Genomic DNA, 57,671 nt, shown 5'->3' on the forward strand with positions numbered 1-57,671 from the left:
ATTTTACGGCGAGCATAAGATGAATAGCTATATTTATGCCCCGAAGGATGACCCGTACCACCGCGAAAAATGGAAAGAGCCGTATCCGGCGGAGAAGTTAGCGGAGATTGCACAACTCGTCCAGACAGCTCACGATAACCATGTCGATTTTACCTTTGCGATTTCTCCCGGGAATACCATTACATATTCCAATGAGGGTGACCTACAGGCTTTAATGGATAAGGCACAAGCAATGTGGGATATCGGTGTAAGATCGTTTGCTTTATTCCTCGATGATATTGATCCTAGCCTCCGTTCACCAGAAGACAGGGCGATGTTTGGCAGCGATCGAAACCCGCCAGCAGCGGCACAGGCATATCTATTAAATCGGTTCAATGAAGAATTTATTCAAAAACACGAAGGGGCAGAGCGTTTGATCACGGTGCCGACCGATTATTATCAGGCGGGCACTACTCCTTACCGAGAACGATTTGCGGATTTGGTTCAGCCTGACATCATTGTACAATGGACAGGAATTGGTGTCGTTGCTCCTACGATTACCTCGGAGGACGCCGATAAAATCCATGGAATTTTTAAACACGATTTGCTAGTCTGGGATAACTACCCGGTCAATGATTTTGACCGAAACCGCTTGTTCCTTGCGCCGCTGACCGGTCGGGATTCGGATTTAACACCAGAACATGGAGTGATAGGCTTAACGGCCAACCCGATGAATGAGGCCGAGGCTTCGAAAATTCCATTGTTTACAGTTGCTGATTATACGTGGAATCCTGAAGCCTATGATCCAGCAGACTCGTTAAAGCGGAGCCTGATGGAATTTGCTCCAGCGGCTTATGAACCTTTAAATCTTCTAGTGGAAGCCTCGTATGCTACGAGTCTCAATAGCAACCAGGAGCCGATTTCAGAAAGATTAAAGCCGTTGATTCAGGAATTTTGGTCCTCAGAGGAAGCGGGGGACAGTCAGGGAGTTTCCGAGGCTGGCACTGCTTTGTTAAGTGAATTCAACAAGTTGAAGGAGGCTCCTAGCCAGCTGCGCGATCAGGTCAATAATCCGAACTTCTTGAAAGAGGTCGCTGGTTATTTAAACAAACTGGAGCTAATTGGACAAAGTGGTGAAGCAGCCGTTAACATGGTGCTGGCTCAACAGAGCGGGAAAGAGGCAGAGGCTGCTACAGCAAGATTGGCCCTGCAGCAATCGATAACAGCGATGGACAAAATCCCTCAGAAATTAAGTATCGGTGTGGTCCCGACGTTCCTAGACAGGGCGCTTAACGGAAAGAATTTAGCGGAAGGAAAACAGGCTACTGCATCTTCGAGTGAAGTCGACTGGCTGACACCGAACCTTGCTGTAGACGGCAACAATAATACCAGATGGGCCTCCTTGTACACCGATAATCAGTGGATTACTGTTGACTTAGGGCAGGTGTATTCCATTGATAAAGTGAAATTAAACTGGGAAGCGGCTTATGGAAAACAATATAAAATTCAAGTATCAACGGACGGCAGCCAGTGGACAGATGTTTACACAGAGCTAAACAGCAACGGAGGAATCGACGAAATTCAGTTCCCTGCAACGGACGCCAGATATGTTAAAATGCAGGGCATTAAACGAGCTGGCGGCTGGGGTTACTCATTGTACGAAATCAGCGTTTTTGAAACACAAAATTAAGAGAAGGAACATCTCTAAATACGCGAAAAAGCCCAACTAGCTTAATTCACTAGTTGGGTTTTTTCGTTTACAACAACGCTGTTTGTTTGGAGGCCTAAATGGATATTTGGCTATTGATGCAACCTATTCTTGTATAATAAATGGATGGGGGCTTACTACTAAAGCATTTATTACTAGCTAGAAGGTAAAAAGGGACAATCGTTTTGGCAAAAAGTATGTGGATAATACCGAAGAATCAATGCGCAAGGAAACAATGTGAAAATACTTACTATACATAAATATAATGATTGGCACGATCTTACCATTCACAACAATCCTAGCAAATAAAGTATCATAATCCATCGAATCCTAATCCATAATCCGATTAGGATTCTTTTTTTCGTGTGACGATGGCATTGTAATGAGATAAAATCTAGGAGTTATACTAAGAAGAAATAATAAAGGGTTGAGGTTGAAAAATGGAACAGTCAGAGAAGGTTTTTTTAGATTACATACACGATAAGGACTTGAATCAATCAGAAAAGGATATTCTGTCCTATTTAATTCAAAAGAAATTCGATAACCAACAGCCAAGCATCCGCAAAGCGGCTGATGACCTTTTTGTTTCGACGACTTCGATTATTCGGGTTTGTAAAAAGCTCGGTTTTAGCGGATATAGTGAATTTATTTATAACTTAGGCTTAAAAGTAATGAAAACGGCCGACTCAGAAAAGCGGTCTGTACCTGGCATTCACGGACCCTTCGAGGAAGCACTTGAAGAATTTAGTCAAAACTTTAAGCGCACTTTTCACTCCATCGACGAAAAGGACATAGAAGATTTCTTATATGAAATCGAACATAATAAGATGGTTTATTTCTATGGTGCCGGATTTTCTACTCTATTCTCCAACTATCTTGCCAAAAAACTCGAGTTATTTGGCTATTATGTTTCGAATGCGTCGACTAGCGACAGCAGAGCGATTTTTTTCAATAATATTCAAAAGTATAATCTGTTGATTATCTTTTCGCGTTCAGGTGAAACCAGTAAAGTAATTGAAAAGGTTCAAATCGCAAAAGATAAAGGATTAAAAACTGTCCTTTTTACAGGCAATAGTAAGAGTACTACCGCACAGATGGCCGATATTGTTTTCTCCGTGCTTGATCCTACCATCGAGTCACAGCGGGAGTTTCAGGTTACCTCGTTTGAATCCAACATGTTTATGTTAATTGATATTATTCTTATATTGGCGGTTAAAAGAGGGATTATGAAGGAATATTAGCCCTTGTGTGTAACATGTTACGATATTTGTTAACATGCTACAGAATCGCCTTATCCCCTTCCTGGACCGTAAAATCCAAGCTATACTGTGAAATGTAAATGATAGCGTTTACCCATAAAAGAAAGGAAGGCTGCAAATGAAACAAGTGATAAATGGTCTCCAATTATTTGGAAAATCTTTGTTTGCACCAATATTAATATTACCGATTATCGGTCTCTTCATTGCTTTTGGAAATGTATTTGGAAATGGGAACTTAGCACAATACATTCCATTCCTTGAAAATCCGGCTGTTCAAAATGTCGGAAAGTTTATCTCCTCTTCAGCTGTTTCAATATTACAGAACCTTGCATTGGTTTTTGCGGTTGGAATTCCAATCGGATTAGCGAAGAAGGATAAAGGCTATGCAGCCTTAACAGGACTTGTTACTTTTGTTATTTTTATCAATGCTATGCACCAGGTTTTAAAGCTTTCTGAGCGCTTAGTAGCACCAGAAGCTATGCAGCTTTCAGGACAGGCAACCGTATTAAATGTCCAAGTGTTAGAAATGGGAGTTTTTGCAGGAATCTTAATCGGTGCGCTCGTCGGCGTACTGCACAATAAATATTGTGATACCGAGTTTAAAGGCGTTATGCAAATCTATTCTGGTCATCGCTTTGTAGCGATTCTCGCGATTCCAAGTGCAATGATTTTAGGGGCATTGGCAGCAGAGTTTTGGCCGTTTGTGCAAAATGGTATTACCGCTTTAGCAACAGGAATTAGAAGCTTAGGCGATGTTGGTTTCTTAATTTATGGTTTCTTAGAGCGAATCCTGATTCCAACTGGACTTCATCACCTCGTATATACACCGTTCTTATATACAGAACTTGGCGGTACAGCGAATGTTGCGGGTGAAGTGGTTTACGGAGCAAGAAACATTTACTTTGCCGAAATGGCTGATCCAAGTGTGGCTGTTTTAAGCAGCACGGTAAACTGGGATGCCCGCGGCTTAGCGAAAATGTTTGGTTTAATGGGTGCCGCTTTAGCAATGTACGTAACAGCGGATAAAAAGAATAAGACAATGGCAAAAGCGATTCTTTTACCAGCGGCGTTTACTTCTTTCTTACTGGGTGTCACGGAGCCACTTGAGTTTGCATTTCTATTCACTGCACCAATTCTGTTCTTTACACATGCTGTGTTAGCAGGAACAGGGATGATGTTATTGAACATCTTTGGTGTCCATGCGATTGGTGCCAATGGTGTGATTGACTTTTTACTGTATAACCTTCCATTAGGAACAACGAAGTCAAACTGGCCAATGTTTATTTTAGTAGGATTGATTATGTTTGCTGTTTACTTTGTGGTTTTCAGAACGTTAATTTTAAAAATGAACCTTAAAACTCCTGGACGTGAAGACGGAGTAGAGGCAGCTGCAGAAACAGCACCAGCTGATGCGAAAGTAAGCGCAGTTGCAGGAAAAAATGCTTCTCCACTTGGAGAAACGATTGTCACAGCACTTGGCGGAAGTGAAAATATTGAAAATGTTGATAACTGTTATACCCGTTTACGTCTTGTTTTGAAAGATCCAAATGCAGTAAATGAGCAGCTGCTAAAGGAAACAGGGTCTAAGGGTGTTATCAAGTCAGGAAACAATGTTCAAGTAGTTTATGGATTGAATGTGAAGTCTGTTCGAGACCAAGTCGATCAAAAATTAGGAGGACTTAACTATGAAAACATATAAATTAGCGATTGCAGGCGGCGGAAGCACGTATACACCTGGTATTGTAAGAAGCTTAATGGATAGATTAGAAGATTTACCGTTATCGGAAATCAGATTTTACGATATTGATGGAGAACGTCAATCAAAGGTAGTGGTAGCAGCGAAAGCAGTTATTGCTGAATATACAGATTCGATTAAAGTAATGGATACTACCGATCCTGAAAAAGCGTTTGACGATGTAGACTTTGTGTTTGCACAAATGCGTGTTGGTAAATATGCGATGAGAGAGCTTGATGAAAAAATTCCGTTATCTCATGGTGTAGTAGGACAAGAAACATGCGGGCCTGGCGGTCTTGCGTACGGATTAAGAACGATTTTTCCAATGGTTGAATTGATTGATTTCGTTGAAAAATATGCAAAAGAATCTTGCTGGATTGTAAACTATTCAAACCCTGCTTCCATTGTAGCTGAAGGTGTCCGTAAGCTTCGTCCAAATGCAAAAGTGATTAATATTTGTGATATGCCGGTCGCAACGATGCGTAACATGGCGGGAATCCTTGGCGTTAATCGTGAAGACCTCGTAGTTGACTACTTTGGCTTAAATCACTTCGGCTGGTTCACAAAGGTTGAGGTGGATGGTGTTGACCGTCTTCCGGAATTACGTGAACACATCAGTAAGTGGGGTCTATTAACAGAAGATATTTCGAAAATTGACTATCGTCATGCAGATGCTTCTTGGATTAAAACGTTTAAAAATATTAAGCCAATTATGGATTTCTTCCCGGATTATATTCCAAATCCGTACTTGCAATATTATTTACTGCCAGACTACATTGTTGAGAATTCTAATAAAGAATATACTCGTGCAAATGAAGTTATGGATGGCCGTGAGCAGTCTTTATTTGAAACGGTTCGAAAGTTTGAAGAAACAGGTATTTTAGATGACGCGTTCCACGTTGGTGTTCATGGAATCTTTATCGTCGATGTAACTGTTTCTATCGCTCAAAATCTAGCAAAACGCTATTTAGTAATGGTAGAGAACAATGGTACCATTCCTAATCTGCCAGCGGACGCGATGATTGAAGTTCCTGCGTTAATTACAAGCAAAGGTCCTGTACCTGAATATGTTGGAGAAATTCCATATTTCCATAAAGCGATGATTGATACTCAGTTGGCTTCTGAGAAAATCTTAGTCGAGGCGATTACAGAAGGTTCTTATGAGAAAGCATTACAGGCATTCACGCTTAATAAGACCATTCCATCTGCGATTGTCGCAAAGCAAATTTTAGATGATTTAATTGAGGCTAATAAAGAATACTGGCCAACGCTTACTAAAAAGTATCAGGAAGGCGTATTGGTATAACCGATTTGGAAGAGGTGCACGCAGTTTAACTGCGTGCTTTTTTGTGCTTTTTTTGCTGGGAGGTTGTAGATTGTGCCCGTAAACAGAGGGCATCAAGAATAACGTAACAATAGGCATATGAAAATAAATCTACATGTCGGAAATTTCCTTTTTTGGGCAACTATATAGGTAGGAGTGATTTTTGTGGAAGAGTTGAACTATTTAAATCCAACCGAGCTGCTTGAGAAGATCTATAATACACTTTGTTCCGAGTATGAGGATGAAGCTCATTACGACAATGACCAGGACAAACAGGAAATAGAAGTAACAAAAAAGCGGTTAACCAAAAAGGTCTTTAACGAATTCGTTGTCGATGATGAGTATTTCTTAACCATGGATCCAAAAACATTTAAAGAACGCTATCATTTATTTGAAAAAGACCTCTTCAAATTGATCACTGGATGCAGCAAACATGGAGTTCCTTATGAAAAATTCCTTCAAATAATAGATGACCTGCTGGCCTGCGCCAACTATCGATTAAACGCCTTCCAACAACTAGAAGAAGAAATCATAAGAATAAAAGCAGAAAAAGCGCAAGAAGAAGCAGAACCAGAAGAAGAAACCGCAGGCGGCGAAACAGAGGAAACAGAAGAAATAGAAGGAGAAGAATAGTATAAAGCATAGAAGAAAAAAATATACAGTGATGTATAAATGGTGCCTGTCACCACTCGTGGACACTGTCCACGGGTGGTGACAGGCACCAAATTGGGCACCAAACTGCTTTTAAATTTGTCATATTGCTGGTTAATCTGGAAAGGCTAAGGAGAAAAGGAGGTTTGATTGGAATGAAGATGAAACGGTTATTGATGATGTTGCTTTTAGGCTTTTCTCTTTTCAGTATAACGGGTTGTGGAAGGGATGAGCCGCCTGAAGAAGGGGAAAAGCTTGAGGATGTAGAGGAAGAGGATGAAATTGGTGATGGCGAGGTTGATGATGAATAGGGTTAAACCCTATCGTCAGCACACCACATAATAGAAGGAGTGCCCTAATTCGGCACTCCTTTGCTTTATCCTATGGCAGGATGTTTCCAGCGGCACGGTAGATTTCGTACCATTCTTCGCGTGTTAGATCGATTTCGCTTGCTTTACAACATTCCTTCAACCTGTCCACGTTCATTGTACCAATAACCGGCTGCATTTTGGCTGGATGGCGCAGCAGCCACGCAATCGCGATGGTGGTATTGCTCACTTCATACTTTGCAGCAATTTCATCGATTTTCTGATTTAATTCCGGAAACTTTTCATTGCCAAGGAACACACCCTCAAAGAAACCGTATTGGAAAGGTGACCACGGCTGGATGGTAATGTCGTTCAGTCTGCAAAAATCTAGCACACTGCCATCACGGCTGATCGCTGATTCATTCACCATGTTTACATTGATTCCATTTGAAATCATGTTGGCGTTCGTGATGCTCAATTGCAGCTGGTTTGCAACAATCGGCTGTTTCACATATTTCTGCAGCAGCTGAATTTGCATTGGGTTTTGGTTGGAAACTCCAAAGTGGCGTACTTTTCCAGAACGCTCAAGGATATCAAAAGCCTCTGCCACTTCCTCAGGCTCCATTAATGCATCCGGACGGTGCAGGAGCAATGTATCCAGGTATTCTGTATTCAGGCGTTTCAAAATGCCATCGACGGAATGTAAAATATGTTCCTTTGAAAAATCAAACATTCCCTTGCGAATACCGCATTTAGATTGCAGGATGATTTTCTCACGAATATCCGCATTCATTTGGATTGCTTCTGCGAAGATCTCCTCAGATTTTCCATCTCCGTATATATCAGCATGGTCGAAGAAATTTGCTCCTTGTTCTAGAGCTGTTTGAATAAAGGTTTCAGCTTCCTTCGTTTCTAATGATTTCATGCGCATACAGCCGACGGCTACTACAGGCACTTCTAATGAACTAGTTCCTAGTTTAATTGTTCTCATCATCGTAACCTCCATTAAGGGAAATTTTTACTGCGATTCACCACTTCCTATTTTGACACATCTGCTGGTCAGTATCAAAAATTACAAATGATTGCTATTTTTCACGTACTAGAGTCTAGCATTATTTAAGTGCTATAATGGATTATTCCTATTATTTCATTATTGAAAGGGTTTACTTGACTTCGTTTGGAAGGGAGGAAATCATGCTTTTTTCATTACGAAACCGATTTCTGTTTATTTTTACATGTTTGCTGACGATTCCATTTGTCATTCTATCAATCATTATTCCTAGCTTTTTTACAACTGAAATCCGCGAGCAGACACAAGAATTGACCATTGAAATGATGGATCAGTTTTCACTATATGTTGATTCCATCACTACCCAGGCAGAAGATTTGGGCAAACAAGTCCTAGTTGATCAAACCACACAAGAATGGCTGAGGTTAAATAGACAGGGTGCAGAGAAGGATGAAATTGATTCATCGTTGAATCAGCTCAGACAGGATCTATCCTCCATTATGATTAATAATTCTAATGCCATGTCCATTTCCGTGCTGCTTGATGATGGAACAGGGTCTTGGGGAAATCATTCAACCCTTCATGAAACGGAATGGTATCAAGATTATACCCAAAATAACCAGGACTATGTAAAATCACATTTTGATCCATTTCAACAAAGTCACGAAATGCAACAAAAGAAGATCAATAGCTATATTCTCCCCCTTATTGATACCAATACGATGATATCCTCAGGGGTCATAAAGGTGAATTTCCCTTCGGTTTTACTTGAAACCGCACTAAATAAAATAAATAACGGACAAAATGAGCATACCTATTTGTTAAATGAAAACGGGGAAAACGTTTTGTCAGGAAAGATTAAGACACCCAGTTCAATTCTGCAGCAAAGTTTGAAGCAAATTACTGCTAGCAATGACCAGGAAGGACTCATTGAGGCTGCTTATCAGAATGAAAGATATTTAGTTTTCTTTCAAAAGCTGTCAGTTGGTGATTGGATCTTAGTTAGTGAAGTGACGGAGTCCGAATTATTCGCAAGGGTCAATCATTTGCAGCAGAGCCTTTTGCTAACAAGCGCCATCCTTTTTATCATAACGATTATCGCTTCGTATTTTATGTCTAACACGATTACAAGCCCTTTAGGAAAACTCGCAAAAGCGATGAGATTCATCGAACGGGGAGATTTTTCAGGGGCCAAGCGGTTGCTGCCAGACAGCAAATCTCAAAATAATGAAGTTGATTACCTTATTGATGTTACCAATCATACGATTGACAGATTACAGACCTTAATTGAAACAGAATATGAAGCTAATTTACGTCGGAAGGATGCGGAATATAAAGCCTTATTACTACAGATTAATCCTCACTTTTTAAATAATACGCTTGAAATTATAGGCAGTTTAGCACTTCAAGAGAAAAATAAAGAGGTCATGAATGTTAGCGTATATTTAGGGAAGATGTTGAGATATTCCTTAAATACAAAAAGCAATATTGTTTCTTTACGTGAAGAATTAAACTATATCAAAAGTTACACGAACATCTTAAAGTTGAGATATGAGGATATGATTGACATTCATATGGATGTAGACCCTGATACAGAAATGCTTCCTGTCATTAAGTTTATTTTGCAGCCACTCGTGGAGAATGCGGTGAAATATAGTTTCAGCGAAAAGACGTTTGCAGATATTTTTATTAAAACTGAAAAGGTTGGAAGCCAGATCAACATATCCGTAGAAGACAAAGGCATAGGGATGTCAGAAGAGATGATTTCAACCTTACAGGAAACGGATGAAACGATGGTGGCGTTGGAAAGTAAAGGGAACAGCATTGGTCTAAGAAACGTACTTGGACGATTGAAGCTTACGTATGGAAATGACTTTTCCTATCGCATTGAATCTAAAAAAAATGAAGGCACTAAGATTACACTACTGATTGATATAAAAAGGGGGGATAGACAGGATGAAGGTGTTAATCGTTGACGATGAAATTCAAATCCGAAAAGGTTTACGCTTAAAAGTGGACTGGGAAGAAGAGGGATTTCAACTTGTAGAAGAGGCTTCAAATGGGAAAGAGGCTCTTGAAATCCTCAAAACCAAAGCAATTGATGTAGTAATTACGGATATGAGAATGCCTATTATGGATGGGGTAGAGTTGGCAAAACGCTGTCACCAAGAGTTCTCTCATGTAAAAGTCATCGTTTTATCAGGTTATTCCGATTTTGATTATGTGCGGAATTCACTGCAGCAAGGCGTTAAAGACTACCTACTGAAACCTGTGGCCCCTGATGAATTAGTAGAAGCATTGAGAAAGATACGGAAAGAAGTAACGGATGAGAAAAGAAAACAAGCTGAAATCGCGCAAATGAGCCGCCTTGTTCATTCTCATTTACAAGAATTGCAGGAACAATTTATTCTTCATTTAGCAAAAGAAGAAGTATTGCAGCTTCCGATTGTGACGGAAAGGCTGCAGCAGCTTCAGTTAGAAGAACTGGCAAATGAAAATGAAAAAGTACAGTTTATAACTGTGGAAATTAGAGAAAGTCATGGTTCCAATCGCCTCGAGGAACTAAGGCTGCCATTCCAGCTGTTGTGTAAGGAAATCGCCCAACAGCAGAAAACAGCTTATGTGTTTACAGACCCAAGTTATCCTAATATGGTTCAATTTTTAACGTTAATCGAGTCCAATTCTCCTTCAACTGACCAGTTTGTTCAGCACATTCAGGTTAACATTAACAAGTTATTAAAATTAGAAACTGTCATTGGTATTGGTGCGATTGTGAATGGTTTGTCAGAATATCGGAGCGGCTATATATCCAGTTTACTTGCATGGAGCCAAAGTCAACTTGGTTCGAAGTCACAGGTTATGGATCAATCGGCCGCAAGCGAAGAGTTGTTTGATTTCTCTCCGGATTTCGAGAAACGGATAACGAATTCAATCGAGAATCTCGATTTTACTGCCTTTAAAGATAATTTACAGATGGTTTTGGAAGGTCGTTCCGTTATGTCGTTTTCATTTGCGGCCAACCAGGTGTTATTTATGTTAGGTTCATTAGCCAAAAAGTATGATGTCGAGACGAAGGACATTCAAAATACGATTTGGAATTGCCAACAAAACATTTGGAAGCTTTATTCTCAACATAAAGTGAAAGACGACTTGATTCAATTAGCCTCTTTAATCATTGAAAAAGTTCGTCTTGCCCGCTTTTCCAATAAGAAATTAATTGATAGCATCCGCCATTATTTGGACCAGCATTATGCAAGTGAAATATCGCTTACCACCTTGTCCAGCTTATTTCACATTAACAGTGCCCATTTATCGGAAACCTTCAAACATCATGTCGGACAGAACTTCAGTGATTATCTCGTTACTTTGAGAATGGACAAGGCCAAACAATTACTTAAAGATAAACAGTTGAAAATCATTGATGTCAGCAACTTAGTTGGTTTTTCAAATTCAGGCTATTTTAGTACGGTCTTTAAAAAACACTTTGGACAAACTCCTGTTGAATTTCGTAACTCCATAGAGGGGTAGGTCAATTGGAAGGGAGGGGCAGATACGGTGAAGAAATGGATAGCGGTGATCCTTCTTATTAGTTTTGCAGGTTTTGCTTTGTACTATTTTTTCCCACTTTCAACTGAAAGTCCTGATAAAGAGAAACCAGCCCAGCAAATTGAGCTGACCTTTTTACGGAACCTAGGCAACCAAGCGTTTAATCAAGCCTATGAAGAGGTAATCGCAGCTTTTGAAGCACAGCACCCCGATATTAAAATTAATATGCAATCGATGCACTGGGGAAATGAGTACGAATTAAGGCTGCGTACGGAACTGGCTGCAGGTAACCATCCCGATATTATGGCCATTGATAGTCCAAACCTCGCTCTTTATGCAAATTCTGGTTCGCTTTTATCGATAGATTCTTATATGAAAAAAGAAGGGAATATTGACGATATACCGGAAGGAGTCCTAAACGGTTTAACTTATAAGAATGAAATTTACCTTGCCCCCATTGTGGAATCAAGTATTGCCTTATTTTACAATATGAATCTTTTCAGGGAGGCGGGAATTCCTTTTCCATCAGGAGATCCGAACCATCCGATGACATGGGATGAAGTACTGGAGATCGCAAAAAAATTAAACAATCCAGCAACAGGTGTCATAGGGATTGACCCTGCTCAAGGCTTCAATGTTGGAGAAGGACCTGCTTATTTTAAAATGCCGTTTCTATGGCAGTTCGGTGCAGAGGTCATTAGTCCAGATGGAACAACCGCAGAGGGGTTTATCAATTCGAAAGAAGCATTAGAAGCCTTGCAATTTTATCAAGACTTATATCGTAAGCATGGGGTAGCGGCAGTTGAAATGCCTCCGACTCCTTTTGAAACAGATAAGCTTGGGATGACGGTATTAGGTTCTTGGGCTTTATCCGAATTGGCACAAACTCCAGGTTTTATTTTAGGAGAAGATTTCGGGATTGCTCCGCTTCCGAAGGGTGATTACCAGGTTGTGCCGAATGGCGGCTGGGCACTTGGGATTTCATCGAAAACCAAGTATCCGGAGGAAGCTTGGGAATTTGTAAAATTCGTCACAGGGTATGAGGGTTCGAAAATCTTCGTCGACATCTCAGGTGATTTACCTGCGAGATACTCAGTAGCAAAAAACTTTCCTGAACTCAATGAATATCCAAAAAATATCTTTATCCAACAAGACCAAAATTACTCGAAAAGCCGGCCGGTAACCCCAGCCTATCCCGTTATCAGCCAGGCCGTTAAGGAATTGTTCGAGGACGTTGGTAAGAATGGAAAAGATGTGGAGGTTGCAGCGAATGAAGCGGCGGAAAAGATTAATAATGGTTTAAGAGATATCAAAAAGTAATCCTCTAGTTTAGGAACTAGGGGATTTTATATTATGAAGGACAAAACTCATCAAGAGAGCGAGAGATTAGTCTTTCATCATAGGGATGAAGGACAAAACTCATCAAGAGAGCGAGAGATTAGTCTTTCATCATAGGGATGAAGGACAAAACTCATCAAGAAAGTGAGAGATTAGTCTTTCATCATGGGGATGAAGGACAAAACTCAGCAAGAGAGTGGAAGATTAGTCTTTCATGATATGACTGAAGGACAAAACACATCAAGAAAGCAAGAGATTAGTCTTTCATCATGTGGATGAAGGACAAAACTCATCAAGAGAGTGAGAGATTAGTCTTTCATCATGTGGATGAAGGACAAAACTCATCAAGAGAGTGAGAGATTAGTCTTTCATCATGTGGATGAAGGACAAAACTCATCAAGAGAGCAAGAGATTAGTCTTTCATCACACGAATGAAGGACAAAACTCATCAAGAGAACGAGAGATTAGTCTTTCATCACACGAATGAAGGACAAATCTCATCAAGAGAACGAGAGATTAGTCTTTCATCACACGAATGAAGGACAAATCTCATCAAGAGAGCGAGAGATTAGTCTTTCATCACACGAATGAAGGACAAAACTCATCAAGAGAACGAGAGATTAGTCTTTCATCAAACGAATGAAGGACAAATCTCATCAAGAGAGCGATAGATTAGTCTTTCATCACACGAATGAAGGACAAATCTCATCAAGAGAACGAGAGATTAGTCTTTCATCACACGAATGAAGGACAAATCTCATCATGAGAGTAAGAGATTAGTCTTTCATCATAGGCATGAAGGACAAAACTCATCAAGAAAGCGAGAGATTAGTCTTTCATCACAGGTGTAAAGGACAAATCTCATCAAGAAAGCGAGAGATTAGTCTTTAATACGTCATTTATCCGCTTTCCACTCATAATAAGTCCATTGATGAACACCTTTAATCATGAAATACTTGCCCAATGTCCTACTTATGGTTTTTTTTGAAATAAGTACTCCGCACCATTCATGAATTACATTTGTGGTAATTTTCCTCTCTGGAAAAAGTAAGCTAAATTCCCAAACCATACGCAAAACAGCAGATGTAACCATTTCTTCGCACCCGCAGCTATGACATACCACTCTCTTTCCTTGAACAGAAACAGAGAATGATAGACATTTTTTGCAGGTAATCCCTTTTCTAAGCTGATGATACTCATAGGAGGGTAATTGCGTATAGGGCGGTACTGTTTGGTGCAATGAAATAAGTTTGTCGGCAAGGGTTTTATGGGAGTCGGTTAATCGTGAAGGCTTCTGGTCTAATTTCTTCATAAAGCTGTCCAGTTTGGTTGGAAGTATAAAAGGCAGGTCAGGTGGAGTTTGATATAACGTAAACTGGGGGTTAATGAAAATGACGTAGGCTTCAATGGTAAGCTTACTTCCTAGCGTTTGAAAAAGATTGCTCAGCATTAACTTACTTCGTTTTAGTTGGTCAAGCGGGTTCTGGATATCTCGTCCGCTAATGGTTTTAAAATATTCAGCATCATAAATGTATTCTCCTTCAAAATTTTTCACCTCAAAAAGGGAGTAGGTCTCTTGAAATATAAGGGAAGAATCAAGTTGAAAACTAGACTTGTTACTCTCAAGCTGCAAATCATTCAAAATATGACACTCACGTTGTAGTTTCTCCGTCAACCCATCAAACTGTACTTCCCCTTCATATCCTTTTTCTTGGTTAAGATAATACCTCTGATCATCTTCCGCTAACTTCATTCGTTTGTTCAAAATTCGTAAAACCTTTAATACAAATGATTCACTCCTGGATTTGTATGGCATATCCCACATCCTTTCTACCATCCCATCATATCGAAAAAATAAAGTGAAAGCGATATCAAACTCCCAAAAATTTTAAACTGTGATAACCAAAAATATTAAACTCTTATTTCCAACCATTTTGTTATATTTAACCCAAGTTGAAAGTGCTTTCAACTGATTATCTGGATAGGAGGTAAGAAAGTGGAAGAACTAGTAAAAGCAGAACAAGCCATGCCGGTTCAAACAAGTAAACCCACCAAATTAAGCAGGAACCTTCAATATATCAAAAAGAATTACATTCTTTATTTGCTTATTGCTCCTGCGGTGATTCTTACAATTATTTTTAAGTACATCCCCATATACGGGGCAACGATAGCCTTTAAGGATTTTAGTCCGATCCGGGGGATTACCGGAAGTGAGTGGGTAGGTTTTAAACATTTTACAAGTTTCCTATCGTCACCAAATTTCATGGAAATCTTGATGAACACCATTAAATTGAGTTCATTTGAATTATTAATCGGTTTTCCGATTCCGATTATTTTGGCTTTGATGTTAAATCAGCTGAGAAAATCGAGTGTGAAAAAGAATGTTCAATTAGCCCTTTATGCACCGCATTTCATATCTGTGGTTGTCGTTTCGGGAATGGTCTTTCTTTTTCTATCACCTGTAGGGCCTATTAATGCAATGTTATCAACCTTTTTAGATAAGCCGATATCATTCATGTCGGATCCGGATTATTTTAGAACCATTTACATTTGGTCAGGAGTTTGGCAGGGAGCAGGATGGGCCTCTATTGTTTATGTAGCTGCTCTTGCGAACGTTGACCCGCAGCTTCATGAAGCAGCAACACTGGATGGGGCGTCACTCCTGCAACGAATCTGGCATATTGACCTTCCAACGCTTAAGCCTGTGATGGCGGTATTGTTCATCTTGGCTGCTGGCGGAATCATGGGGATTGGCTTTGAAAAAGCGTACCTGCTGCAAACACCAATGAATTCACCGTCATCAGAAATTATCGCCACCTATGTTTATAAACGGGGTCTTCTGGCGGGGGATTACTCGTTTGCTACGGCCGTTGGAGTATTTAATGCCGTTGTGAATGTGATTTTACTTGGAGTTGTCAACCAAGTGGTTAAAAAACTAAACGAAGGCGAAGGTCTCGTCTAGGGAAGGAGGAAAAGTATGAATAACCAAATCAAACATCCAAAGGGCGACCGAATTCTGCTTCTAACCAATAATATTTTACTAACGATTATTGTCCTTGTCATAGTTGGACCTCTAATGTATGTATTCCTGTCGTCGTTCTTAGAACCGAATGCCATCATACGAAAAGGGCTTTCGCTACATGCTTCTGATTGGTCATTAGAAGGCTATAAGCGACTCTTTACGGATGACACCATTGTGAGAGGATTTTTCAACTCACTTCTATATTCAACTGCCTTTACGATTGTGACTGTTGTGGTTTGTCTCTTTGCAGGATATACGTTATCTGTCGAAGGCTTGGTTGGTAAAAAAGTATTTATGATTTTCTTCTTATTTACGATGTTTTTTGGAGGCGGCTTGATTCCAACTTATTTTGTTATTCGTGATTTAGGAATGCTGAATACGATTTGGGCGATTATCCTGCCAGGTGCAGTGAATGTCTGGTTTATTATTCTCGCTAGAACTTACTTTAAAGCGGTACCAAATGAGTTGAAGGAAGCGGCACGAATCGATGGTGCCTCCGATTTGAAAATTTTCTTTCAAATTATTTTACCTTTATCGAAACCGATTATCTTTGTTCTAGCTTTATATGCCTTCATTGGACAATGGAACGCCTACTTCGACGCCATGATTTACCTTGACAGTCGAGAATTACATCCCTTGCAATTAGTATTACGTTCGATTCTCATTCAAAATGAGGTTCAGCCTGGAATGGTAGCGGATGTAGAGGCTCGGAATGAACTAATGAGAATTTCAGAAATGATCCGTTATTCCTCGATTGTGATTGCAAGTTTACCGTTATTGATTATGTATCCATTCTTCCAAAAGTATTTTGAAAAGGGAGTAATGGTTGGTTCATTAAAATAAAAAAAAGTGAGGGTTTATGATGAAAAAAAGAATGTTTACAACGGCTTCTGCTCTACTGCTTTCAGGTTCGTTACTTCTAACCGGCTGTACAAGCAAAAGCGGCGGCAGCGAAAGTTTCTCTGCTAAGGATTATGGACTAAAAGATGTATCCTTCCCATTGAAAGAGGAAAAAACATTAAAAATTATGACATCCAGTTCACCCTTGGCACCTAAGGATCCAAATGAAAAGTTAATTTTTCAACGCTTAGAAGATCAAACCGGTGTAAAAATTGATTGGAGAAATTATACCACTGATATCTTTAATGAAAAAAGAAATTTAGCGATTGCGAGTGGAGAACTTCCAGATGCCATCTTAAATGCAGGTTTTAGTGATTATGAATTACTAAAGCACGCGAAGGATGGAGTCATTGTACCTGTTGAAGATTTAATTCAGTATATGCCGAATTTACAAGCAGTCCTGGAAAAAGCACCACAGTACAAAGCAATGATGACGGCCCCTGATGGACATATTTATGCTTTTCCTTGGATTGAGGAGTTAGGTGAAGGAAAAGAAAGTATTCACTCTGTGGATGCGTTCCCTTGGATTAATATGGAATGGTTAAATAAACTAGGATTAGAAGTTCCAAAAACAACTGAAGAGTTAAAACAAGTATTACTTGCATTTAAAACCCAAGATCCAAATGGTAATGGCGAAGCGGACGAGATTCCAATGTCCTTCATCATAAATGATGGCGGACAAGATCCACACTCCTTATTTGGGGCATTCGGTCTAGGAGACAACTGGGATTTCACGGTTGTTACTAATGATGGAGAAGTAAAACTTACAGCGGCAGATGATAGCTATAAAAAGGCGATTAGCTGGTTCAACGATTTATACAATGAAGGATTAATCGATATCGAAGCATTTGAGCATGATTGGAACACGTATCTTGCAAAAGGCAGAGACAAAAAATATGGTTTGTACTTCACGTGGGATAAAGGAAATATCACTGGCATGGGCGATGATTACGATCTGTTAGCTCCGTTAAAAGGTCCAGAAGGACATCAAAATGTTGCGAGAACAAATGGAATGGGCTTTGATCGTTCACGTTTAGTGGTTACATCAGCAAATAAAAACCTAGAATTAACTGCAAAGTGGATTGACCAGCTCTACGATCCGTCTCAATCTGTACAGAATAACTGGGGTACGTATGGGGATGAAAAGCAACAAAACATCTTCGAAATGGACGAGGCAACAAAAATGTTAAAGCACCTTCCATTAGAAGGTACTGCACCAGTTGAATTAAGAGAAAAAACATCTATCGGCGGACCGTTAGCGATCTTAGATAGCTACTATGGTACTGTGACAACAAAACCAGATGATGCTGCTTGGAGACTGAACTTAATGAAAGAAGTGATGGTTCCTTACATGGAAGCAGACAATATTTATCCACGTGTCTTCTTCTCAATTGAGGACCTAGATCGACTTTCTGTGATTGAAACGGATATGTTTGCTTATATTAAGCGAAAGCGTGCGGAGTGGATTGCAAATGGCGGTGTTGAAAAAGAATGGAAGGATTATCTAGCAGAATTAGACCGACTAGGACTGCAAGAATGGCTGGATATTAAACAAAAAGGTTACGATCGAAGCCAGGAATAAATCAGAGTAACTAGTATAAGGCTATACATTGCTTTGGCATACGTACAGCCTTATATACTAATTTAGTAGATATTAAGGAGCGAAAAAATGATGCAAACCTATAAAGAGCAGTATCGTCCACAATTTCACTTTTCACCCGAAGAAAAGTGGATGAATGATCCGAATGGAATGGTCTTTTTTAATGATGAATATCATTTGTTCTACCAATACCATCCATTTGGTACTACCTGGGGACCCATGCACTGGGGACATGCAGTAAGTAAAGATATGATTCATTGGGAGCATCTGCCGATTGCCTTATATCCGGATGACCTGGGAGCCATTTTTTCAGGAAGTGCGGTTGTCGATTGGAACAATACCACCGGATTTTTTGAAAAAGACAAACCAGGATTAGTTGCGATTTATACAAGTGCTGGCACCTATCCGGATTCCGAACGACCGCTTCAGCAACAGAGTTTGGCCTATAGCAAGGATAATGGCAGAACGTGGGTAAAATATGAAGGAAATCCTGTCCTTTCAGATGTTAACATTACCGATTACCGTGATCCGAAAGTGTTTTGGCATGAAGAAACCCAAAAATGGGTGATGGTGCTGGCAACAGGTCAAACGATTACGATTTACACTTCCCTTAACTTAAAAGAATGGGAGTTTGCCAGTGAATTTGGCCATACTGCCGGTTCACATGATGGTGTTTGGGAATGTCCGGATTTATTCAAACTACCTGTAGATGGTGGACAAGAAAAGTGGGTAATGATTGTCAGTATCGGAGATAACGGACAATCAGCAAAAGGTTCCAGAACACAATACTTTATCGGACAGTTCGATGGAACAACCTTTGTAAATGACCATGATGATTCGACAATTCTATGGTTAGATTACGGCCGGGATAATTATGCGGGTGTGAGTTGGTCTGATATCCAGGATGGAAGACGTATTTATCTTGGCTGGATGAGCAACTGGCGCTATGCGAATCAAGTCCCCACTGAAGCTTGGCGAAGTGCGATGACGTTACCAAGAGAATTATCATTAACTTCTACAGAAAATGGAGTCCGTTTGTTCCAAAAACCGGTTGCTGAAGTTCATACGATTAGAAAAGAAACAGAATCATATCCAGACATTGCGATTGAATCTGGAAGTAATGTATCGGTTCCCGTAAACAATTCATTACTAGAATTAACGATTGAATTTGAAAAAGTAACTTCAAGTCAATTTGGAATTATCATACAGCACTCTGATGAAGAGAAAACCGTAATTGGCTATAATGGCATCGAAGAGAAGTTATTTGTTGATCGGACTCTTTCTGGGGATAATAGCTTTTCGACATCTTTTCCAGCTGTGCAGGAAGCAGCATTAACGTTAGCGAATCAAAGATTGAAACTTCAGTTGTTTTTAGATACTTCCTCCATTGAGGTGTTTGCCAACGACGGTGAGGTTGCGGTTACTAGCTTACTGTTCCCTCATAAGGCAGGCAAAGAGCTCATTTTATTTTCGAATGAAGGAACAACTAACGCTGCTAATATAAAATTAACGGAACTTGATTCCATTTGGAGCAGGTAGGTTTAAACGTATGAGAGCTCTAATCGGCAGTAATAGATTAGAGTTTTATTTGTTAAAGGGAAGGTGTGTAGAATGAGTTCATCCATAATATGTATTGGTGAATTACTAATCGATTTTTTCTGTACCGATGTGGACATTAATTTAATTGAAGGTCAAAATTTTCAAAAGCAAGCAGGGGGTGCTCCTGCAAATGTTTGTGCCACAATTGCAAAATTAGGCGGGACCGCACTATTCTCTGGAAAAGTTGGAAATGATCCGTTTGGACATTTTTTAAAAAAGACACTGGATGACGTGAAGGTAGATACATCAATGGTCGTATTTGATGATTTCCACCCAACCACATTGGCTTTTGTATCCTTACAGGCCAACGGTGAAAGAGATTTTGTGTTTAACCGAGGAGCTGATGCCTTTCTAGTGGAGGAAGAACTTAATTTTGAAAAGCTAAATGAGGCTGCTATTCATCATTTTGGCTCAGCAACGGCTTTATTAAATGACCCTTTTCAATCGACCTATTTTCAGGTAATGAATCATTCAAAGAAACAAGGAAAGTTTATTTCATTTGATCCTAATTACCGAAAAGATCTTTGGAAAGATAGTGTTCCAACCTTTATTGAATTAGCCAAAAAAGGGGTCGCTTTAGCTGATTTTGTAAAGGTGAGTGATGAGGAATTAAAACTTATAACGGGGAGCAGTGATTTGGCTGAAGGCACAGTATTCCTTCATGAATTAGGTGCAGCAGTAGTCGCTGTAACATTAGGCAGTGAAGGGACCTATCTATCTAATGGGCACAGTAAAGAAATTGTCCCTAGCATAAACGTAACTTCCATTGATTCTACAGGTGCTGGTGATGCATTCGTTGGTGCAACATTATACCAATTCGCAAACGAAAATCCAACAATAGAAGATTTTGAGGCACTTAAAAAAATTATTTCGTTTAGTAATAAAGTGGGTGCATTTGTCTGTACCAAGGTTGGTGCCATTTCTGCCATACCAACGATTGAAGATATCTTGCGACCTTAATGTGATTAAATAGTGCAACTTATATCTAAGCATAACAAAAAGACGATTCTTCCCCCTCGAATCGTCTTTTTCCTTATTTTTCCGGCTATGTTAGCTTTCCTTTGATATAGAAAGTTCTATTCGTTGGTCGCCTCTTTTGGATGCTGTCATTAGGCTCATGATGACCAGCATTGTGGTAGACCCTATTGTTACACCTGCAATAAAAGTTAACATTGTTTTTCCCCCATCTTTACATAATCGTAGAAGGATTCATATTCGGTAACTGGCTAGCCTTGTATATCACTTTAGCCCCTCTAGTTTTGCGTCATCACCTTTCGGTCATTTTGCCATTTCGTACGATATATGTTTTTTATTTTTGGTGAATTCATCTTAATACTACCATGTATCGGCAATTTCTTACAAAAAGTTTAATCTTTTACCAAAAATTTTATTTAGGTGCAATCACGATAGCTTGTGAACCCATCTGTTCCCAAGCTGCAATAAACTTTTCTCGATTAACCTGTTTGTTTTTTGTTCCATAGGGATCGTTAAGATAGATATGGTTTTGGTCGTAGCCGGTAATGACGACGCTGTGCATGTTAAACGAAACCCTAACCGACCCTTGTGGGGTGGACCATGTTTGGAAACTTTGTATGGGTGCAAAGTTGGTTGTCGTAATCACCCAAACAGGCAGACCCTGGCTAACCTTTTCCAGAATGGAGGAAAAAGGATAGTTTGATAGATTTTGAACCATTAAATCGTTAGGGATATGAGTATTCGCCAAATAGAAAATCGGTCCATGGTAGACTCCTAACCCAGGCCCATCTTCCATATTGCCGGCAAAACCCATATTGGGATTTCCATTTTTACCATCTCCATATTGAAGAGGAACCCGTGGGATTTCTTCGGCTAGTCGATTTTTTGTCACATTAATTCCCCAATATTGCAGCAGCATTGCCAGACTGGTAACCTCGCAGCCATTAAATAACTGGGGTTCATCCATTTGATTAAGTAACGGTACATCCAATTGGATTTCCTCAGCCAACACCACTTTTGTGAAGGGAGTTGCCTTTGCTTCCTCTTCGTTACTTCCAGAGCCCACGTCTGCCAATATAGAAAAACATAAAACTATTAAACTGAAACCGTATATAACAACCCTTTTCACAGCTGTATCACCTCTAGTAGCAGGAAATTTTTAACGGCCTCGTAAAATCACAACCGTTACACGGCGGTTCGACTGCCGGTTTTCATCCGAATCGTTTGGAAATAGAGGCTGATATTCTCCGAAACCTGAAAATTGCATGCGATTGGCTTGAACGTTTTGTGACTCAAAGTAGTGGAGAACACTGGCCGCTCGAGCTGCAGACAGTTCCCAATTCGTTTTATAGATTGTATTATGTGCTGGAACATTATCCGTATGCCCCTCAATACTAATCGGATTGGGAACCGTATTAATCAAGCCAACGAGCCCGTTTAAAGTTTGATAGGAGCGTTCCTTTAAATCTGCCCTTCCCGAATCAAATAACACCACATCTTTTAAGGATACTTCAATTCCCTTTTCTGTTTCTTCGAGGGAGACCATATCCTCTAGGCTATTGTTTTGGATGTAGCTTTCAAGCTGTTGCCGCAATACATCCAGTTCTTTGTCATTTGTTTCTGCTAATACTTCTTCCTCTGGCAATCCTATCTCTGGTTGAGGAGAGGAAGGGTTCGGTGATAGACCTGCTTGTTGACTCTCAATTTTTGTCCCGGTTAATTCAGATTGAAAGGATTCCATGATCGATTGATATTTTTCCTTGTCAACGGTACTGGCTGCGTATAAGACAATAAATAGCGCCAGTAATAACGTTAATAAATCGGCATATGGTATTAGCCAGGATTCATCTACATGGTCTTCGTGGTCAGAGTTAAAGGCTCTTTTCCGTTTTCTCATGCTGATTTCTCCTCAATATAGTCATCTTGTTCAAGTTCTTTTTCAACTTTATTGCGTTCAGACGGAGGGATATGAACCGTTAGCTTTTTCTCCAAGGCACTTGGTAAAACCCCCTGATAGATAGAGAGCAGCCCTTCAATGATAATCAGCTTTAATTCTTGTTCTTGTTTGGATAGTCGCTTTAATTTGTTTGCTAATGGATGCCATAGTACATAACCGGAAAAAATCCCAAGTAAGGTAGCAATGAACGCAGCTGAAATCGAGTGACCGATTTTTTCGATTTCGGATAATGAGCCAAGTGCAGCAATCAGACCGACTACGGCCCCAAGTACACCAAGAGTCGGAGCATACGTGCCTGCCTGTGTAAAAATAAGCGCACCTGTTTTATGACGCTGTTCGATTGCTTCGACTTCATCAAATAAAACTTCCTCAATGAACTCCGCGTCATAGCCATCAATAATCATTTCGAGCCCCTTTTTAAAAAAAGGATCGTCTGTTGTTTCAGCAATTTCCTCTAAAGCTAGAAAACCCTCTTTTTTAGCCATTTCCGCACATTCTATTAACCTAGCAACCTGTTCTGCTTTTGAAGGAAGCTTTGGTTCAAACAGAGCAATTTTTAATAGTTTCGGAAATTTTTTAATTTCTCGAAACGGAAATGCGATAAGCACTGCAGCAGCTGTCCCGCCAAAAATAATCAGGTATGCCGCGGGATTGTTCAACGATGCCAGTGGTGCGCCCTTTAAAATCATTCCTAATCCAATTGCGAGGAGTGCCAATAAAATTCCAAAAATACTAGACATAAAATTCTCCTTTAGTTTATCTTTAATTTAGTTTAAATAAATTACATTCAACGTGAACCGGAAAAATTCGACAGTTTTCTTTTTCGGAAAAATAATGGTAACCATCATGAAAGGAGTATCCGCTTGAAGATCCAACAAAGCCAAACTATCAGTCAGGATCGCTTTATTCCAGTGCGGGAGAAAGGGAAAGAATCCCCTTCTTTTCAACAGGTTTTTCAAGAAACACAATCTCATTTAACACAAGATCGTTTGCAGACCCTTCTCAAAGTTTTGGATCAAAACGGCAGCCGGTTAAGTACTTCCCAATCCGTAAAAGATCTATTAGCCTATAAACAAAGCATTCAAGACTTTTTAAAAGAAGTCGTTCAAAATGGTTACTCCATAGAGGAGTATCGGTCATTTCACTCCAATGGTAGAGATAAAAGACTAAAAATAATTAAACAAATTGACCAACAATTAATCAAACTTTCAGAGCAGGTGATGGAAAAACAAACTGGTTCCGTTGACCTTTTGAAGACGATCGGTGAAATTAAAGGATTATTAGTAAATTTATACATGTAGAGAGGAGCACAATTATGCTTCGAGGAATTGATACCGCTGCATCCGGGATGATTGCATTGCAGAGAAGACAAAATGCACTAACCAATAATTTGGCGAATGTCGAAACCCCAGGTTTTAAACAGGATTCAAGTCCGCTGCGTTCTTTTCCAGACATGTTACTGCAGCGTATCCGTCAATCAGAAACTACGGGGGAATCGCCAAAAATCGGCACCTTGTCCATGGGGGTGTATAACCAAGAAACCTTACCGCTATTTTCACAGGGAAGTCTAGTGGACAGTAACATGCCTTTTGATGTCGCGATTAACGACCAAGCACTAGCACCCATCTTAGAAAACGGAGAATACATCAAACCAGCTGCCTTTTTTACCGTACAAACAGCTGATGGAAGTTTCCAATTTACGCGAAACGGAAGGTTCTCTGTCAATGAAAATGGGCAGCTGACGACCGCAGCAGGAGATTTGGTTTTAGGAAAAAATGGTCTGCCCCTATCTGATCAGGAGTTGATCTCCGGAAATGTGTCAATCCAAAACAATGGTGATATCATTGTTAATCCTGATGACCCAGCACGTGCACGAACCGTTGGCTCACTTGGAATTATTGTGGTTAATAACCCAAACCAATTAGTTAAAAAAGATAATGGTCTTTATGAGCTGGAGGGGGCAGCACCTGCTGTGCTTACACAGACTCTCCCTGCTGGTTTACAGCTGCATCATAAAATGATCGAGCAATCAAACGTTGACACCTCCAAAACCATTACCGAAATGATGACGAATATTCGGTTGTATGAGGCGAATCAAAAAGTACTTCAAGCCTACGATAAAACACTAGAACAATTAAACACGATTGGAAGGATATAAAAGCTATGAATACATCTTTATTTATTGCTTCGTCTGGTGTTCGCGCCTACCAAGGGAAGTTAGATACGATCGCCAATAATATTTCCAATGTTGAATCCGTAGGTTTTAAGCGCAGAGAAGCCGCTTTTTCTGAGAATTTAACAGTCTCCATTCAAAACCAAATCGAACAGCAAAGGGAGATTGGCCGATTATCTCCTCCCGGTATTCGTACTACTTTTGGATCTCGAATTGCTGGAACGTCATTAGATCTGACCCAAGGTGCACCTAAGCAAACGGATCAGCCATTTGATTTCATGGTCGAAGGGAAAGGTTATTTTCAAGTACAACGAACAACAGGAACTACAACGGAAATTTTGTACACAAGAGGCGGAGCCTTTAAGCAAACTCCAGTAGGTGGCGGCCGCTTTCAGCTGGTAAACGCCCACGGAGATGTGCTTCTTGACCAAAATCAAAATCCAATTGAATGGGATCTGGGCAATGAATTCGTAGTGGCTAGTGACGGAACGATTGGCGGGACAAACCAGCGTATCGGTTTGGTTGATTTTAGCAATTCACAGCTGTTAAAGGATGATGGCGGAGTTTACAGGTTAACGGGTGGTACGGTTACAGCTGTCAATACGAATGTTCAAATCAAACAAGGGTTTTTAGAATCGTCCAATGTGGACTTAAATCAGGAAATGACCGATATGATTAAAGCTCAAAGAGGTTATCAAGCCAATGCCCGAGCGCTTAGCTATGCGGACCAAATGATGGGAATCGTGAATGGGATTATGAGGTAATAAGGAAATTTAGCGGCGGCGGTTTATGCTGCCGTTTCTTTTTTAGGGCTGTGTTAAAGGCTATTGTGGATTTTAAGAATCCAAATAAACGGAAAATTTTCGCTTAATTAGCATTACTAATTAAAAATAGCTTTAATAGACGGAGAGATTCCGCCTATTGAGAAGAATTACGTGAAAAAGGGAGATTTTGCTATCAATAACCGGAAAACCTCCCCTTATTTAGCTCGAAATAGGCTCCATTCTGCATTTAACCGGAAAGTCTCCGCTTATCTTACTTAGCTATACTGGAGCTCAAATCAACAGGATTATTTCACACAGCCTTTAAAAAAATTAAGAAATACTCTAAACAGTAAACCATAAACTGCCGATACAAAAAGTAAGGGATAGAGTTAAAAGGAGCGGACTTTATGAAAATCAATCCAATTAATCGACTTGATGCGGCATATCAGGCATACCAAAAAAACAATCAGCCAAAAAAAGAAGAAGTAACCAATAAACTTCAATCAGACAAAGTAGAATTATCAAACGAAGCCAAGCTTCAGATACAAAAAGAAAAAGATGCAAAAATTGAGCAATTGAAAAGCCAAATTGCCAATGGCACCTATAAAGTAGACAGTGAAAAGTTAGCGGATAAATTACTCTCAGCTTGGAAGTCAGGTGCAAAAATCGATGAATAGCCTCACAGAAGTTTTGCAGATGTTAACAGACCTGCATATCACATTGTTAGAAACTGCAAAGAAAAAGCAGGAAATCTTAATTTCTGCAGAAATCAATCCGCTGCTGGGTATTATGGCGGATGAATCGAAGCTGATCAAAAAAATCAAAGAAGTAGATGAGATGAGAATGGATGTAATGGAGCATGACAAATCGTATCTTCCTCTCTCGAAACTGATAGAACAACAACCTGACGGAGTGACAAAAGCAGAGTGGACTTCGAAATTGACATTACTTCAGCGTTTATTTGAAGAAATTGATAAAGTAAACAAACATAATCAGCAATTGATTCAACAGTCATTAACCTATACACAGTTCATGATCGAGCAAATGCTGCCGCAATCAAAGGATTCGGGTCTATATAGTTCCGAAGCGGAAGCGCAGGATTCAAGAGAATATGCTCGTTTGTTTGATTTAAAAGCATAGGGGAGAAAAAAGATGTACTCAACCTTTCATGGGTTAGAAATCGGAAAAAGAGCGATTTTTTCCCAACAAACTGGACTTAGTGTAACAGGACATAACATTGCCAACGCAAACACGAAGGGATACACGCGGCAAGAAGCTGTATTGCAGGCGGGTATTCCACTAGCCTCACCGAATCCAAATAATGGAACGATTCCGATGCAAATGGGTACAGGTGTAGAGGTATCGGAGTTTCGAAGGATTCGGGAGTCTTATTTAGACCGCCAATTTCAGAATGAGCAGAAAGAGGCCGGATATTGGGAAGCAAAGGCAAGTGCGCTTTCTAACATAGAAAATGTCTTTAACGAACTAGGAGATTCTGGTCTAACCAGTTCGCTAAATCGTTTTTGGCAAGGACTGCAGGAGCTTTCCAAGCAATCGGAAAATCTATCGGCCCGCGTGGTCGTGGTTGCAAACGGGAAGGAAGTGGCAGGTCAACTCAATGAAATCTATACGGGCATTGAACAAAACCAAAATTTCCTGGCCGATCAACTTACAGGTAAGACCAATGAAATCAATACCATCGCCAATGAGGTGGCAGGTTTGAATTTAAAGATTGCTCAAAACATTGGCAGCGGCAATCAGCCTAATGATTTGAAGGACCGACGAGATGTGCTGCTGGATCAACTCTCAAAGCTAGTCGATATCCAAGTAACGCCTGCTCAAAATGGCAGAGTGGATGTTTCAATTGGCGGTGAAAAGCTGGTAGAGGGGAACAATGCCAACACATTTACATTGGACCTGGAAACTGGCGGGGCCAACATCGCTGGTACGGATATTGCAATAGCAGGCGGGGAAATTAAGGGATTGCTCGAAACCCATGGGTACACGGTAAACGGAACAAGCTTTGGAACCATCCCTGATTTACGAGTGAAAATTGACTTATTGGCGAAGACCATCGCAGACAGCATAAACGCCATTCATGCAGGAGATAATGCGAGGAATTTAGATGATATCCAAGCAAGAAGTACAGATCCGAATGCACCTTTAGAAAAACTTCTGTTTTTTGTTGATAAAGATGATCCAACCAAGCCCCCTAAAAATGCGGGGAGTATGATGATTAACCCGTTGCTGGTAGAATTTCCATCGAAGGTAGCAGCTGCTTCTTCGGATACGATTGGGGATGGATCGAATGCGAAAGCGATGAGTGAGGCTCTCTTTCAAAAAATGAATATTGGCGGAACAGATGCCACCATCGGTGATTTTTACAAGGGGATTATCGGCCAACTAGGGACTGATGTTCAAACTGCCCAGCAGTCCGCTGAAAATGCTGTTCAGATGGTGCAGCAGGTGGACAATCGCCGACAATCAGTAGCTGGTGTATCGATTGATGAAGAATTGACGAACATGGTTCGCTATCAGCAGGCTTACAATGCGGCTGCCCGCTATGTGTCAGCAGTGAACGACCTGTTAAATACATTGATTAACGGAATGAAGTAACCATAATGATTCATGGCATGAAAGGGGGAGAACGATGCGCGTTACGCAGCAGATGATTAGCCAACAATTTATCCAAAGTCTCCATCGCAGTAACAAATCAATGGAGACACTTCATGGGCAGATTTCTTCTGGAAAGAAGTACGAAAGGATCTCGGACCAGCCAGGTGAAGTCTTGAAGGGATTATCTTATCGTTCCTCATTGTCGCAAATTGAGCAGTATCAAAGAAATGTCGAAGATGGCATCAGTTGGAGTTCAGCAATGGACGGTGAGCTTGGGAATGTTACGAATGTACTGCACCGCATTCGTGAGCTCACGCTTCAAGCAAGCAATGACACGAATAATCCGAGCGATAGGAAAAATACCGCTGTGGAAGTACGCTCGCTCATTGATCAGGTAGGGAAAATTGCGAATACAGCTTATGGAAGCGGCTATCTTTTTTCAGGGACTGACTTGAATACGCAGCCCTATCAAAATGGGGCTTTGCAACCGAGCAATCCAATCGTGAAAGAGTGGAATGTTGGTCAGGGACTTAGTGTGAAAGGGAATGTCCATGCAGCATCTGTGTTTGGATTCTCTGTAGACGGTAAAAACTTGTTCGAAACCATTGACGCGGTGGCAGAAACATTAGAGAACGGTGAAAATCCAGAGGCGCTCTTGAATTCGATTGAACAACAATTGGATCATGTGATTACACAGCGAACCGTGGTAGGCATTAATCAAAATATGCTCGAGCTGGCGTCCAATAAATTGGAGCAATCAGAGCTATTACATAAAAAGATGCAATCAACAGTCGAAGATACGGATATTTCAAAAGCATTCTTGGAACTATCCGCTCAAGAAACATTGCTGCAAGCATCACTATCTGCAGGAGGAAAAATCCTTCAGCAGAGCCTAGCTGATTTTTTAAGATAAAAATAAATCAATGTTTCCCCATCTTAGCATTAAGGTGGGGATGTTTTGAATGAGGGGATTGTATGAAGGAAATAGCAGCAGTTGCGTTAATTATCCTAGTTTCCTCTATTATATATTTAACCAATAGTAATAGAAAAAAGAGGCAAAGGACTGTGCAAAAAGAGGTGAAGCCGCCTAACAGAAGGGATAACTTTCGTTTTCGAACTAATATTAAAAATACGCTTATGGAAGTCTTAAAGATTGGGAGTTTGGATGTTAACGAATATTTCTACTGTGAAATTGTTGATGTTAGTGCAGGCGGAGTAGGGATTCTGAGTGAATACGACTTTCCATTAAGGGAAAAGGTTTACGTAAAAATAAATTTTTATTTAGATAATGAGGAATTCATGTTAAACGGAAGAATTGTACGCAAAACTGAAAACATCAAAAAGCGTGCTGTATTGTACGGTATCCAGTTTGTTGATCTTTCGACGTATGATGAAAACCGCTTGTTGAAAACAATCTTCGCCATGGAAAACCAACGTAGGAAAATCGATATAAAATAGATTTCGATATTAAGCCAGGCAACCGCCTGGCTATTTTCTTTTATAAAATCAGCCAAGAAGAATTTTATAAAAGATTTTCGTTTCCCCCTCTACAGGTTCAAAAATCCTGTCGATACATAAAAACAGAGAGGGAAAATATTCCTCAAAAATAGGAGGGTACATAAAATGAGAATTAACACAAACGTAGCAGCACTTAACACACATCGTCAGTTAACAGCTGGTTCAAATGCAGCAGCGAAAAACATGGAAAGATTGTCTTCAGGTCTTCGTATTAACCGTGCAAGTGATGACGCAGCAGGTCTAGCAATCTCTGAAAAAATGCGTGGACAAATTCGCGGATTAGAAGTAGCTCAAAAGAACGCACAAAACGGTGTTTCTTTACTTCAAACAGCTGAAGGTGCTTTAAATGAAACACATTCCATTTTACAGCGTATGCGTGAACTAGCAGTCCAATCTGCCAACGATACAAACACATCATCTGACCGTGTAAAACTTCAAGCTGAGATCGACACATTAGCTGAAGAAGTAAGCCGTATCGGTTCTTCTGCAGAGTTTAATGGAAAGAAACTTTTAAACGGTTCATTTGACGGTACATTCCAAATTGGTGCCAACCAGGATCAGAATATGAGCCTTAAGATTGGGGATTCACAATCATACAGCCTAGGTGTTGCGGGTAGTGTAGGAATTGAACAATCTAGCACTGTTACTGCTGGTACAACAACAAAAGGTGATACACTAAAGGCAGGAACTTACAGTGTTTCTGATAATGGCGGGGTTTATGAAGTTAAGGATGAAAACGGTAAGGTCGTAGCTTCAAGTACAACTGGCTTAGTGTTTACGACAAAAGCGTTTGATGGCGCAGCCGGAGATGACACATTTACTTTTAAACAATCTGTAACATCCGGGACATTAAGCTTTGATGGAACAACAGTTACAGCGAAAGCTTCATTTACTAATAGCGGTCTTGAAGCAGGAACATACACATACCAAGCAAGTGATAATGTTCTTTTAGATGCACATGGGGAAGTAGTAGCGCGTTCAGGTGATGGTGTTAAATTCATGGGATCTGACGGTACCCAAGTTTTTGCAGCAACAGTAGGATTAACAAATGGCGATACGCTTAAAGTTGGTGGAGCAGACATCTCTACTCAAGCCGCAGCTAACACATCAATCACTGCGATTAACACAGCGATTGAGACTGTTGCAGCTGAGCGTTCAAAAATGGGTGCGGTTCAAAACCGACTTGAATTTACAAATAACAGCTTAAGCACGACTGCTGAGAACTTAACATCTGCAGAATCGCGTATTCGTGATGTTGATATGGCGAAAGAAATGATGACATTCACAAAGAATAATATTCTTTCTCAGGCAGCTCAAGCAATGCTTGCTCAAGCTAACCAACAGCCGCAGGCAGTACTTCAATTACTTCGTTAACAAATAATAAAAAGAGATTTAAGGCGTCTTAAATCTCTTTTTTTGATAAAAATATTTTACTTGTCATATAAAGGAGGGTTTATCTTGAAAAGAATGAGAAAGCTTCCAGCAATAATTAGTTTATTGCTATTTATCCAATTGTTACTTCCTGTTATGGGAGTTTATGCTTCAAGTTTGCAGGCACCAACAAATGTAAAGGTTTATGAACGTTATCCAGGTAGTGTTGTCATCGAGTGGAACGCAGTACCTTACAGCTCTGCATATAAAGTTTATCGAATTAATGGTGACACTAAAACGTTAGATTCACAAGTTAAAAGCAACGCGGCTTATGTAAACTTACCTGAGGGAACCTATACATTTGCTGTATCTGCAATCGTTTCTGGACAAGAATCGCCAATCTCTTCACCAGTATCGATAACGATTATGTATCCAGACATGCAAGCCCCAACTAATTTACAAGCCTCTGTACAAAGTTTTTACGATTTAACCTTAAGTTGGGACAGTAGTGCATATGTTCATTATTATAAAATCTATCAGATAATTAATGGTACAAGAAAATTAGTAACAACAACAGATAGGACTTCTTTTAAATTTAATACCTTGCCTGAAGGTCATTATGTGTATGAAATATCATCTTATAATAGTATCTTTGGTGAATCAGAGCTTGTAGCACGTGTTGAAGCAGATATTATTTATCCTGAGGTACAGGCCCCAAGTAACCTTGCTTATAAAATAACAAACGGAAGTGATGTTACATTAAGCTGGTATCAGGCAACATATGCTAATAAATACAATATTTATAAAGTTGAGGGAGACCAGAGGAAACTAGTAACTTCTACAACTAATTTAAGTGCAACACTTACAAAAGTAACAGAGGGAAAACAACGATATGAAGTGACTGCCTACAGCTATACATTTGGTGAATCAAAAAATGCTGCTGTTGTTGAGTTTGATGTCCTTCATCCAGACATGCAAGCCCCAGGAAATCTGTCTTTAGCGATATCTAATGGTAATGATGGAATGTTAACCTGGAGTGAGGTAGATTATACAAATTATTATAAGGTATATCAGGTTATAGACGGGTCGAGAGTTCTTCTAAGGGAGACAGCTTTTCCTCAACTAAGTTTTACAAACATGGAAGAAGGTAACTATATTTATGAGGTGACCTCTTATAGTGACCGGTTCGGTGAGTCACCCGCAGCCCATCTTGAACAACAGGTTGTTCATCCTAAGATGCAAAAGCCAGAAGGATTTAAGGCTTCAATACTATATGTAAATTCTGTTTATTTACAATGGAATAAAGCTGAATATGCAACATCTTATAAGCTTTACCAGGTTATCAATGGAGAAAGAAAGTTCATTTCAGATATCACAAACACATATACTGTCGTAGAAAACTTACCCGAAGGAAACTATGTTTATGAAATTACATCGTATAGTGACCGATTTGGTGAATCAATCGAGGGTTCAAGTGTAGAAGTGTCCATTGTTTATCCTGAAATTCAAGCACCTGAAAACTTGCAGGCAGTTGTAAATCAGGATGTCAATTCTATTGCATTATGGTGGGACGAAGTTGAATATGCCTCTTCATATAACGTCTATCAAGTAGTTGATGGGGAACGTATCTTGCTCGAAACGACAATAAATACACGCACATTATTTAAAGAAAAGCCTGTAGGTAAATATGTTTATGAAGTTACTGCAAATAGCAAGTATGGTGTATCTCCTGCCTCGAATCAGGCAACTGCATATGTTGAACCAGAACTAGAAGCACCAACAACACCAGATGCGGCTATAAAAGGCAATGATGCTGTTCTTAGCTGGGATCCAGTTAAGGATGCGAATGCCTATAATGTGTATGAAGAAGTAAATGGGGAACGAGTTCTTGTTGGAAGTACGAGTGATCCTGAATTATCATTACCAGGCTTAGAATCAGGTGAACACACGTATGTTATTGTACCAGTTTCAGAATCAGGAAAAGAATCCAGCTCGTCAAGCACTATAGTTGTCGAAGTTGGTGAAAAGGATATTACTGCACCTGTAACAGAATCAAATGTAGTTGATAAGTGGAATCGAGAGGCTGTATCAGTGGAGTTAACCGCTACAGATGATGTAAGTGGAGTAGCAAATACCTACTATTCTTTAAATGGTACTGATTTTGTTGAAGGTACTAGCTTTATAGTTAGTGATGTTGGTGTGTCTACCATTTCATTTTACAGTGTGGATCATGCAGGTAATGTAGAAGAAGTGAAGACGGTTGATGTGAAAATTGACGAAGCACCTCCAGTAACGACTTCAAATGTTACCGATCAATGGTTAAACCAGTCCTATCTGTTAAAGCTTACTGCAACCGATGATTTAAGTGGAGTTAAAGAAACATATTACTCTATTAATGGTGAAGAATATGTTAAAGGTACAACCATTTTTGTAAGTGATTCAGGAGTGAATACAGTTTCCTTCTTAAGCGTGGATAACGCTGGCAATGTAGAAGAAGTGAAAACAGTAGAAGTGAAAATTGATAATGAGGCACCAGAGACCGTTTCAAATGTAGTTGATGGTTGGAATCAAGGAGAAGTGTCTGTTGAATTAACAGCAACCGATGATTTAAGTGGAGTTGCAAATACCTTCTATTCTATTAACGGATCAGAATTCGTGGAAGGAACAACATTTACTGTTACGGAAGAAGGCGTCAATGAAGTATCTTTCTACAGTGTGGATAACGCAGGGAATGTAGAAGAGACAAAAACAGTAGAAGTAAAAATCGATACTGAGGCACCCGAAACTGTATCGAATGTTACCGACAAGTGGAATCAAGGGGAAGCAGCGGTAGAATTAACAGCAACGGACGCACTTAGTGGTGTAGCAAAAACCTTCTATTCTGTTAACGGCTCAGAATTCGTAGAAGGAACAACATTTACGATTACAGATGAAGGATTAAATGAAGTATCGTTCTACAGCGTTGACAACGCAGGGAATGTAGAAGAAGCAAAAACAGTAGAAGTGAAAATCGATACTATGGCACCGGAAACTGTTTCGAATGTTGCCAACCAGTGGAACAAAGGAGAAGTAGCAGTCGAATTAACAGCAACGGATGCACTTAGCGGTGTAGCGAAAACCTTCTATTCTATTAATGGCACAGAATTTGTAGAAGGAACAATGTTTACCGTTACTGAAGAGGGTATAAATGAGGTTTCGTTCTACAGCGTTGACAACGCAGGTAATGTAGAAGAAGTGAAAACAGTAGAAGTGGAAATCGATACTAAGGCACCTGATACTGTTTCAAATGTTACTGACGAGTGGAATAAAGGTGAAGTAGCAGTCGAATTAACAGCAACGGATGCACTTAGTGGTGTAGCAAAAACTTTCTATTCTATTAACGGCTCAGAATTCTTAGAAGGCACAGCGTTTACGGTTACAGAAGAAGGTGTAAATAAAGTAACCTTCTACAGCGTAGATAACGCTGGTAATGTAGAAAAAGTTAAAACAGTAGAAGTGAAAATTGATAAAACTGCACCAACTGTTTCTTTCGACATCGCTGCAGAACAGGAGCTTGGTTCTACTTTTACATTGGATTACCTTGCTGCCGATAACCTTTCAGGGATAGCGGTTGAAGACGTAACGGTAAACGGTAAGTCCTATCAAAAAGGCGACCAAGTTACGCTTAGTGAACCAGGTGCATATAAGCTTGTTGTTACAGTAACCGATGCAGCAGGATGGACAACGCAAGTAGAAAAAGAATTCCTTGTGTATATTCCTGCAACTCTTGAGGTACTACCGAAAGTGATTAAAGGAAACAAAGGAGTCTTTACTGTAAAAGCAATCTTACCGGAAAGCTTTGAATCTCTCTCTTTTGATGTATCTAGCTTTACATTAAACGGTGTAGCAGCTGATCCAAAAAATAATGGATTGCAAAAACAAGCGGAAAAAGGCCATTTCAAATTCGAACGAGAAGACTTTGATTGGAAAAAAGGCGAAGTTACCCTTGTATTACGTGGTTATTTAGAAAATGGCACTTTAATCATTGCCAAGAAAACTGTAGAAGTAAAATAACATGATGGCCCTAGGACTCCTAGGGCCATTTTTGTATAGTAAATTGTTTTGCTTTGATGAGATAGCGTTTAAAAATATATCAGGAAAAATCCCAAAATATCAGGAAATCCTCATTTTTTTACAAAAACCCCTCTATTCTTCTGAAAAACCTGCCGATACTACATAAGAGAATATATTTATGAGAGGTGATTAGTAGTGAATTATTCCTCTATCACAAGGTTAACAGGGTTTGCTTCAGGAATGGACACAGACTCTATTGTTAAAAAGCTGATGAATGCTGAAAGTATCTCGCTTAATAAACTGAAACAAAACCAACAAAAGCAAACATGGTTAAGTGATTCCTATCGGCAATGGAATGCAGATTTGTTAGCGTTTCGGTCGAATACGATTTTAAATATGAGTCTATCAAAAACGTATAATACGTACGATGTTTCTTCTAGCCAAGAGAACGCCGTATCAGCGACTGCTTCAGGCACATCCTTATCAGGTACGTATTCTGTTGAAGTAAAACAATTGGCCAGTTCAGCGGTCTTTACTGGGGATAAAGTAAGTTTAGATCCAACCAAGACGCTTGGGAATTCCGTCCAAGGTGCGGCCCAATTAACAGCCGATACATCGATAACAATTAATGTCAACAATGATCCGGGAAAAACGGCGACTATCGCTATTAAAACAACAGACTCCATCAACGATGTCGTGGCAAAAATAAATGGTGCAAAAGACAGTACGGGGAAAAGCTTAGGACTGCAAGCTTTTTATGATCCAACCTTACAACAGTTTACGTTAAAGACAAAGGAAACTGGCGCCGCTGCCAAAATTGATCTGAGTATGAATACAAGTGCGGAAGGTCAGGCATTTTTAAACAATACACTGGGCCTAAACACAGCAAACTTAGTTGCTTCTGGTCAAAATGCCAATGTCATATTTAATGGCAATGAGATTACAACGTTAACATCCAATAATGCAACTATCATGGGGATAAATTTTTCCTTTAAAAGCCCAACCAACGGGGCAAGTACCGTTACTGTCTCGCAAAACTCGGACGGGGTTATAAAGAATGTGAAAGATTTTGTTGATCAATATAATAGCATGCTAGATAAGATGAATAAATCCATCGCTGAACCTGTCTATAGGGATTACCAGCCTCTTTTAGAAGAGCAAAAAGGTGAAATGTCGGAGAAACAGATTGAAATGTGGGAAGAAAAAGCGAAAAGTGGTCTCCTTCGCAGTGATCGTATTCTCTCCGGGATGCTTACGAAAATGCGCAGTGTGATGACTTCTATTGTTGATAATGGCAGTTCCTACAACTCACTTTCGTCAATTGGGATTTCATCTAGAAGCTATCAGGACAAAGGGAAGCTTTATGTGGATGAAACAAAATTAAGAGAGGCCATTCAAGCAGATCCTGACGCAGTTGAAAAACTATTTTCCCAACTTGGGGATGCAAGTAAAGGAACAAGTGGTGTCATCAATCAACTTTCCGAGACTTTACAGGCCGGGATTAAAGAATTGACCAATAAAGCTGGTTTCACCGGGAATAATCAGTATGATCAAAGTGTTATTGGGAAGTTATTGTCGAATACGCAGACGGATATTGCCCGCCAAACCGAGAAGTTGCAGCGTAAAGAAGCACAATATTATCGCCAATTTGCGGCAATGGAGCAAGCAATGTCACGTTTTAATTCACAAAGTTCTTGGTTATATCAGCAAACGGGCGGAGGTATGTAGTCTATGAATATTGGATCTTTGTCTAATAATTGGCTGCTTCACAAAACAATCTTAGATACTTCTCGCCTCGGGCAAAGTAATCTTCCTAATCAATCAGGTCTAACAAATAATCCCTTCGAGCAATTACTGGAACAAGTGTTGCTGCAAACTCAGTTGAATCATAAATCAACTAGCAATCTAGATATCTCGTCTCTACTAACTAGTTTGAATTCGTTGGTCCCTCAGACTGGAGCAGGAGTTCCACAAAGTGAATCTCTTTCTTCTAAAACGACTGGCAGCGAAAATCTTAATGCCCATCTAAAGGGAGTTTTGCACAATACCGGTCACTTTTTTCAAGAGGCTGGTAAAAAATATAACATTGATCCTGCTCTTCTAGCGGCTATCTCCATCCATGAAACGGGTAACGGGTCTTCAAACGCGGCTCGCTTTAAATTTAATGTGGCAGGGATGATGGGGAAAAACGGATTAAAAACTTATCCATCCATTGAAGAAAGCATTTTTGATATGGCTCGAAACCTCCGTCAAAACTATTTAGATAAAGGGAAATTAACCATCGCTCAAATAGGGGCCAAGTATGCACCAATTGGAGCAGCCAATGACCCCACTCAACTTAATAATCACTGGGTAACAGGTGTTCAGCGCTACTTTGATACCTTAACAACAGGGAGTAATTATGCTTAATGGGTATCTCTTAAACAAAGGAAAGTGAGTAGGTGGCAGAACGTGATCCAGCTTTCAGGAATACAAATGAAAAGCATTAATCAAACCGGCAAAAAGGCAGCGAGTGAGGGAGAACAGGCTGCTGGTTTTGAGGCTTTGTTACAACTTATTGGTCAAGTCCAAGAACAGCAAAAGGAAGAAGATACGGTGCCTTTTGGATTTATTAACCCATTGGTACAATCTGCCTCTTTGCAGCAAAATGCATTAACGGATCCTATTCTCCATCAAGTGGGAGAAGGGATGGAAAAATGGTCGATAGAGGTGCAGGCACAAGTTGAGCCAAACATAGAGAATGGCAAACAAACATCAGAAAATCTCCTTTTCCAATCAAACATAAAAAAACTGGTGACAGTTGAAGGACAAACAGGTGAAGTACAACCGGAAGCTGCAACCATCTTTCAAGAGTCAGTAACAGGTGACTTAGTTAAAGAAACAGGGATAGTCACTAATGAGGATTTCCATCAAAAAGAATTACCTGATGTGAACCAAACAGGCAGGAATTCTACAGTGGATGCCTTGACCACGTTTCATTCAACACTGACGAACCAACCGGTCGTTTCCAATGAGAAGGCAGTCCCTGCACAAACTGTACAAGCTAACCAATTTGATCAAGAAATAACGAAGTTTTTACAATCTTCGATACATGTAACAGGATTGGAAGATGGAATCGAGGCTGCGTTTACCCTGGCGCCAAAGCATTTAGGTAAGGTCGATGTCAAGGTTACCATTCAGGAAGGGCAAGTAACGGCTGAATTCCTTACCTCCACTCCTTTAGGGAAGGATTTACTAGAAACACATGTTCAGACATTACGGTCTGCTTTAGAAACACAGGGGCTGCATGTCGCAAAAATCGATATCTCCCAACAGAACATAAACTCTAATTTCATGGGAGCATTCTCACAAAAGGGAGATTCAAATGCAAGACATGGACAGCAAGATTCACGTAAGCGTAACGATCAACAATTAATCCAAACCCAAGATGAATATCGAGATTATACGATTGAAACAGGATGGGTTTCTAAAATAAATACCACGGCTTAAGGGAGGAGCACCATTGACTTCAATCAATACGATCAATTCCTACTCAGCACAAAAAACCAGCACCCAGCCAAAGCAGGAAATGGGAAAAGAAGCATTTTTGAAAATATTAGTTACGCAGCTTCAAAACCAAGACCCAACGCAGCCGCAGAAAGACGGAGAATTCGTGGCACAAATGGCACAGTTAAGCGTATTAGAACAGCTCTCCAACCTGAATAACTCGCTTACAGCCTATTTGGAATCCAGCAATAATTTAAGTCAATATTCTTATGTACTCGGAAATAAAGTCACATGGACAAACCCAGAAACCAATGTACAAGAGAGCGGAACGGTTACCGGGATTAATTATAAAAATAACCAAGTTTACTATAAAATTGGCGATCAAGAAATAGTATCAAGTTCAATACATTCAATGGAAATGAATCAATAAGAGGAGGAACAAAAACATGCTTCGTTCATTAAATTCAGGGGTATCCGGACTAAAAGGTTTTCAAACAAAATTGGATGTCATTGGGAACAATATTGCGAACGTTAATACAGTAGGTTTTAAAAAAGGCCGTGTCGTATTTGAAGATATTTTCAGTCAGACGATTAAAGGGGCAACGGGTCCAACGCAAACTGCAGGAGCGAACCCAGCGCCACTCTCAGGCGGGACAAATCCGATTCAGGTGGGCTTAGGAACAAGAGTTGGCAGCATTGATACTCTTCACACACCTGGAAGTCCAACAACTACGAATATAGGCACAGACCTTTACCTTGATGGTGATGCATTTTTTGTAGTCGAAAATGCCTCACAGAAGCAGTTCTTAACAAGAGCTGGGAATTTCACATTAGACAGCAGTAATAATTTGGTCAATCAGAATGGTATGTTTGTAGTCGGCCAAGATGGCGGAAAAATTACCATCCCAGATCAATACATTACGTTTTCCATTGATGCGAATGGCAGCATTATTGGTGTTAACCCGGATGGAACAAGTGAAGATACCGGTTTGAAAATTGGAACTATAGCAGTTGACAATCCAAAGGGGTTATTGAAAGCCGGTGGTTCGTTGTATTCTTTAACACCAAATGCTGATTCAGCCTCGATTGCAACGCTGCTCACGGAAGGAAGTAATGCACAAGTTATCGCAGGCGCACTCGAAATGTCAAACGTTGATTTATCCGAAGAACTAACTGAAATGATTACCGCCCAGCGTGGATTCCAAGCGAATTCTAAAATAATTACAGTTTCCGATCAAATATTAGAAGAATTGGTAAATTTAAAACGATAATAGATAAAGAGAGAGAATATCATTCGGGATATTTCTCTCTTTTTTTACATATTTTTCAATTTATATAGTGTATTTTGTTAAATTTTCGTAAACATTCGATTATATCCGTCATTTTATGGGGGTATTCTACAAAATATAATTGAAAATTAATAGTTGTAATGTTATGCTTTTTTTGTAATAAATTTAAAAAATTGAAAAAGGCAAACCTGAGGAAACTCAGCGACGCAAAGCTATAGGGGCTAAATTGTAATAACAGTAAGCCAGCCAGTTGCCGAAATATAGATTGTCCTAATCTATTAGTTTATTTAGCTATGGACGAGACTATTCTTCGGAGTAGTCTCGTCTTTTTTTGTTGGTCTTTTTTTACAGTGGAAGGGATTGTGTGATCGAATGGACTATCGTGTGTCAAATTCCCCAATTGGAAGTAACCCTGCAAATTTGAAAGTATATGATTTTAAAAAGGCATTGCGGTTATCGATGGATCAGGTACGGGTACTGACGAGAATCCATGAAAACTTTGCTTACCAGCTTGCATCCTTTATTTCATCTGAGTTACGTTCGTTTGTCCAAGTAGAGGTTACGACAGTTGAGCAAATGCTGTATGAAGAGTTTATTAACCAGCTGCCGGACACTACGATATTAAGTGTGTTTGAATCAGGTGAACAAGGAATCCGAATGGCGATGGACTTAAATCCTGAAATGGCTTTTGTGATGATTGATCGACTTTTAGGCGGGAAAGGAACAGCAGAGGAATGGGGACGTTCTACCTTAACTCCGATTGAAACCAATGTTTTAAAGCGTCTATTAGAGGGAGTCGTTCAAATCCTGCAAAAAGCTTGGAGTGATATTATGGTGCTCCCGATCAAGTTTTTGAACATGGAAACCAATCCCCAGTTTTTGCAATTGGGTATCCCAACGGAAACAGTCATCGTCATCACATTCCAACTAACAGTTGGAAAAGTGGAAGAAACGATACATCTTTGTATTCCATACATATTGTTAGAGCCGTTTATTCCTAAGTTATCCTCCCATAATTGGTACGGACATGGAAAATGGGTAAAAAATAAGGAAGAAAGTGAATTTTTACAAGGACAGATTGAGCATTTAATGGTTCCGGTTATTACGGAATTAGGGCGGGCGACGATTACGATGGAAGAAATCCTTGGTTTAAACGTCGATGATGTCATTCAATTAAACCAATTGGTGGATGAGCCTCTGAAAGTAAATGTAAATGAAGAATTGAAGTTCTTAGCACATCCAGGAACGAAGAAGTCGAGAGTTGCCGTTAAAATTGAGCACTTGATAGAAGGGGAAGGCAAAAATGGTTGAAAAGGGGAAACTCACACAAGATGAAATGGAAGCACTTCTCGGCAGCAGCCAACAGAGTGCAGCCAATGAACACTTTCAGTTTACAGAGCTAGAGTCGGATGATTTTGGGCAAAACGCAAATGAAAAAATGAATTTGGACCTTCTGCTAGATATTCCCTTAGAAATCGTTGTGGAGTTGGGAAGAACAAAAAAAAGAATTAGCGAAGTTCTTGAATTAACCAGTGGGTCGATTGTCGAATTGGACAAGATGGCTGGAGAACCAGTTGATGTGTATGTGAATAACAAGTTGATTGCAAAAGGCGAAGTTGTGGTGATTGAAGAGCACTTCGGAGTTAGAATTAAGGAAATTTGCCAATCTCCTTTATGACAGTCATTAGGGTGAGGGGAAAATGATAGAGGAAAAAGAAACACAGTTGAGGCAATATTTTGAGCTCTCGAAGGCGATATTGAGTGCATTACAACTCGGGGAAGAGGAAAAGGTCCCCCTTTTAATCGAGCAGCGGGAAATCTGTATTTCTGCTATTAATAGGTTAGATAATCAAGCAGGAATGGTTCTTAGCAATGAACGCATTCAAGTACAGCTTAGAGAACTTACTACGCTAGAGAAAGAAATTCAAATCCAAATGCAAAAGACAATGAAAAAACTATCGAATCGTGTACGTCACGCACAAAATGAACAATATCTTAGAAGTCAATATGATGATCGGATCACCGTTTCAAAGGGTGTATTTTATGACAGTAAGAAGTAAGGGGGATCTGACAAATGATCAATCCAAATGAAGTCTACCAACGAAATCAAATCATGATGGCAAAACCAGAAGAGCTTACACTTATGCTTTATAATGGCGGCGTGAAGTTTCTGAATCAGGCAAAGCTGGCGATTGAGAAAAAAGATCCAGCGAAGGCACATTCTTTGATTATGAAAACCCAGGATATTATCACGGAACTCATGGTGACGTTAAACATGGAAATTGAAACATCCAACTCTCTTTTTTCGCTCTATGATTATATGAAACAGAGATTGATTGAGGCAAATATGTCAAAAGACATTGAGATTCTTAAGGAAATAGAGGGAATGTTTCAGGAATTAAAAACAACTTGGACACAGGCAATGAAATCATTATAGTTTAGCAGATTGAAAAAAGTGGGTGAGAAGATGAATCAGATGATTGGAATTATGTCGAGAGCGTTAGATGCGTCCTCTTTGCGTCAAAAGTCCATTTCAAATAATATCGCCAATGTAAATACCCCTTATTTTAAACCTACGAAGGTATCCTTTGAACAATTGCTTCAGCAAGAAGTAAAGAGCCAGTTTATTGGGAACCGCACGAATGCCAAGCATGTCCCGATTGGAGAATCGTCTCCACTCCCTACTCCTAAGCTTGAGCAGGAAAATACCGTTTTCCAAAACAGCGGTAATGGTGTGGATTTGGATTATGAAATGACGAAGCTGAGTGAAAATACCATTTGGTATCAATCGTTAACGTATGGGGTAAATGAGGAATTTAATTTATTAAAAACAGCGATTAGGGCGAGGTGATGAGAGAAATGTCAATATTTCAATCGCTTTCGATTAGCGGATCAGCCTTAACAGCGAATCGGTTAAAGTTAGATGTCGTTTCCTCGAATATTGCGAATGCGAACACGACAAGAGGACAAATGGTGGACGGAGAATGGGTTCCATATCGCAGAAAAATGGTAGAAGTGACGGCAAATCAGAATTCTTCATTTGACAATTATCTAGAGAAAGAACTCTCAGGCATCCAAGTTAATAAAATCGTTGAAGATACAAGTCCATTTCAGGCAGTTTATGATCCCGCAAACCCTGACAGCAATGAGCAAGGTTATGTGATGATGCCGAATGTAGATGTTACAAAGGAAATGGTTGATTTAATGGCTGCATCAAGAGCCTATGAAGCAAATGTAACCGCGTTTAATGCAGGAAAATCGATGCTGGTAAAAGCTCTCGAGATTGGAAGATAAGGTGGAAAAAGATAATGAACATATCAAGTATTCAAGCGTTTACGGGATTGTTACCAACCATTCATAAGCCTCAAAGCACGGCAGATTCCTCTTTTGGATCTGTGCTGAATCAGTATATACAAGACGCCAATGGTGCCGTGAAAGATTTTGAATCCAAGTCTTTATCGCTGGCCAAAGGGGAAGCTGTTAATTTACATGATGTTACCATTGCGGCACAAAAGGCTAGTATTGCCGTTTCGTTAACGACACAAGTACGAGACAAAGCAGTGGAAGCCTATCAAGAAATGATGAGAATGCAAATCTAGTAAAATCTTAGATGAAATCGTGGAGTGAGCATGAATCAACAAATACGTGACTTTAAAGAAAAGTACATAGATTTTTGGAATTCAGTCAGTAGAAAAAGAAAGTTTCTATTTATTGGTATTTTTATCGCCATCATTGTGGCTTTGTCTCTCTCTATCTTTTTTCTATCCAGATCTACTTATGTCCCATTATTCACTTCGGAGATGAGTCAAAAGGAAATTGGCGATATCAAAGCAGAACTAGATCAAGAAGGCTTTACCGATTATAAACTGGATCGTAATGGGACAACGATTTTGGTGCCAAAGGAAGATGTTGATCAATTATTAGTTTCATTGGCGGCCAAAGGTCTTCCTGAAACAGGTACTATCAGTTTTTTTGATATGACAAAGGATTTGCAATTCGGGGCCACGGACCGCCAGTTAGATGCAATGGAAAAAGAGGCGCTTCAAGGGGAGGTGGCTGATCTTCTGCGGCATGTTGAAGGAGTAAAAAATGCTGCTGTTGTCATCACAACCCCACAGGAAAGCTTGTTTGTCCAACCCGATGAGAAGGAGCAGGCTTCAGCTTCTGCAGTCATTGAACTGGAGCCAGGATATCAATTGAAACCACAGGAAATTGAGGTTTTATATCATTTGGTTTCAAAAAGTGTGCCGAACCTGCCTAAAGAAAACATTGTGATGACGGACCAGAGCGGGCAAGGATTGGGTCTGCCAGAACAATTGACGGGTGCATTAGATAATTATGAGCAGCAACGGAAGATACAAAAAGATATTGAAGCAGATATTCAAAAAGACCTGCAGCAAATGCTTGGAACGGTCATTGGTCAAAACAAAGTCCTCGTTCAAGCCTTTGTACGTTTAAATTTTGATCAAGTGAAGAAGCGGGAGGATTTAGTACAACCAGCAGCAGGAAATGCAGAAAATGAAGGCATTGCTGTCAGTGTAGAGGAGATTTCGAAAAACTACAGTGGAAAAGATACGACTTCCGGTGTGGATGGAACGGGAGAAAGTGATATTGCCGGATATGCAGGTACAAATCCATCTCAAGAAAACACTTCAGAAGAAGTAGAAAAACGTGTGAACTATGAAGTCAATCGTATCACAAATGAAATTGTACAAAGTCCATATAAAATTGAAGATTTGACGATCAATGTCGGTGTTGAACCGCCAAATCCGGAGAATCCTGCATCCTTAACACAGGAAACAAAGGATAGTATCCAACAAATTCTTTCAAATGTCGTTCGAACCGCACTAAGCTCAAATGACGCTTTAACCGATCAAGATGTCCAATCACGAATTACCGTATTCTCTCAGGAATTTAACGGAAAAGCAGAACTGCCGAAACTAGAGGAAGAAGCAAGTATCCTTCCAGCATGGGCTTGGTGGAAGTATGCTCTTATTGGTGCAGGTGGATTGATTTTAGTCATTGTTCTAATGGCTTTACTGCGCCGGCGAAAATCAAAAGAGGAAGAGGACGATCCCTTTCCTGTGTTTCAAGAAGCACCGGTTAAGACTGTTGAGTTGAAGGAAGATGAAAAAGTGGCCATTAAAAAACAAGTCGAACAAATGGCAATGCAACAGCCTGAAGAATTTGTGGGACTGATGCGAAATTGGCTTTCAAGGGATTAGGGTTAAGGGAGCGATTAAATGGAACAGTATACAAACACTCAAAAGGCAGCAATATTATTGCTTTCAGTCGGACCCGATGTCTCTGCGGGAATCATGAAACATTTAAAAGAAAGTGAAATAGAGAGTATCACAAAGGAAATTACCGAATTGCGCAGGGTTACCTCTGATGTAAAAGAGAGAGTAATAAGGGAATTCCATCAACTGGCCGTTGACTCCAATATCGTTTCGTATGGGGGAATTGATACAGCTACCGAATTATTAAAACGTACTTTTGGTCCGGATAAAGCTGCAGGTTTTCTTAAACGGATGGGCAATCGGACGAATAACAGACCGTTTCAGTTTATCCAGCAGGTCGAGCAATCACAAATCTTTCATTTACTCCAATATGAAAATGCTCAAACCGTTGCACTGGTTTTATCCTACTTAGATGCAGAAAAGGCTGCAGCTACACTTTCCGTCTTTCCACCAGAGAGACAAATTGAAATTGCCAAGCGGATTGCCATGATGGATACAGCCTCACCAGAGATTATCCATCAAGTAGAACAGGTTTTACAAGAAAAATTAACGATGACAAGCTCTCAAAAGCACGAAGCACAAAAAGGGATTGATAGTATTGTCAGTATTCTAAGCAGTGTGGACCGCGGGACGGAAAAAAATATTCTTGAAACATTGGAAAACGAGGACCCTGAATTAGCCAATGAAATTAAACAACGAATGTTTGTGTTTGATGATATTGCGTATCTCGATAATCGCTCGATTCAGCGAGTGTTAATGGATGTTCAAAATCAGGACCTCTATCTGGCGTTAAGAATGACCACCCAAGGAGTAAAAGATGCGATTTACCGGAACATTTCAAAACGTCGTGAAGAGGGACTTGAAGAACTGTTGAACGCAAACGAGCAAGTTCGTGTGAAAGATGTAGAGGATGCACAGGGCAGAATTGTAACGGTCATTCGTAAATTAGAGGAAGACGGTGTCATCATCATTTCTCGAAATGGGGAAGAGAATCGTGTCATCTAGACTGTTAAAATCATTTAACGTTGTCGCAAAAAATGAACAAAAAGTTGTTGGTTTGCCCGCGCGAGATCCAATGCTTGTGGATGTAATGCCTAAGCCGCCATTTGTTGAGCTTCAGAAAGAACAACTGCTGTTGGAATTGGCACAGCAAAAGGAAAGAGCGCAACAAGAATTAAACGAGTGGCGAACAAGGGAAGAAGAAAGTTTTCGTGCACAGTTGGAAGAGGAAAAACGTCGCGGGTATGAAGAAGGTTATCAGCTGGGGATTGAGGACGGCGTTCAGCATGCGAAGGAACAATATCAAATTCATCTGCAAAAGGCAGCTGACTTATTAGCAGAAGCGTATCAAGAAAAAGCTTCGATTATTCAAGAAGCAGAACCGTTTGTTATTGAATTAACAATGGAAATTGCCAAAAAGGTTTTACAGCAGGAATTGAAAACACAGCCTGATAGCTTAATCCATATTATTAAACAAACACTAGCAACTGTTTACGAAACGGAGTCCATTTCAATCGGTGTCACTCCAGAAGATTTCTCATTTGTCCAAAGGCAAAGAGAGCAATTGCTCGCCATGAACAACGGCCGGGTCGAGATCAAGGTTTTCCCTGATTATTCCATTGAACAGGGAGGATGTATTATTCGAACCTCCTCCGGCAGTGTCGACGCTAGAATTGATGTACAGCTAAGTGAGATCAAAAAAGTGCTGCTAGCTTATCAACAGGAGGATGCTCGTGAGTAAATGGGATGTTAAACCCTATCTTGATTTGCTAGAAACAATCAATCCTATCAAAATGAACGGCAAGGTAACACAGGTAATTGGGTTAACGATCGAATCTCATGGACCTGATGTGAAGTTGGGGGATATCTGTCATATCTTTTCCCCCCAGCAGCAGAAACCCATTAAAGCAGAAGTGGTTGGATTTCGCAATCATAAGGTGTTATTGATGCCGCTTGGAGAACTTCAATCCATTGCACCTGGCTGTGATGTTGTATCAACGGGAAAACCGTTAACCGTTAAGGTAGGAATGGACCTTCTAGGTAAAGTGCTGGATGGGCTCGGCAATCCGATGGATGGAAGCAACCTGCCAGCCGGTCTCCTGGAGACGGGGACGGATAATCTCCCGCCCAATCCCTTAACCAGACCGAGGATCACAGAGCCATTGAGTGTAGGTGTTCGAACCATTGACGGGCTGTTAACAGTTGGAAAGGGACAAAGAGTAGGGGTCTTTGCCGGAAGCGGTGTGGGGAAAAGTACCCTTCTAGGTATGATTGCCAGGAACACTGAAGCGGATGTCAATGTCATCGGCTTAATTGGTGAGCGCGGCCGGGAAGTATTGGATTTCATTGAGCGGGACTTAGGTGAGGAAGGGTTGAAAAAGTCCGTAGTTGTCGCAGCCACTTCTGATCAGCCTGCGCTGATTCGCATTAAGGGAGCGATGATTGCCACTGCCATTGCAGAATTTTTCCGTGACCAAGGGATGAATGTTAATTTAATGCTCGATTCTGTCACGCGTTATGCAATGGCGCAAAGGGAAATCGGTTTGGCAATTGGTGAACCTCCGGCAACGAAAGGGTACACTCCCTCCGTGTTTGCTTTGCTGCCGCGTTTATTGGAGAGAGCGGGAACAAATGCAAATGGCAGTATTACAGCCTTTTATACCGTATTGGTAGATGGCGATGATATGAATGAGCCGATAGCTGATACGGTACGCGGAATCTTGGACGGTCATATTGTTTTAGACCGGAACCTTGCTCGTAAAGGAGTTTATCCGGCAATAGATGTTTTATCGAGTGTAAGCAGGGTGATGAGTGAAATTGTGACGCGTGAACATTTACAAGCAGCGGAGATCCTAAAGCAGCATAAAAGTGTTTATCAAAATGCAGAGGATTTAATTCAAATTGGGGCTTATAAGAGGGGAACGGACCGGGAAATTGACCGGGCTGTGGATGTAAAAGAATGGATTGATCAATTTGTGAAGCAAGGGACAAATGAATCCCCATCGATAGATACAACCATTAATCAACTGCTAACTAAATTTGGGGAGGATGGACAACTGTGACCTTTCATTTTCCATATATTCATATTTTAAACCTTAAAGAAAAGGAAAAAGAGCAAGCATTACTAGAGTTAGGACAGATTGGGATGAAAAAGGAAGCAATTATGGGAGAGCTTCGGTCCTTGGAACAAAGAAGAACTCTTATTTTACAACAGACAGAAATAGGTAGTGGGACTGCTTCCATTGCTGAAATTCAACAACGAAATGAGTATCTCACCTATTTAAACCAGCAGATATCTAAGTTAGAAGCGCAGATTGATTTGATTGATAAAGAAATGGCTGATAAAAAAATAGATCTGTTAGATAAGCAAAAGGATGAAAAAACATGGAGTCATTTGCGGGATAAAGCGTTTGAGAAGTATGTTCAAAAACAGAAAAAAATCGAGCAGGATCTGATGGATGAAATGGCTGCAATCCGCCATTTTCATCAACGTCTATCCATGTAGAACCTTCTCTTGAAAGGAGCTGGCATACGTGAAAGAACAAAAGAGCGGATCCTTTGGAGCAGTTCAGTCCGTGCAGTTTTCCCCTCTTCCGGACCAGGTCCCTGCCGCTGCAGGAAAAAAACAAATACAGGTATTAACGGATGTATCTCTTCAAGTCTCTTTTGAACTGGGGAGAACTAAAATGAGTGTCCGCGAAATTCTTCAGCTGCAAAAGGGTTCGGTTATTGGCTTAAATAAATTAGCAGGAGAATATGTGGATGTGCTCGTTAATAAACATTCGATTGCTGTCGGCGAGGTAGTGGTAATGGATGATAAATTTGCTATCCGGATTACAGATGTAATCTCTGATCAGGAAAAAGAGAAAAAAATTAAGTAATGAGGGACAGTCTAGTGTGTACATGGAAAAAATGGATAAGAATACTTACGATTAGTCTGCTAGTTTCTCTTTTCCCATTATCGGTCGCAGAAGCAAAAGAGGGAACGGTGTATGAACAATTCGAAAAGGAAACACCGGTAAATCAAACGGAAACAAAAGCAAGTCCCGAACCCGTAAAGGCATCAGTGATCCCTTATGCGTTAAAATTTATCGGATCTTTCCTATTAATCTTGTTGCTTCTTTTTATCGTATTAAAATATTTATCTAAAAAAACAAAGATGTACGCTGGAGGGGGTCCGTTCCATGCAATAGGCGGGCATTCACTCGGTAACAACCGATCCATACAAATGGTGATGGTGGGGGATACCTTATACCTATTAGGAGTGGGAGAAGATGTGAATCTCATTCGAACCATCCCGCCGGGGGAAGAACAAAGAAGGCTGCTTGAATCACTTGCGGACAAACCAATTGATTCGGTAACAAAATGGGGCAGTCAACTTAAAAAGACCTCACAGGAAAAGTGGGATGAATTTCTCTTAAAGCAATTAAAAGAAGCAAAATCAGATTCTCATCAGCCAAATAAGGAGGAAAATCGATGAAAAAACCACTACTCCTTACCTTTTTCCTCTTATTTGTAGGACAAGATTCTGTTTTTGCTGCAATGGATATAACCTCCATGCCAGGGATTCATTTCGATATGGGAGGCTCAGAGGATGTAGAAGGGACAGCATTATCGATTCAGTTAATCCTCCTTCTTACGATTCTATCGGTTGCACCTAGCATTCTATTATTAATGACGTCGTTTACGAGGATTGCGATTGTTCTATCGTTTGTTCGGACTGCACTCGGCACACAGCAAATGCCTCCGACTCAAATCATCATGGGACTTAGTATCATTTTAACCTTTTTTGTTATGGGACCCACTTTTCAAGAAGTGAATCATCAGGCACTTCAGCCCTTTCTAGAAGGAAAGTTGAGTCAAGAAGAGGCCTTGGATGAAGCTGTTTCGCCTATGAAGGAATTTATGGCAAAGCAAACACGTGAACGAGATCTACAGCTTTTTTTAGAATACAGAAACACGAAAACAATCGAATCGATTGAAGATATTCCACTAACGGCTTTGGTTCCAGCCTTTGCGATTAGTGAACTGAAAATAGCTTTCCAAATGGGCTTTTTAATCTTTATCCCATTTATTATCATCGACATGATTGTCGCCAGTGTTCTGATGGCAATGGGAATGATGATGGTGCCGCCTTCACTTATTTCACTGCCGTTTAAAATTCTCCTGTTTATTTTAGTAGATGGATGGAACTTGGTCGTACAATCTTTGTTCGTAAGCTTTAAGTAAGGAGTAACGTTATGACACCAGACAGCATTATGGGGCTTGCTCAAAGCTCGATCTATTTAACCATCCTCGTTTTGGCCCCCGTTTTAGGTGTAGCCTTGGCGGTAGGATTAATAATTAGTATTTTTCAAGCGATTACGCAGATCCAAGAACAGACACTAGCGTTTGCCCCCAAAATCATTGCTGTTTTTGTCAGTTTGTTGTTTTTTGGTCCTTGGATGCTCACTAAACTTGTCGATTACACGCGGGATATCTTATCAAATTTGACCCGTTTCATAGGGTAATTCTATGAGTATCTTAAATTTAGTTCCGATATTCTTGTTAGTGTTTGTTCGGTTAACAAGTTTCTTTGTCACCGCACCGTTATGGATGGAAAGGCAAATTCCCGCCCCATTTAAATGGGGGAGTGCTTTTTTTATAAGTTTGCTAGTGGTTGGCTTGATTCAGCCTGAACAGATGATTGAGATGGATTCTACTTTTATTCTTCTTATTTTAAAAGAAGTCCTGGTAGGTCTATGCTTAGGTTTTTTTACAAATCTGTTGTTGTATGCGGTTCAGCTTGCTGGTAGTTTTATTGACTTGCAGAGTGGTTTTGCAATGGCGACAATGTTTAATCCGCAAACCGGAATCCAAGAGAATCTCACAGGAAGATTCTTCTATATCATTGCGATTTTATTTTTTTTGTCCATAGACGGTCATCATCTTCTAATGCGAGGGGTGTTGGCCAGTTACGAGTGGATTCCAATTGATTCCTGGCTGCCTGGGGGTGTTTCGGAAAATCTCGTCCACTTATCACTATTGATTGTGAAGGATATGTTTTGGATTGCGCTATTAATTGCTGCCCCCGTTGTTACAACCATCTTTTTAGTGGATATTGCATTAGGAATCCTAGCCAAGACGGTACCGCAAATGAATCTATTTGTAGTCGGAATCCCAATTAAAATGGCTGTTCACTTTATCGTTTTATTTGTATTTATTCCAGTCTTTTTAATGGTGATGGAAAAGTTGATTCAGACAATGATTCACTCCTTCGAACAAATGTTAAAGATATTAGGAGCATAAACGATGTACGTAAGATTAGATTTGCAGCTTTTTGCTGAAAAAACTGAAAAAGCCACTCCGCAAAAAAAGAAAGAGGCAAGGAAAAAAGGACAAGTAGCCAAAAGTGCTGATTTATCAAATGCCATTGTCCTGTTATGTTCATTTTCTTTCTTGTCCTTCTATGGGGAGCATATGGCCGAACGCTTTTTACATATGTATCGGCAAGGTTTCAGTGATTGGTTAGTGCTCGATATATCGGAACAATCGATATCGTTGTTATTTGTTACCCTTTTAAAGGATAGTGTGATCATTGCGGGTCCAATCATCTTAGCAGCCTGGCTGGGCAGCTTTGTCTCTGGATTAGCGCAGGTTGGGTTTCTAGTTTCCACCGAAGCCATCAAAATGGATCTAAAAAAAATCAATCCAGTTGAAGGGGCAAAACGTCTTTTTTCACCACGAACCTTGGTAGAGTTGATTAAGTCGATCCTAAAACTAGTGATCATTGTGACGGTAACAGCGATATTTCTTTGGCAGCAAAAAACGGTGCTGTTGAAAATGCCGCAAATGGAGCCGCTAAGAATGGTCTCGTTTCTTGGCTCCCTTACAGTGAAACTGGGGATGACAATTTCTGCCGTCTATCTCGTGATTGCAGTAGCGGATCTCTTTTATCAACGATTTGATCATGCCAAGAATTTGCGGATGTCCAAACAAGATATTAAAGATGAACATAAAAAATCCGAAGGCGACCCGTTAATTAAACATAAAATCAAAGAAAAACAACGCCAAATCTCAAGTGCACGGATGATGCAGGAAATTCCGAAAGCACAAGTTGTGGTTACGAACCCAACGCATTTTGCGGTTGCCATCGCCTATGAGGCCGGCAAAACAAAGGTGCCGGTTGTGGTTGCTAAAGGTGCGGATTATTTGGCCCTAAAAATGAGGGAAGTGGCAAAGGAACACCGGGTGGTCATTATGGAAAATAAACCGTTAGCCAGAGCTTTATATGCAAGTGTAGAGATTGGTCAGGAAATTCCGGAGGACCTATTTAAGGCAGTAGCAGAAGTGCTGGCTTATGTTTATAAAGTGAAAGGTACATTAAGCAAGTAGAGGAGGTTGTGTGGTGACGATAAAAAATCTAGGTGTTTTAATTGCAGTAATCATGGTCATAGCGATGATGGTCATCCCACTGCCAACGGTTTTGCTAGATATATTACTAATTATTAATCTTTCCATCTCCATTATGATTCTATTAATTACGATGAACACGAAAGAGCCGCTGGATTTCTCTATCTTTCCTGCTCTTCTCTTGCTGACAACTCTCTTTCGTCTTGCCTTGAATGTGTCCAGTACAAGAGTTATCCTTTCAACTGCAAAATCCGGAGCGGTTATTGAAACATTTGGTGACTTTGTTATTGGCGGAAATATGGTGGTTGGATTAATTGTCTTTTTAATCTTGGTCATTGTTCAATTCATCGTTATTACAAAAGGATCGGAACGGGTAGCAGAAGTAGCAGCACGCTTTACATTAGATGCCATGCCGGGAAAACAAATGAGTATTGATGCCGATTTAAATACGGGGATGATCAATGATCAGGAAGCGCGTCTAAGAAGAAGCAAAGTTGAGCGGGAAGCGGACTTCTACGGTTCCATGGATGGTGCAAGTAAATTTGTAAAAGGCGATGCGATCGCTGGAATCATTATTCTAATTATTAATATCATCGGTGGATTTATCATTGGAATGACGATGCACGGGATGGATTTTTCCCAAGCAGTCAATACATTTACGCTTTTATCTGTTGGTGATGGTCTAGTGAGTCAGATTCCCGCCCTGTTAATTTCTACGGCAACAGGGATTATGGTAACGAGAGCAGCTTCAGAAGGCAATCTTGGTGATGATTTAATGAAGCAAATGTCTTTGTACCCAAGTCTGTTATATGTAGTTGCGGGATGTATTGCATTACTGGGAGTCGTCACACCCATTGGTATATTCCTTACATGGGGAATTGCCGGCTTACTCGCATTTGCTGCCTATAGCACACAGAATAAACGCACGAAGCAAGAGGAAGCGATTGAGACTACACAATCAGAACAAGAGCTAGAAAAAGTGCGCAAGCCGGAAAATGTATTTGCTTTACTGAGAGAAGATCCAATTGAATTTGAATTTGGCATTGGTTTGATCATGCTTGCAGATGTCAATCAAGGCGGGGATTTATTAGACCGGGTTGTCGCAATTCGCCGGCAAATTGCGTTGGATTTGGGATTAGTCGTTCCAGTCATTCGCATTCGTGATAATATTCAGCTTCACCATAATGAGTATGTGATAAAAATAAAAGGAAATGAAGTAGCCAAGGGCGAGATTTTATTAGACCATTTCTTAATGCTAAATCCGAATGATGAGGAACATGGAATCGACGGAATTGAAACAGTAGAGCCCACATTTGGACTGCCTGCGCTATGGATTACAGAAGATAAGAAAGATGAGGCCGAGCTGTTTGGTTATACGGTCATCGACCCTTCTTCAATCGTCAGCACGCATCTTTCTGAAACGATCCGTAAATTTGCTCATGAAATCTTAGGACGAGAAGAAACGACACAATTAATTAACCATGTAAAAGAAAATCAGCCATCTTTAGTAGAAGAATTAATACCAAATGTCCTTTCAGTTGGTGATGTTCAAAAGGTGTTACAAAAGCTGTTAAAAGAGAATGTTTCAATCAGAAGTCTTACTTCCATTTTTGAGGCACTTGCCGACTACTCCGTCTACACGAAAAATCCTGACATCTTAACGGAATATGTAAGGCAGGCATTGGCCCGTCAATTAACGTCTCAATATGTTCGGAACGGTGTAGTCCACGCGATTCAGGTCGGAGCAGGAATTGAAAAGAAACTGGCAGAGTCGATTACGAGGACAGAGCAGGGGGATATTCTTACCATAGACCCTGAATCCTCAAGCCAAATGATCCATTCTTTTTCTCAAAAAATTGAGCAAATGTCCCAACTTGGAATTCGGCCGATTATTTTAACATCCGCAGGGATTCGGATGTATGTACGGCAAATGATGGAACGAACATTGGCTGATATCCCTATTCTTTCCTATAACGAGTTAGAGGCAAACGTTGAGGTTCAAAGTGTTGGAGTGGTTAATCTATGATTATCAAAACCTATGTCGTCAACAAGGTAACGGAAGCTTATCCAATGATTTTCCATGATTTAGGAACAGAAGCTTTTATCTTAAAAACGAAGCCCATTAAAACAGGAGGATTTTTTGGTCTGTTTCGAAAAAAACAGGTCGAAGTGGTAGCGGCTGCTGATCATTATCCCGAAAAGTCAACTCATGCGGAGTCGAATATGAAAGCCGAAAAACCGGTGAACGTTACCCAGAAGGAAGTACTAAAAGAGCTGTCCGAGGTAAAGGGATTAATTAAGACAATCGTTAAAGATGAACAGAAAACTTTACCAACCACGGTAGAAAAGTGGGTACAGCGCCTGCGGGAACAAGAAGTGGATGAAGAAGTAATTGAGTATATTGTAAAAAAAGTGAAAATGAATCAGATTCAAAACCTAACTCCTCAAGAGATTGAGCAAAGCTTCTTGACGATTATTGAGCAGCTTTTCGAAGAAGGAAAAGCTAAAGAATCAGATTCTAAACCTTTTCTGATTACTTTGGTGGGTCCTACTGGTGTAGGTAAAACGACCACGATTGCCAAGTTAGCGGCGGCCTGCGTTTTTCACCAAAGACAGAAAGTTGGTTTATTGACGACGGATACATACCGGATAGCCGCAGTGGAGCAGTTGAAAACGTACGCGGGGATTTTGAACATCCCGTTAGAAGTTGTTTCCAATCCAGCTGATTTATCAAATTCGATGGAGGCATTGAAAGGCTGCCATATGATTTTTATGGATAGCGCCGGCCGAAATTATCTAGAAGAAGAATATGTTGAAGAGATCAATCAATATTTGCGCTGTGATACACCGCAGGAAAATTACCTCGTTCTTAGTATGACAACCCGTTGGCGGGATATGCAGAACATCGTGGAACAGATGAAATCTGTCCCCATTGACAAGCTTATTTTAACAAAATGGGATGAAACAAGCTGCTACGGTGTTGCTCTTAATATGGTCTATCACTATCCATATCCTTTGTCCTATGTGAGCTTAGGACAGGGAGTTCCGCAGGATATTATGAAGACAGACCCCGTTTTTATGGCAAAAAAGATTTTAGGAGTAGATGAGCATGAAACAGGATCAAGCACACCAATTAAGACATTTATCTAACTCACTAGTTAGCCATGAGCGGACTTCCCGTGTTGTCACCATTGCTTCGGGTAAGGGCGGAGTGGGGAAATCAAACTTCACCTTAAGTTTTGCGCTTAGTTTGATGGAGCTGGGAAAGAAAGTCGTTGTAATCGATCTCGACATTGGTATGGCAAACTTAGATATTCTCATGGGGGCAACTCCAAAACAACACTTATGGGATATGATTCGAGAACGGAAAAGCATTTGGAGTGTACTAGAAAAAGGACCGGGAGGGTTGGAATATATTGCAGGGGGTTCTGGATTTCAGCAACTTCTCCAATTAAAGGACGAGGAGAGACAATATTTTTTTCAGGAGTTAGAAAAACTTCATGGGTATGCCGATATTATTTTGATTGATACTGGTGCAGGATTAACCGTTGAATCACAACAATGTCATTTGTCAGCCGATGAAATTATTCTCCTAACAACGCCTGAGCCAACTGCAATAGCAGACGCTTATTCGGTTATAAAAATATTACATAGCCAAAATCCTGCGATCTCTTTTCAATTGGTGGTAAATCGGGTATCGCGCCAAAAAGAAGGAATAGAGGTGGCTAGTAAAGTCAAACTAGCAGTTCAATCCTTTTTAAAGAAAGAAATAAAGATCTTTGGAGCGATCCCAGATGACGCCGCAGTTACGCAAGCGGTATTGAAACAAGTACCTTTTTATATCGCATTTCCACGATCTCCGGCGTCAGTAACGCTAAGGAACTTAGCTGAAAGATTTGTGACAGGTTCTACGGTATCAGAAGACAACAAAGGAATTAAAGGGTTTATTCGAAATTTTTCAAGATTGCTAAAGTCATAATGTTTGGGAAGGGGAATATATAGTGAATTGGAATGTGGAAGAGGCAATGGATCAATATATTCCATTGGTTCATAGAGTTGTGAGGCATATGAAACGAAGCTTATCGGATGCGGCAGATGAAAATGATCTCATTTCTTATGGAATGACAGGTTTGTGGGATGCGGGTAAAAAGTTTGATCCTTCTCAAGGAATCAAATTTGAAACGTATGCTGCTCAGCGGATCCGCGGCGAAATTCTCGATGGAATACGACAAAATGACCATGTATCCCGAACATTGCGAAAAAAAGAAAAAACATACCGGAATGCCCTGGAGACATTAGAGCAGTCCTATATGCGCCGCCCCACTCCGACAGAAGTAAGTGAACATATGGGTATCAGCATGAAAGAATATGAACAAACACAATTACAACTATCTTTTATTCATCAAGACTCATTAGACGAACCGAAAAGCTTAGAAGAAAATGCAGCGGTTCAACAAATTGAGGACAACAAATCGATTAAACAGGACGAATGGCTAGAGGCGAAAGAACGGAAACAAGCGTTAGCTGAGTTGATTGAGACCCTGCCCGAAAGAGAAAAGCTTATTTTGGCATTAATCTACTTCGAAAATTTAAGCTTTACAGACGTCAGTAAAGTTTTTGGGTTACACAAATCCCGCATTTCGCAGCTTCATAATCAGGCCATCAAAAGATTACGTAAATCTCTTGAAACAAAGGGGATCGAATGGTAAATGGCTTTGAAACAGACAAATCGTCCCTGCGGTTCGTCTGTTTTTTATAAAAATAGAAGATTCATTTTAAAACCAGGGGGATTGAGGACAAAACAAGGAGCGAGTTTGGAAGATTTGTCCCCAAGCAGGTGGATTGAGGACAAAACAGAG

The 57,671-nt window shown here is 40.2% G+C and carries 56 protein-coding genes, 1 pseudogene and 2 riboswitches (1 of these 59 cut by a window edge); of the genes and pseudogenes, 51 read left to right on the forward strand and 6 right to left on the reverse strand.

Going from position 1 to position 57,671, the window contains the following annotated elements; all coding sequences use genetic code 11:
• The 6 genes from ACN6MT_RS07865 to ACN6MT_RS07890 all read left to right on the forward strand — a co-directional run.
• Positions 1-1,669 carry the 3' portion of a beta-N-acetylglucosaminidase domain-containing protein gene (locus ACN6MT_RS07865; protein ID WP_419955417.1) on the forward strand. It extends 644 nt beyond the left edge of the window, so only the last 1,669 of its 2,313 coding nucleotides appear in the window; its start codon lies off the left edge, out of view; it ends in the stop codon at positions 1,667-1,669.
• A 458-nt stretch (positions 1,670-2,127) separates the two neighbouring features.
• Positions 2,128-2,928 carry a MurR/RpiR family transcriptional regulator gene (locus tag ACN6MT_RS07870; RefSeq protein ID WP_419955418.1) on the forward strand — a complete coding sequence of 267 codons (801 nt, stop codon included), beginning with the start codon at positions 2,128-2,130 and terminating at the stop codon, positions 2,926-2,928.
• Between the two features lie 136 nt (positions 2,929-3,064).
• A complete protein-coding gene (locus ACN6MT_RS07875) occupies positions 3,065-4,645 on the forward strand; it encodes a PTS transporter subunit EIIC (RefSeq protein WP_063254191.1) in 1,581 nt (526 codons plus the stop codon).
• Positions 4,632-5,987, forward strand: a complete 1,356-nt coding sequence (locus ACN6MT_RS07880; RefSeq protein ID WP_419955419.1) for a 6-phospho-alpha-glucosidase — start codon at positions 4,632-4,634, stop codon at positions 5,985-5,987. Before ACN6MT_RS07875 ends, ACN6MT_RS07880 begins: the two co-directional genes overlap by 14 nt.
• Before the next feature lie 183 nt (positions 5,988-6,170).
• Positions 6,171-6,638 (forward strand): hypothetical protein, encoded by a 468-nt coding sequence (locus ACN6MT_RS07885; RefSeq protein ID WP_063254193.1) that lies wholly within the window; start codon positions 6,171-6,173, stop codon positions 6,636-6,638.
• 173 nt (positions 6,639-6,811) lie between these two features.
• Positions 6,812-6,967, forward strand: coding sequence for a hypothetical protein (locus ACN6MT_RS07890; protein ID WP_419955420.1), 156 nt, complete (start codon positions 6,812-6,814; stop codon positions 6,965-6,967).
• A 70-nt stretch (positions 6,968-7,037) separates the two neighbouring features.
• On the opposite strand, the gene ACN6MT_RS07895 is transcribed toward ACN6MT_RS07890, so the two are convergent.
• Entirely contained in the window at positions 7,038-7,955 is a 918-nt protein-coding gene (locus ACN6MT_RS07895) for an aldo/keto reductase (protein WP_063254194.1), read from the reverse strand.
• Positions 7,956-8,158: 203 nt separating this feature from the next.
• On the opposite strand from ACN6MT_RS07895, the gene ACN6MT_RS07900 reads away from it, so the two are divergent.
• Genes ACN6MT_RS07900 through ACN6MT_RS07910 form a run of 3 tightly spaced genes read left to right on the forward strand, consistent with a single transcriptional unit; the run spans position 8,159 to position 12,839 of the window.
• Positions 8,159-9,949, forward strand: coding sequence for a sensor histidine kinase (locus ACN6MT_RS07900; protein WP_419955421.1), 1,791 nt, complete (start codon positions 8,159-8,161; stop codon positions 9,947-9,949).
• Positions 9,930-11,501, forward strand: a complete 1,572-nt coding sequence (locus tag ACN6MT_RS07905; protein ID WP_419955422.1) for a response regulator — start codon at positions 9,930-9,932, stop codon at positions 11,499-11,501. Before ACN6MT_RS07900 ends, ACN6MT_RS07905 begins: the two co-directional genes overlap by 20 nt.
• A gap of 27 nt (positions 11,502-11,528) precedes the next feature.
• The gene (locus ACN6MT_RS07910; RefSeq protein WP_419955423.1) at positions 11,529-12,839 is read left to right on the forward strand and encodes an ABC transporter substrate-binding protein; all 1,311 of its coding nucleotides are present in this window, start codon (positions 11,529-11,531) and stop codon (positions 12,837-12,839) included.
• Between the two features lie 913 nt (positions 12,840-13,752).
• Here ACN6MT_RS07910 and ACN6MT_RS07915 read toward each other — a convergent pair.
• The gene (locus ACN6MT_RS07915; protein WP_419955424.1) at positions 13,753-14,673 is read right to left on the reverse strand and encodes a nuclease-related domain-containing protein; all 921 of its coding nucleotides are present in this window, start codon (positions 14,671-14,673) and stop codon (positions 13,753-13,755) included.
• A gap of 180 nt (positions 14,674-14,853) precedes the next feature.
• Between ACN6MT_RS07915 and ACN6MT_RS07920 the strand changes: the two genes are divergently transcribed.
• The 5 genes from ACN6MT_RS07920 to ACN6MT_RS07940 all read left to right on the forward strand — a co-directional run bounded on the left by ACN6MT_RS07920 (position 14,854) and on the right by ACN6MT_RS07940 (position 20,938).
• On the forward strand, positions 14,854-15,819 hold the full coding sequence (locus tag ACN6MT_RS07920) for an ABC transporter permease (RefSeq protein WP_419955425.1): 966 nt from the start codon (positions 14,854-14,856) through the stop codon (positions 15,817-15,819).
• A gap of 15 nt (positions 15,820-15,834) precedes the next feature.
• Complete coding sequence (locus ACN6MT_RS07925; RefSeq protein ID WP_419955426.1) at positions 15,835-16,722, forward strand: carbohydrate ABC transporter permease; 888 nt, start codon at positions 15,835-15,837, stop codon at positions 16,720-16,722.
• Positions 16,723-16,741: 19 nt separating this feature from the next.
• Positions 16,742-18,361 carry an ABC transporter substrate-binding protein gene (locus ACN6MT_RS07930; protein ID WP_419956407.1) on the forward strand — a complete coding sequence of 540 codons (1,620 nt, stop codon included), beginning with the start codon at positions 16,742-16,744 and terminating at the stop codon, positions 18,359-18,361.
• An 87-nt stretch (positions 18,362-18,448) separates the two neighbouring features.
• Positions 18,449-19,918 (forward strand): glycoside hydrolase family 32 protein, encoded by a 1,470-nt coding sequence (locus ACN6MT_RS07935; protein WP_419955427.1) that lies wholly within the window; start codon positions 18,449-18,451, stop codon positions 19,916-19,918.
• A gap of 72 nt (positions 19,919-19,990) precedes the next feature.
• Positions 19,991-20,938, forward strand: coding sequence for a carbohydrate kinase family protein (locus ACN6MT_RS07940; protein WP_419955428.1), 948 nt, complete (start codon positions 19,991-19,993; stop codon positions 20,936-20,938).
• Positions 20,939-21,028: 90 nt separating this feature from the next.
• Here ACN6MT_RS07940 and ACN6MT_RS07945 read toward each other — a convergent pair whose 3' ends face one another.
• The 4 genes from ACN6MT_RS07945 to motA all read right to left on the reverse strand — a co-directional run bounded on the left by ACN6MT_RS07945 (position 21,029) and on the right by motA (position 23,650).
• The gene (locus tag ACN6MT_RS07945) at positions 21,029-21,151 is read right to left on the reverse strand and encodes a DUF3789 domain-containing protein (RefSeq protein WP_235847173.1); all 123 of its coding nucleotides are present in this window, start codon (positions 21,149-21,151) and stop codon (positions 21,029-21,031) included.
• Between the two features lie 41 nt (positions 21,152-21,192).
• Positions 21,193-21,276, reverse strand: a riboswitch (cyclic di-GMP riboswitch).
• A gap of 89 nt (positions 21,277-21,365) precedes the next feature.
• Positions 21,366-22,082 (reverse strand): C39 family peptidase, encoded by a 717-nt coding sequence (locus ACN6MT_RS07950; protein ID WP_419955429.1) that lies wholly within the window; start codon positions 22,080-22,082, stop codon positions 21,366-21,368.
• A gap of 30 nt (positions 22,083-22,112) precedes the next feature.
• Positions 22,113-22,850 (reverse strand): flagellar motor protein MotB, encoded by a 738-nt coding sequence (locus ACN6MT_RS07955; protein ID WP_419955430.1) that lies wholly within the window; start codon positions 22,848-22,850, stop codon positions 22,113-22,115.
• Complete coding sequence (gene motA / locus ACN6MT_RS07960) at positions 22,847-23,650, reverse strand: flagellar motor stator protein MotA (protein WP_419955431.1); 804 nt, start codon at positions 23,648-23,650, stop codon at positions 22,847-22,849. Before motA ends, ACN6MT_RS07955 begins: the two co-directional genes overlap by 4 nt.
• A 123-nt stretch (positions 23,651-23,773) precedes the next feature.
• On the opposite strand from motA, the gene ACN6MT_RS07965 reads away from it, so the two are divergent.
• The 37 genes and pseudogenes from ACN6MT_RS07965 to ACN6MT_RS08145 all read left to right on the forward strand — a co-directional run bounded on the left by ACN6MT_RS07965 (position 23,774) and on the right by ACN6MT_RS08145 (position 57,521).
• Complete coding sequence (locus tag ACN6MT_RS07965; protein WP_419955432.1) at positions 23,774-24,211, forward strand: YaaR family protein; 438 nt, start codon at positions 23,774-23,776, stop codon at positions 24,209-24,211.
• 14 nt (positions 24,212-24,225) lie between these two features.
• Positions 24,226-25,068: a flagellar hook-basal body protein gene (locus ACN6MT_RS07970; RefSeq protein ID WP_419955433.1), complete on the forward strand. Its 843-nt coding sequence runs from the start codon at positions 24,226-24,228 to the stop codon at positions 25,066-25,068.
• A 5-nt stretch (positions 25,069-25,073) separates the two neighbouring features.
• Positions 25,074-25,847 (forward strand): flagellar hook-basal body protein, encoded by a 774-nt coding sequence (locus ACN6MT_RS07975; protein ID WP_419955434.1) that lies wholly within the window; start codon positions 25,074-25,076, stop codon positions 25,845-25,847.
• 407 nt (positions 25,848-26,254) lie between these two features.
• Positions 26,255-26,524 (forward strand): flagellar biosynthesis anti-sigma factor FlgM, encoded by a 270-nt coding sequence (flgM, locus tag ACN6MT_RS07980; RefSeq protein ID WP_419955435.1) that lies wholly within the window; start codon positions 26,255-26,257, stop codon positions 26,522-26,524.
• Complete coding sequence (locus ACN6MT_RS07985) at positions 26,517-26,987, forward strand: flagellar protein FlgN (RefSeq protein ID WP_419955436.1); 471 nt, start codon at positions 26,517-26,519, stop codon at positions 26,985-26,987. Before flgM ends, ACN6MT_RS07985 begins: the two co-directional genes overlap by 8 nt.
• A gap of 12 nt (positions 26,988-26,999) precedes the next feature.
• Positions 27,000-28,463, forward strand: coding sequence for a flagellar hook-associated protein FlgK (flgK, locus tag ACN6MT_RS07990; RefSeq protein WP_419955437.1), 1,464 nt, complete (start codon positions 27,000-27,002; stop codon positions 28,461-28,463).
• Positions 28,464-28,497: 34 nt separating this feature from the next.
• The gene (gene flgL / locus ACN6MT_RS07995) at positions 28,498-29,376 is read left to right on the forward strand and encodes a flagellar hook-associated protein FlgL (protein WP_419955438.1); all 879 of its coding nucleotides are present in this window, start codon (positions 28,498-28,500) and stop codon (positions 29,374-29,376) included.
• A gap of 62 nt (positions 29,377-29,438) precedes the next feature.
• Complete coding sequence (locus ACN6MT_RS08000) at positions 29,439-29,921, forward strand: PilZ domain-containing protein (RefSeq protein WP_419955439.1); 483 nt, start codon at positions 29,439-29,441, stop codon at positions 29,919-29,921.
• 165 nt (positions 29,922-30,086) lie between these two features.
• Positions 30,087-31,355 (forward strand): flagellin, encoded by a 1,269-nt coding sequence (locus ACN6MT_RS08005; protein ID WP_419955440.1) that lies wholly within the window; start codon positions 30,087-30,089, stop codon positions 31,353-31,355.
• A 93-nt stretch (positions 31,356-31,448) separates the two neighbouring features.
• Positions 31,449-35,405 (forward strand): OmpL47-type beta-barrel domain-containing protein, encoded by a 3,957-nt coding sequence (locus ACN6MT_RS08010; protein WP_419956408.1) that lies wholly within the window; start codon positions 31,449-31,451, stop codon positions 35,403-35,405.
• Positions 35,406-35,600: 195 nt separating this feature from the next.
• Positions 35,601-37,133, forward strand: a complete 1,533-nt coding sequence (gene fliD, locus ACN6MT_RS08015) for a flagellar filament capping protein FliD (protein WP_419955441.1) — start codon at positions 35,601-35,603, stop codon at positions 37,131-37,133.
• Between the two features lie 3 nt (positions 37,134-37,136).
• Positions 37,137-37,814 carry a glucosaminidase domain-containing protein gene (locus ACN6MT_RS08020; protein ID WP_419955442.1) on the forward strand — a complete coding sequence of 226 codons (678 nt, stop codon included), beginning with the start codon at positions 37,137-37,139 and terminating at the stop codon, positions 37,812-37,814.
• Positions 37,815-37,856: 42 nt separating this feature from the next.
• Positions 37,857-38,894 (forward strand): flagellar hook-length control protein FliK, encoded by a 1,038-nt coding sequence (locus ACN6MT_RS08025; protein ID WP_419955443.1) that lies wholly within the window; start codon positions 37,857-37,859, stop codon positions 38,892-38,894.
• Between the two features lie 13 nt (positions 38,895-38,907).
• Positions 38,908-39,321, forward strand: a complete 414-nt coding sequence (locus ACN6MT_RS08030) for a flagellar hook capping FlgD N-terminal domain-containing protein (RefSeq protein WP_419955444.1) — start codon at positions 38,908-38,910, stop codon at positions 39,319-39,321.
• A 16-nt stretch (positions 39,322-39,337) separates the two neighbouring features.
• Complete coding sequence (locus ACN6MT_RS08035; protein WP_419955445.1) at positions 39,338-40,162, forward strand: flagellar hook-basal body complex protein; 825 nt, start codon at positions 39,338-39,340, stop codon at positions 40,160-40,162.
• 189 nt (positions 40,163-40,351) lie between these two features.
• Positions 40,352-40,438, forward strand: a riboswitch (cyclic di-GMP riboswitch).
• A gap of 114 nt (positions 40,439-40,552) precedes the next feature.
• On the forward strand, positions 40,553-41,491 hold the full coding sequence (gene fliM / locus ACN6MT_RS08040; RefSeq protein WP_419955446.1) for a flagellar motor switch protein FliM: 939 nt from the start codon (positions 40,553-40,555) through the stop codon (positions 41,489-41,491).
• Positions 41,492-41,612: 121 nt separating this feature from the next.
• Positions 41,613-41,858, forward strand: a pseudogene (fliN, locus tag ACN6MT_RS08045) (flagellar motor switch protein FliN); the annotation flags it as partial.
• A 22-nt stretch (positions 41,859-41,880) separates the two neighbouring features.
• Positions 41,881-42,240: a hypothetical protein gene (locus ACN6MT_RS08050; RefSeq protein ID WP_419955447.1), complete on the forward strand. Its 360-nt coding sequence runs from the start codon at positions 41,881-41,883 to the stop codon at positions 42,238-42,240.
• Between the two features lie 14 nt (positions 42,241-42,254).
• Positions 42,255-42,617 carry a flagellar export chaperone FliS gene (gene fliS / locus ACN6MT_RS08055; RefSeq protein ID WP_419955448.1) on the forward strand — a complete coding sequence of 121 codons (363 nt, stop codon included), beginning with the start codon at positions 42,255-42,257 and terminating at the stop codon, positions 42,615-42,617.
• A 30-nt stretch (positions 42,618-42,647) separates the two neighbouring features.
• Positions 42,648-43,031: a flagellar basal body rod protein FlgB gene (gene flgB, locus ACN6MT_RS08060; protein WP_034672498.1), complete on the forward strand. Its 384-nt coding sequence runs from the start codon at positions 42,648-42,650 to the stop codon at positions 43,029-43,031.
• 8 nt (positions 43,032-43,039) lie between these two features.
• Complete coding sequence (flgC, locus tag ACN6MT_RS08065) at positions 43,040-43,474, forward strand: flagellar basal body rod protein FlgC (protein WP_419955449.1); 435 nt, start codon at positions 43,040-43,042, stop codon at positions 43,472-43,474.
• A 14-nt stretch (positions 43,475-43,488) separates the two neighbouring features.
• Positions 43,489-43,779, forward strand: a complete 291-nt coding sequence (gene fliE / locus ACN6MT_RS08070; protein ID WP_419955450.1) for a flagellar hook-basal body complex protein FliE — start codon at positions 43,489-43,491, stop codon at positions 43,777-43,779.
• Positions 43,780-43,809: 30 nt separating this feature from the next.
• The gene (fliF, locus tag ACN6MT_RS08075) at positions 43,810-45,405 is read left to right on the forward strand and encodes a flagellar basal-body MS-ring/collar protein FliF (RefSeq protein ID WP_419955451.1); all 1,596 of its coding nucleotides are present in this window, start codon (positions 43,810-43,812) and stop codon (positions 45,403-45,405) included.
• A gap of 18 nt (positions 45,406-45,423) precedes the next feature.
• Positions 45,424-46,425, forward strand: a complete 1,002-nt coding sequence (fliG, locus tag ACN6MT_RS08080) for a flagellar motor switch protein FliG (protein ID WP_419955452.1) — start codon at positions 45,424-45,426, stop codon at positions 46,423-46,425.
• Positions 46,415-47,161 carry a FliH/SctL family protein gene (locus tag ACN6MT_RS08085; RefSeq protein WP_419955453.1) on the forward strand — a complete coding sequence of 249 codons (747 nt, stop codon included), beginning with the start codon at positions 46,415-46,417 and terminating at the stop codon, positions 47,159-47,161. Before fliG ends, ACN6MT_RS08085 begins: the two co-directional genes overlap by 11 nt.
• Positions 47,148-48,482, forward strand: coding sequence for a flagellar protein export ATPase FliI (fliI, locus tag ACN6MT_RS08090; RefSeq protein ID WP_419955454.1), 1,335 nt, complete (start codon positions 47,148-47,150; stop codon positions 48,480-48,482). Before ACN6MT_RS08085 ends, fliI begins: the two co-directional genes overlap by 14 nt.
• Complete coding sequence (gene fliJ, locus ACN6MT_RS08095; RefSeq protein ID WP_034672481.1) at positions 48,479-48,925, forward strand: flagellar export protein FliJ; 447 nt, start codon at positions 48,479-48,481, stop codon at positions 48,923-48,925. The genes fliI and fliJ overlap by 4 nt, the downstream gene beginning before the upstream one ends.
• Positions 48,926-48,953: 28 nt before the next feature.
• Positions 48,954-49,301 carry a flagellar motor switch protein FliN gene (gene fliN, locus ACN6MT_RS08100; RefSeq protein ID WP_419955455.1) on the forward strand — a complete coding sequence of 116 codons (348 nt, stop codon included), beginning with the start codon at positions 48,954-48,956 and terminating at the stop codon, positions 49,299-49,301.
• Positions 49,302-49,315: 14 nt separating this feature from the next.
• Entirely contained in the window at positions 49,316-49,900 is a 585-nt protein-coding gene (locus ACN6MT_RS08105) for a flagellar biosynthetic protein FliO (RefSeq protein WP_419955456.1), read from the forward strand.
• Positions 49,897-50,649: a flagellar type III secretion system pore protein FliP gene (fliP, locus tag ACN6MT_RS08110; protein ID WP_419955457.1), complete on the forward strand. Its 753-nt coding sequence runs from the start codon at positions 49,897-49,899 to the stop codon at positions 50,647-50,649. The genes ACN6MT_RS08105 and fliP overlap by 4 nt, the downstream gene beginning before the upstream one ends.
• 11 nt (positions 50,650-50,660) lie before the next feature.
• Positions 50,661-50,930, forward strand: coding sequence for a flagellar biosynthesis protein FliQ (gene fliQ, locus ACN6MT_RS08115; protein ID WP_063254220.1), 270 nt, complete (start codon positions 50,661-50,663; stop codon positions 50,928-50,930).
• Between the two features lie 4 nt (positions 50,931-50,934).
• The gene (fliR, locus tag ACN6MT_RS08120; RefSeq protein ID WP_419955458.1) at positions 50,935-51,708 is read left to right on the forward strand and encodes a flagellar biosynthetic protein FliR; all 774 of its coding nucleotides are present in this window, start codon (positions 50,935-50,937) and stop codon (positions 51,706-51,708) included.
• 3 nt (positions 51,709-51,711) lie between these two features.
• The gene (gene flhB / locus ACN6MT_RS08125; RefSeq protein WP_419955459.1) at positions 51,712-52,794 is read left to right on the forward strand and encodes a flagellar biosynthesis protein FlhB; all 1,083 of its coding nucleotides are present in this window, start codon (positions 51,712-51,714) and stop codon (positions 52,792-52,794) included.
• A 13-nt stretch (positions 52,795-52,807) separates the two neighbouring features.
• On the forward strand, positions 52,808-54,838 hold the full coding sequence (gene flhA / locus ACN6MT_RS08130) for a flagellar biosynthesis protein FlhA (protein ID WP_082799585.1): 2,031 nt from the start codon (positions 52,808-52,810) through the stop codon (positions 54,836-54,838).
• Complete coding sequence (gene flhF / locus ACN6MT_RS08135) at positions 54,835-55,962, forward strand: flagellar biosynthesis protein FlhF (RefSeq protein WP_419955460.1); 1,128 nt, start codon at positions 54,835-54,837, stop codon at positions 55,960-55,962. Before flhA ends, flhF begins: the two co-directional genes overlap by 4 nt.
• Positions 55,922-56,791 carry a MinD/ParA family protein gene (locus ACN6MT_RS08140; protein WP_419955461.1) on the forward strand — a complete coding sequence of 290 codons (870 nt, stop codon included), beginning with the start codon at positions 55,922-55,924 and terminating at the stop codon, positions 56,789-56,791. The genes flhF and ACN6MT_RS08140 overlap by 41 nt, the downstream gene beginning before the upstream one ends.
• A gap of 22 nt (positions 56,792-56,813) precedes the next feature.
• Positions 56,814-57,521, forward strand: coding sequence for a sigma-70 family RNA polymerase sigma factor (locus ACN6MT_RS08145; RefSeq protein ID WP_419955462.1), 708 nt, complete (start codon positions 56,814-56,816; stop codon positions 57,519-57,521).
• Positions 57,522-57,671: the final 150 nt, after the last annotated feature.

Source organism: Neobacillus niacini (assembly GCF_048572935.1).
GTDB classification, from domain to species: domain Bacteria; phylum Bacillota; class Bacilli; order Bacillales; family Cytobacillaceae; genus Neobacillus; species Neobacillus niacini.

Bases quoted from the DNA above. Each gene is read 5' to 3' on its own strand.
- ACN6MT_RS07870 (WP_419955418.1), top strand. From the start codon at position 2,128: ATGGAACAGTCAGAGAAGGTTTTTTTAGATTACATACACGATAAGGAC.
- ACN6MT_RS07875 (WP_063254191.1), top strand. From the start codon at position 3,065: ATGAAACAAGTGATAAATGGTCTCCAATTATTTGGAAAATCTTTGTTT.
- ACN6MT_RS07880 (WP_419955419.1), top strand. From the start codon at position 4,632: ATGAAAACATATAAATTAGCGATTGCAGGCGGCGGAAGCACGTATACA.
- ACN6MT_RS07890 (WP_419955420.1), top strand. From the start codon at position 6,812: ATGAAGATGAAACGGTTATTGATGATGTTGCTTTTAGGCTTTTCTCTT.
- ACN6MT_RS07895 (WP_063254194.1), bottom strand. From the start codon at position 7,955: ATGAGAACAATTAAACTAGGAACTAGTTCATTAGAAGTGCCTGTAGTA.
- ACN6MT_RS07900 (WP_419955421.1), top strand. From the start codon at position 8,159: ATGCTTTTTTCATTACGAAACCGATTTCTGTTTATTTTTACATGTTTG.
- ACN6MT_RS07905 (WP_419955422.1), top strand. From the start codon at position 9,930: ATGAAGGTGTTAATCGTTGACGATGAAATTCAAATCCGAAAAGGTTTA.
- ACN6MT_RS07915 (WP_419955424.1), bottom strand. From the start codon at position 14,673: ATGCCATACAAATCCAGGAGTGAATCATTTGTATTAAAGGTTTTACGA.
- ACN6MT_RS07925 (WP_419955426.1), top strand. From the start codon at position 15,835: ATGAATAACCAAATCAAACATCCAAAGGGCGACCGAATTCTGCTTCTA.
- ACN6MT_RS07930 (WP_419956407.1), top strand. From the start codon at position 16,742: ATGAAAAAAAGAATGTTTACAACGGCTTCTGCTCTACTGCTTTCAGGT.
- ACN6MT_RS07935 (WP_419955427.1), top strand. From the start codon at position 18,449: ATGATGCAAACCTATAAAGAGCAGTATCGTCCACAATTTCACTTTTCA.
- ACN6MT_RS07940 (WP_419955428.1), top strand. From the start codon at position 19,991: ATGAGTTCATCCATAATATGTATTGGTGAATTACTAATCGATTTTTTC.
- ACN6MT_RS07945 (WP_235847173.1), bottom strand. From the start codon at position 21,151: ATGTTAACTTTTATTGCAGGTGTAACAATAGGGTCTACCACAATGCTG.
- ACN6MT_RS07955 (WP_419955430.1), bottom strand. From the start codon at position 22,850: ATGAGAAAACGGAAAAGAGCCTTTAACTCTGACCACGAAGACCATGTA.
- motA (WP_419955431.1), bottom strand. From the start codon at position 23,650: ATGTCTAGTATTTTTGGAATTTTATTGGCACTCCTCGCAATTGGATTA.
- ACN6MT_RS07970 (WP_419955433.1), top strand. From the start codon at position 24,226: ATGCTTCGAGGAATTGATACCGCTGCATCCGGGATGATTGCATTGCAG.
- ACN6MT_RS07975 (WP_419955434.1), top strand. From the start codon at position 25,074: ATGAATACATCTTTATTTATTGCTTCGTCTGGTGTTCGCGCCTACCAA.
- flgM (WP_419955435.1), top strand. From the start codon at position 26,255: ATGAAAATCAATCCAATTAATCGACTTGATGCGGCATATCAGGCATAC.
- ACN6MT_RS07985 (WP_419955436.1), top strand. From the start codon at position 26,517: ATGAATAGCCTCACAGAAGTTTTGCAGATGTTAACAGACCTGCATATC.
- flgK (WP_419955437.1), top strand. From the start codon at position 27,000: ATGTACTCAACCTTTCATGGGTTAGAAATCGGAAAAAGAGCGATTTTT.
- flgL (WP_419955438.1), top strand. From the start codon at position 28,498: ATGCGCGTTACGCAGCAGATGATTAGCCAACAATTTATCCAAAGTCTC.
- ACN6MT_RS08000 (WP_419955439.1), top strand. From the start codon at position 29,439: ATGAAGGAAATAGCAGCAGTTGCGTTAATTATCCTAGTTTCCTCTATT.
- ACN6MT_RS08005 (WP_419955440.1), top strand. From the start codon at position 30,087: ATGAGAATTAACACAAACGTAGCAGCACTTAACACACATCGTCAGTTA.
- ACN6MT_RS08010 (WP_419956408.1), top strand. From the start codon at position 31,449: ATGAGAAAGCTTCCAGCAATAATTAGTTTATTGCTATTTATCCAATTG.
- ACN6MT_RS08020 (WP_419955442.1), top strand. From the start codon at position 37,137: ATGAATATTGGATCTTTGTCTAATAATTGGCTGCTTCACAAAACAATC.
- ACN6MT_RS08035 (WP_419955445.1), top strand. From the start codon at position 39,338: ATGCTTCGTTCATTAAATTCAGGGGTATCCGGACTAAAAGGTTTTCAA.
- fliM (WP_419955446.1), top strand. From the start codon at position 40,553: ATGGACTATCGTGTGTCAAATTCCCCAATTGGAAGTAACCCTGCAAAT.
- ACN6MT_RS08050 (WP_419955447.1), top strand. From the start codon at position 41,881: ATGATAGAGGAAAAAGAAACACAGTTGAGGCAATATTTTGAGCTCTCG.
- fliS (WP_419955448.1), top strand. From the start codon at position 42,255: ATGATCAATCCAAATGAAGTCTACCAACGAAATCAAATCATGATGGCA.
- flgB (WP_034672498.1), top strand. From the start codon at position 42,648: ATGAATCAGATGATTGGAATTATGTCGAGAGCGTTAGATGCGTCCTCT.
- flgC (WP_419955449.1), top strand. From the start codon at position 43,040: ATGTCAATATTTCAATCGCTTTCGATTAGCGGATCAGCCTTAACAGCG.
- fliE (WP_419955450.1), top strand. From the start codon at position 43,489: ATGAACATATCAAGTATTCAAGCGTTTACGGGATTGTTACCAACCATT.
- fliF (WP_419955451.1), top strand. From the start codon at position 43,810: ATGAATCAACAAATACGTGACTTTAAAGAAAAGTACATAGATTTTTGG.
- fliG (WP_419955452.1), top strand. From the start codon at position 45,424: ATGGAACAGTATACAAACACTCAAAAGGCAGCAATATTATTGCTTTCA.
- fliI (WP_419955454.1), top strand. From the start codon at position 47,148: ATGCTCGTGAGTAAATGGGATGTTAAACCCTATCTTGATTTGCTAGAA.
- fliP (WP_419955457.1), top strand. From the start codon at position 49,897: ATGAAAAAACCACTACTCCTTACCTTTTTCCTCTTATTTGTAGGACAA.
- fliQ (WP_063254220.1), top strand. From the start codon at position 50,661: ATGACACCAGACAGCATTATGGGGCTTGCTCAAAGCTCGATCTATTTA.
- fliR (WP_419955458.1), top strand. From the start codon at position 50,935: ATGAGTATCTTAAATTTAGTTCCGATATTCTTGTTAGTGTTTGTTCGG.
- flhB (WP_419955459.1), top strand. From the start codon at position 51,712: ATGTACGTAAGATTAGATTTGCAGCTTTTTGCTGAAAAAACTGAAAAA.
- flhF (WP_419955460.1), top strand. From the start codon at position 54,835: ATGATTATCAAAACCTATGTCGTCAACAAGGTAACGGAAGCTTATCCA.
- ACN6MT_RS08140 (WP_419955461.1), top strand. From the start codon at position 55,922: ATGAAACAGGATCAAGCACACCAATTAAGACATTTATCTAACTCACTA.